Raw genomic sequence first — 57,671 nt, 5'->3', positions numbered from 1 at the left:
CGCCGATCCCGGCCGTCCCGGCCCCGCGCCCATCGGCCGGCCCGACCCCAACACCCGCGCCTACGTCCTCGACGCCGCGCTGCGCCCGGTCCCCGCCGGTGCCGACGGCGAGCTGTACATCGCCGGGCGTGGCCTGGCCCGCGGCTACCTCGGACGGACCGCACTCACCTCGGGACGCTTCGTCGCCGACCCGTTCGGCGCGCCGGGCACCCGCATGTACCGCACCGGAGACCGGGTGCGCTGGGCCGCGGACGGCAATCTGGAGTTCCTCGGCCGCGCCGACGGGCAGCTGAAGATCCGGGGACACCGGATCGAACCGGGCGAGGTGGAGAGCGTCTTCATGGCCTGCCCCGGTATCGCCCAGGCCGCGGTCCTGCCCCGGGACGACCACCGGGGCGTGACGCGTCTGGTCGCCTACGTCGTCGCCCGGACCGGTGACGCCGTGGCCGCCGCGCGGGCCCACGCCGCCGCCGTACTCCCGGACTTCATGGTCCCCTCCGCCGTCGTCGCCCTCGACGGCCCGCTCCCGCTGACGCCCAACGGCAAACTGGACGGCCGGGCGCTGCCCGCCCCCGACTGGACCGCCCTGAGCGGGGCGGACACACCGGCCACCCCGGCCGAGAGGACCCTCGCCACGCTGTTCGCCGAGATACTCGGCCTGCCGTCGGCCGGCGCCCACGACAGCTTCTTCGCTCTGGGCGGCGACAGCATCGTCGCGATCCGGCTCGTCGACCGCGCCCGCGCCGCCGGTCTCACCATCACGCCGCGTGACGTGTTCCGGGAGCGGACCGTGTCCGCCCTCGCCCGAGCCGCCGACCGCGCCGCACCCCCCGCGCCCCCTGCGGCCCCGGTGCGCCTGGACGAGGACGCGCTCCCCGTGTCGCCGCTCCAGGAGGGCTTCTTCTTCCACGCCCGCTACGACACCGGCGCCGCCGACCCGTACGTGGTGCGGGAACTCCTCGACCTCGCCGGCCCCGTCGACCCCGGCCGGCTGCGCGGAGCACTGCAGCGGCTGCTCGACCGGCACCCGCTGCTGCGGGCCTCGTTCCGCCAGCTTCCCGACGGCCGGGTCGTCCAGCGGATCGCGGACCACGCCGTTCTGCCCTGGCGGGAGCCTGCCCCCGGCGCGGCCGGACCGGACGCCGTACTGGCAGCGGACCGCGCCGAAGGATTCGACCTCGCCCGGCCCCCGCTGCTGCGGGCCTCCCTCATCCGGGACGGCCGGCGGCGGCGCCTGCTGCTCACCCTGCACCACATCGTCGCCGACGGCTGGTCCCTCGCCGTACTGCACCGCGAACTGCTCGCCGCCTACCGGGGCGAGCGGCTGCCGGAGCCCTTCGACCCGCGCCCCTACCTGACCTGGCTGGCCGGGCGGGACCTGGACGCGGCGCGCGACGCGTGGCGGGCGGCACTGGCCGGACTGCCGGGACCCACCCGGCTCACGGACTCCCTCGGCACGACGGCCGGGAACCGGACCCCCGCCCGGCCCGACCACCTCGACATCCGGCTGCCCGAAGGACTGACCGCCTGCGCCCGCGCCCACGGTCTCACCCCGAGCACCGCCGTCCACGGCATCTGGGGCCTGCTTCTCGGCGGCCTGACCGGTACGCGGGACGTCGTGTTCGGCACCACGGTGTCCGGCCGCGGCGGCACCGGCGACCTCGGCCGCGCCGTCGGCCTGTTCATCAACACCGTCCCGGTGCGGGTACGGCTGACACCCGGCGAATCCCTCACCGGGCTGCTGCGGCGCCTCCAGGACGAGCACGCCGCGCTGCTGGACCACCAGCACCTCGGTCTCGCGGACATCCAGCGGACCGCCGGAGGCGGGGAACTGTTCGACACCCTGGTCGTGTTCGAGAACCAGCCGGGCACCGGTCCGGCGGCCGGCGAGGACCCGGACACCCTGCACGTCACGGGCGTCGAGGTCGTGGACACGGTCCACTATCCGCTCGCCCTGATCATCGAGCCTGAGGACGACGGCCGGATGCGGCTGAGGTTCAGGTACGACGCGGCACGTCTCGGCCGGCCGGCGGTGACCGGCCTCGCCGACCGGTTCACCGGCCTGGTGCGGACGCTGATGTCCGATCCCGGCCGTACGGTGGCCCGCACCGCCCTGCTGTCCCCGCGCGAGCGGCAGCGTCTCGGCGAGCCGGACACCACCGCGCCCGCCGTCCCCGCCACCACCCTCGCCGCACTCTTCGCCGCCCGGGCCGCGCGTACCCCGGACGCCCCGGCGCTGGTCTCCGGGGGCGTCACGCTCACCTACGCCGAACTCGACCGGCGGGCCGAGGCGCTGGCCCGGCGGCTTCGGGCCCGCGGCGCGGGCCCCGAACGGATCGTCGCGGTCGCCGTACCCCGGTCGGCGGAGCTGGTGACCGCGCTGCTCGGCGTGCTCAAGGCGGGCGCCGCCTATCTGCCCGTCGACCTCGACTACCCCGCGGAGCGGGTCGCCCTCATGCTCGGCGACTCAGAGGCGGGGACCGTCGTGACCACCGCGGCGGCCTCCGCCCGGCTGCCGGAGACACCGGGTCTCGGACGCCTGCTGGTGGACGCCGCGGAGGACGTCCCCGACGCCCCGACGGAGCCCGTAGGCCCCGACCACCCCGCCTATCTGATCTACACCTCCGGCTCCACCGGACGCCCCAAGGGCGTCGTCGTCACCCACCGGGCGATCGTCAACCGGCTGGCCTGGATGCAGGGCGAGTACCGGCTCACCGCGGACGACAGGGTGCTGCAGAAGACCCCGTCCAGCTTCGACGTGTCCGTGTGGGAGTTCTTCTGGCCGCTCCTGGAGGGAGCCACCGTCGTCCTGGCCCGCCCCGACGGCCATCGCGACCCCGCCTACCTGGCCGAGGTGATCCGCACCGAACGGATCACCACCCTGCACTTCGTCCCGTCGATGCTGGCCGCGTTCCTCACCGCCATGGAGAGGAGAGCGGACGGCCAGGACTGGGCGACGGGGCTGCGCCGGGTCTTCAGCAGCGGCGAGGCGCTCCCCGGGGCGGACGCGGCACGCTGGCACCGGCTCACCGCCCGCCCCGGACACGGCCCGGTGCCGCTGCACAACCTCTACGGACCCACCGAGGCGGCGGTGGACGTGACCCACTTCCCGTGTGACGGCGGCGGCCACGCCACCGTGCCGATCGGCCGGCCGGTGTGGAACACCAGGCTCTATGTGCTGGACTCCTTCCTGCGCCCGGTACCCGACGGGGTACCCGGTGAACTCCACCTGGCCGGGGTCCAGCTGGCGCGCGCCTACCACGACCGGCCGGGACCGACGGCGGAGCGGTTCGTCGCCGATCCGTTCGGCCCGCCGGGTGAGCGCATGTACCGCACCGGGGACCTGGTCCGGCGCCGCCCCGACGGCGCCGTCGAGTACCTCGGCCGCACCGACCGGCAGGTGAAGATCCGCGGCAACCGCGTCGAGCCCGGGGAGATCGAGGCGGTGCTGGGCGGACTGGCGGGCGTCGCCCGGGCGGTGGTGACCGCCCGCGGGGGCGGACTCGTCGGATACGCCGTACCCGCGTCCGACGCCCCGCGGATGGACGGCGAGACCCTGCGCGCCGCGCTCGCCGACGCCCTGCCCGCCCCCATGGTGCCCCGCGCCGTCCTGGTGATCGGCGAACTGCCGCTGACCCCGAGCGGCAAGCTCGACACCGACGCCCTGCCCGAGCCGTCCGCCGCCTCCCCGGCCGGTGGACGCCCGCCGGCCGACGGGCCGGAACGCGTCCTGTGCGAGATCTTCGCCGACGTGCTCGGCGTTCCCGGCGCCGGCCCCGAGGACGACTTCTTCACCCTGGGCGGCGACAGCCTCACCTCCGTCGCCGTCGCCACCCGGGCCAGGGAGCACGGACTCGGCATCGGCCCGCGGGAGGTGTTCGAGCGGCGCACCCCGGCAGCCCTGGCCGCGGCGGCCGGCGAGCCCACGGCGCGGGACGCGGCGGGCTCCGGCGTCGCCGCCGCACAGGACACGTCCGGCGCCGGGGTGACCGCCCCGGCCACCGACGTCGGACGGACCGCTGCCGCCCTGAAGGCCCTCCTCGCCCGGCAGGAGAGCTCGGGCGCGGTGTCCGACCCCTCCCTGCTCGCCCTGCTGGAACAACTCACCGCGGCGGCCGGTGGAACCGCCGCCCCGCCCCTGCTCACCCCCGAGGAGACAGCCCGCGTCGAGGCCGCCGCCGGCACCTCCCGGGTCGCCGGCATCTGGCCGCTGTCCCCGCTCCAGGAGGGCATGTACTTCGAGGCCACCTACGACGCGGGGCAGACCCTCGACGTCTACCTCTCCCAGGAGACCCTGGACTTCGACCGACGCCTGGACGCCGGCCGGCTCCGCGCCGCCGGCCGGGCCCTCCTCGGACGGAACACCGGCCTGCGCGCCGGATTCACCGGCGACGGCCTGTCCCGCCCGGTGCAGTTCATCGCCGACCGCGCCGAGATCCCCCTCGTCGAGCACGACCTCACCGGACTGTCCGGCCGGGAACAGCGGGCCCGCGTGGACGCGCTCCTCGCCGCGGACCGCCGGCGCCGCTTCGACCTGACCGCCCCGCCGCTCGCCCGGCTGCTGCTCCTCCGCCTCGGCGACGGCCGGGACCGGCTCGTCGTCACCCACCACCTCATCGTCTGGGACGGCTGGTCCGCCTGGCTCTTCCTGGAGGAACTCTTCACGCTGTACGAGCGCGGCGGTGACACCACCGGGCTGCCCGCGCCCGGCTCCTACCGGGACTACCTGACCTGGCTGGACCGGCAGGACACCGACGCGGCCAGGACCGCGTGGCGCCGGGCGCTGGCCGGATTCGACGAGCCGGCCCTGCTCGCCCCGGCCGGCCGCGCCGGCGGCCCGGTGATACCCGAGGACCACGAGGTGACGCTGACCCGGGAGGCCGGCGACCGGCTGCGCACCGCGGCACGACGGCACGGGCTGACCCCGAACACCGTGCTGAACGCGGCCTGGGGCATGGTCCTCTCGGCCATGACCGGCCGCACGGACATCGTCTTCGGTACGGCGGTGGCCGGACGGCCCGCGGACGTCCCCGGCGCGGCGGACATCATCGGCATGTTCCTCAACACCGTCCCCGTCCGCATCACCTTCGGCCCCGGCGAAACCCTGCCCGGCCTCCTGCGCCGGATCCAGTCCGAGCGCGCTGCCGTCATGCCGTACGAACACCTGGGGCTCGCCACCCTGCAGCAGGAGACCGGCCACCGCCGGCTGTTCGACACCCTCTTCGTGCTGCGCTCGGCCGACGGAGAGGAGCGGTCCGCCGGTCTCCGGCGCCGGCACGGCATCACCGGCATGTCCAACGTGGACGGCACCCACTTCCCGCTCACCCTGATCGTCACCCCCGGGACGCGGCCGAGGGTGACCCTGGCAGCCCGCCCGGACCTGTTCGGCACGGACGAGGCGACGACGATCCTGGACCGGTTCACGACCGTGCTGGAACGACTGACCGAGGTGCTCACCGGACCGCGGGCCGGCACCGCGCGGACCGCCGCCGTCGACCTGCTGCTGCCGGCCGAGCGGGCCGTCCTCGCCGCCGCCCGGAGGACCACCCGGGAACCCCTGCCCGACGACACGGTCGCCGACCTGCTCACCGCCCAGACCGCCCGCACCCCCCACGCGGTGGCCCTGGTCTGCGGCGAACAGTCCCTGACCTACGCCGAGCTGGACGCGCGGATCAACCGGCTCGCCCGGCTGCTGCTCGCCCGGGGCGCCGGACCGGAGCGGGCCGTCGCCCTCGCCCTGCCCCGCTCCTCCGACATGGTCGCGGCGCTGTTCGCCGTGCTGCGCACCGGCGCCGCCTATCTGCCGCTCGACCTCGGCCATCCCGCCGAACGGCTGCGCCTGACGCTCGCGGACACCGGACCGCTGTGCCTGATCTCCACCGCGTCCGTGGCCCCCGCCCTGCGGGAAGCGGACGGGCCGCTCGTGTCCGAACTGCTGCTGGACGACCCCTCGGTGGCCGCCGCTCTCGCCGCGCTGCCGGGCGAAGAGCTCACCGACGCCGAACGCCCGGCGTTCGCCCGCGGAGTGCCCGGCCGGCTGGAACACCCGGCGTACATCATCTACACCTCGGGCTCCACCGGACGGCCCAAGGGCGTCGTCACCCCCTACCGCGGGCTGACGAACATGCAGCTCAACCACCAGCGGGAGATCTTCGACCCGGCCATCGCCTCCGCCGGGGGCCGCCGGCTGCGCATCGCGCACACCGTCTCCTTCGCCTTCGACATGTCCTGGGAGGAACTCCTCTGGCTCGTGGAGGGCCATGAGGTGCACGTCTGCGACGAGGAACTGCGCCGCGACGCCGGGGCGCTGGTGGCCTACTGCGACCGGCACCGTATCGACGTCGTCAACGTGACCCCCACCTACGCGCAGTTGCTGATCGAAGAGGGCCTGCTCGAGAAGGACGGGACGGCGGGCGGCCACCGGCCCGCCCTGGTCCTGCTCGGCGGCGAGGCCGTGTCCGACACGGTGTGGACCCGGCTGCGCCGCACGGAGGGAACGTACGGCTACAACCTGTACGGGCCCACCGAGTACACGATCAACACCCTGGGCGGATCCACCGCCGACAGCGCGACCCCCACCGTCGGCCTGCCCATCCGCAACACCCGCGCCCATGTGCTGGACCCCATGCTCCGCCCGGTCCCGCCGGGCTGCCCCGGCGAGCTGTACGTCGCCGGGACCGGACTGGCCCGCGGGTACCACGACCGCCCCGGCCTGACGTCGGAACGCTTCGTCGCCGACCCGTTCGGTGGGCCCGGTGAGCGCATGTACCGCACCGGTGACCTGGTCCGGCAACGGCCGGACGGACTCCTCGACTTCCTCGGCCGCACCGACGACCAGGTGAAGATCCGCGGCTACCGCGTCGAACCGGCCGAGATCGCCGCCGTCCTTGCCGGCCATCCCCGCGTCGCCCACGCCGCGGTCGTCGTGACGCCGCCCGCCGGAACCAGGCGCCTGGTCGGCTATGTGGTGCCGGAGACGGGCGCCGGGCGCGGGGAGGAACTGCTCCGGGACCTGCGCGACCATGCGCGGGCCGCCTTGCCCGACTACATGGTCCCCGCCGCCCTCGTCCCCGTGGACACCCTGCCGCTGACCGTCAACGGCAAACTCGACGTCCACGCCCTCCCCGCCCCCGACCTCACCGGCGCGGGCCCCGGACGGCCGCCCCGTACCCCGCACGAGGTGACACTGCGCGCGCTCTTCGCCGAGGTGCTCGGCCTGCCCGAGGAGGGCGTCGGGGCCGACAGCGACTTCTTCGACCTCGGCGGACACTCCCTGCCGGCCACCCGCCTGGTCAGCCGCGCCCGCGCCGCCCTCGACGTCGAACTGGCCGTCCGGGACCTCTTCGAGGCGCCCACCGTCGCGGAGCTGGCCCGGCGCACCGCCCGCTCGGCAGCCGCCGCCCGCCCCGCGCTCACGCCCGCGGTACGCCCGGCCGAGCTGCCGCTGTCCCACGCCCAGCAACGGCTGTGGATCCTCCAGCAGATCGAGTGCACCTCCGCCGCGTACAACTTCCCGCTGGTGATGAGGGTGCGCGGGCCGCTCGACCGCGCGGCGTGGAGCGCCGCCCTCACGGATGTGACGATCCGTCACGAGGCGTTGCGCACGCTCTTCACCGGACGGGACGGGCAGGTGTTCCAGCGGCTGCTGCCCCCGGACGAGGCCCGCCCGGAGGTGGCGCACCTCCGGGCGGCCGAGGACCAGGTGCCCGCCGTCGTCGATGCCGCGGTGGGCCGGCCGTTCGACCTCGCCCGTGAGATGCCCCTGCGCGCCACCCTGGTGGAGATCGCGCCCGACGACCATGTCATCGTGCTGCTGCTGCACCACATCACCACCGACGAGTGGTCGGACCGCCCTTTCCTGCGCGACCTGGCCACCGCCTACCGGGCCCGCACCGCCGGTACGGATCCCGACTGGCGGCCGCTGCCCGTCCAGTACGGCGACTACGCCCTCTGGCAGCGCCGGCTGCTCGGCGACCCGGCCGACCCCACAAGCCTGGCCGCCCGCCAGCTCGCCTACTGGCGGGCGGCGCTGGCGGACGCGCCGGAGGAGCTCGAACTGCCCGCCGACCGGCCCCGGCCCGCACGGCCCGTGTTCTCGGGAGCCGGCCTGGACATCGAGTTCGACCCCGTGGTGCACGAAGGGCTCGGCCGGCTCGCGCGGGAGACCGGTGCCAGCATGTTCATGGTGGTGCACGCGCTGGTCGCCACCCTCCTCCACCGCATGGGCGCCGGTACGGACATCCCCCTCGGCGCCCCGGTCGCGGGCCGGGACGAGCAGGCGCTGGACGACCTCGTGGGCTTCTTCGTCAACACCGTCGTGCTCCGGGCCGACCTCGGCGGCGACCCCGCCTTCACCGAACTGCTGACCAGGATCCGCGCCACCGACCTGGCCGCGTTCTCCCACGCCGACGTGCCGTTCGAAGCCGTGGTCGAGGCGGTCAACCCGACCCGGTCACTCTCCCGCAACCCCCTGTTCCAGGTGATGGTGGGTCATCATGTCCGCACCGACGCCGCGCTCGAACTGCCGGGCCTCACCGCGGAGTATCTGCCCTTCTCGGTCGACTCGGCCAAGTTCGACCTGGTCTTCGGCTTCACCGAGCACCGGGGCACCGACGGCGGGCAGGGCTCGCTCCGCTGCCGCATCGAGTACGCCACCGAACTGTTCGACGCCGAGACCGCCGGACGGATCGGGGAACGGCTGCGCGGGCTCGCCGCGGCGCTGGTCGCCGCCCCCGACCGCCCCGTCTCCCGGGCGGAGATCCTCTCCGCCGGCGAACGCCGGCTGGTCCTGGAGGAGTTCAACGACACCGCCCGGGAGGTCGAGGAGGCGTCCCTGCCCGACCTGTTCGCACGGCGGCTCGCGGAGCGGCCCGACACGGTCGCGGTCGTCGACCGATCCCGGTCGGTGAGTTACGCCGCACTCGACGCACGGGCCGACCGGATCGCGCGGCTGCTCACCGCGCGCGGCGTGCGGTCCGAGAGCGTCGTCGGCGTGGCCCTGCCCCGCTCGGCCGACATGATCGCCACCGTGCTCGCCGTGCTGAGGCTGGGCGCCGCGTTCCTGCCGCTGGACCTGGCACACCCCGCCGACCGCCTCGCCTACATGATCGAGGACTCGGGGGCGGCGCTCGTCGTCGGCAGCGAGCCGGTGGCCGGGAAGATCCCCCGGGTCGCGGACGTCCCCGTACTGCTGCTCGACGCCCCCGGGACCGCCACCGAGCTCGACCGGCTGCCCGCCACCCCCCTGGCCGTCCCCCCGGTCCCGCTGGAACGGGCCGCGTACGTGATCTACACCTCCGGTTCGACGGGACGGCCCAAGGGTGTGGTCGTCTCCCACGAGGGTGTCTCCAGCCTGGTCGCCACCGCCGTCGACCGGATGGACCTGCGGCGCGACAGCAGGGTGCTCCAGTTCGCCTCCATCGGCTTCGACGTCTTCGTCTTCGAACTGTCGATGGCGCTGTGCCGAGGGGGCAGCCTGGTACTCGTCCCCGACGAGGCACGGGTCGCCGGACCGGCGCTCACCGGCTTCCTCGCGGACCGGCGGATCACCCATATGATCCTTCCGCCGTCCCTGGTCTCCGCGCTGCCGCCCGGCTGCCGGCTGCCCCGGGGATCGACCGTCCTGGTCGGCACCGAGACGGTCCCGCCGGACCTGTTCGCACGCTTCGGCGCCACCGCACATCTCCTGTGCGCCTACGGGCTCACCGAGGCCACCGTCAACTCCACCCTGTGGTCCTCCCGGGAACACGGGGGACGCCCGCCGGGCCGGGTCCCCATCGGCCGCCCGGACCCCAACACCCGCTGCTACGTGCTCGACGAGCACCTCCGCCCGGTCCCGCCCGGCGTCGGGGGGGAGCTGTACGTCGCCGGGCGCGGCCTTGCCCGGGGCTACCTCGGCCGGGCCGCGCTCACCTGCGAGCGGTTCGTCGCCGACCCGTTCGGCCCGCCGGGCGGCCGCATGTACCGCACCGGGGACCGCGCCCGCCGGCGGGCCGACGGCAACCTCGACTTCCTCGGCCGGACCGACGACCAGGTCAAGATCCGGGGCTTCCGGATCGAACCGGGGGAGATCGAGGCCGCCCTCACCGGACATCCGGCGGTCGCCCAGGCCGCCGTGGTCGCCGACCGCGACGGGGACATCGTGCGCCTCGTCGCGTACGCCGTGCCCGACGGCGGTACGGAAGCCGACCCGCCGGCGCTGCGGGCCCATGTCCGCGCGCTGTTGCCGGACTACATGATCCCCGCACTCGTCGTCCCCCTCGACGGTCCGCTGCCGCTGACCCCGAACGGCAAGCTGGACCGCCGGGCACTGCCCGCACCCGACTGGTCCTCGATGACCGGTGACGCCCGCCCCGCCACCCGGACCCAGACCCGGCTGGCCGGGCTCTTCCAGGAGATCCTCAGGCTGGACGAAGTCGGCGTGCACGACGACTTCTTCGCGCTGGGCGGCCATTCGATGGCCGCGATGCGGCTGCTCGGCCGGATCCGTACCGAGTTCGGCGTGGAGCTCAGCATCCGCGACGTCTTCGACGCCCTCACCGTGGCCGGCCTCGAGGCCAGACTCGGCGGAGCGGAGAACACCCTGCCCGTCCCGCGTCCGGGCGGGGAGGGCACGCCGGTGGACCCCGGCCGGCCGGTCGCGCCGCCCCAGCGCCCGCAGTGGGACGCCCACCGGCGCGACCCGCGCTTCGACCACGCCCTGGTACTGCGCTCCCCGGGCGGAGTGGACCCCGGCGCCCTCGCCGACGCGCTCGCCGATGTCACGGCCCGGCACCAGCCGCTGCGCACCGCCTTCACCGCACGCGGCGCCACGGCGCACCCGCGGGAGGTCACGCCGCCCGCCCTGGCCGTCGAGGAGTGCGCCGGCCTCGACCGGCGCATCGCCGAACTGGCGGCCGAGGACACGGACCTGACGCGGGAGGCACCCCTGCGGGTCCGGCTGCTCACGGCTCCGGACGGCCGCCAGGCCGTCCTGCTGACGGCGCACTGGCTCGCCGTCGACGAGTGGTCGGTCGTGCCTCTGCTGCGGGACCTCGCCACCGCGTACACGGCCCGGACCCAGGGGCGCGAACCCGGGTGGGCCCCGCTGCCGGTGACCTACGCCGACTACACGCGCTGGGCCCGTGGCGCCCTCGGCGACCTCGCCGACCCGGACAGCCGGGGCGGGCGCCAACTCGGCCACTGGCGGCGCGTCCTGAGGGACGTACCGCGAGTGCTCGCCCTGCCGGCGGACCGGCCGCGGCCGGCGGGCGGTCCCCGCCGGACGGACGCCCCGGTCGGCTTCGTGCTGGACGAACGGCTGCACGACGCTGTGGACCGGCTGGCCAGGGCCACCGGAACCAGCCTGTTCATGGTGCTGCACACCGCCCTGGCGGCCCTGCTCACCGCGCACGGCGCGGGCACCGACCTGCCCATCGGCACCGTCGTCGCCGGCCGGACCGACGAGCGGCTGGCCGATCTGGTCGGCTGCTTCCTCAACACGGTCGTACTGCGCACCGACACCGCGGGCGACCCGACGTTCCGCCAACTGCTGGCTCGCGTACGGGAGACCACACTCGACGCCCTGGACCGGCAGGACGTCCCCTACGACGAGGTGGCGCGCGCGACCGGACTGGCGTCCGAGGGCCCCCAGGTCATGGTGGTCCACCACGAAGAGGCAGACCTGAAGCGGCTCGAGGGCGGCCTCGGATCGCTCGGGACCGTGCCCACCGGCTCGGCGCGAGCGGAGCTGACCCTGGGCTTCCACGAACCGCGCGGCGCCGGCCCGGTGCACTGCGCCCTCCTCCACACGACCGGCCCGCTCGCCGCCGCCTTCGCCCGGCGACTCGCCGGCGAACTGCCCGTCCTGCTGCGCGACGCGGCGGCGGACCCGGAACGACCGCTCTCCGAGCTGACCACCACACCGTCCACGAGGAGTGACCACGCATGACGACCAACCCCTTCGAGGACCCGCAGGGCAGCTTCCTGGTCCTGGTCAACGACGAGAACCAGCACTCCCTGTGGCCCGCCTTCGCCGAGGTGCCGGCCGGCTGGCGCGCCGTGTTCGGCGAGGACACCCGGGAAGCCTGTCTCGCGTACGTGGAGACCCACTGGACCGACCTGCGCCCGGCGAGCCTGGCCGCCCGCGACCACTGACCCGCCCCGGGCCCGGCACCCTCCGCGCCGTGCGGGGGCGGGCGGTCGTGGTGCCGGCAGGCGTGGGTGTTCTTCGTGCCGTCCATGGCCGCCGGTGGCACCGCTGCCCGGGAGGCCGCCGCGCCGGTGCGAGGCGGTCGGAGCCTGCGCGCCTCACGGTGTGAGCGGGGCGGACGCGGTGCCGGCGGCGGGTGTGGGCGGGCGTGTTCCGTGCGGCCCGTGCGGCTGTCCGTGATGTCGCCCGGAGGCCGGAGGGGTGACTGCGCCGGTGGGCGGTGGCCCAGGGTCGGGTGCGAACCCGTCAGGGGTGCGCGCCGCGGCGGGCGGCGGGCGGCTGTGGCGCCGCCGTCGGCCCGGCGGGGGAGGTGCCCGTGCCCCGGGTGCTTTCCTGGGCGGGGGGCCGCCGGGGCCGCCCGTCGGGGACGGCCCTACGCCCTGTCCCCCTCCGCCTGACCGCCCGCACCGGGGCGGCTGTCGGACCAGGCCGCCCAGAGTTCGGCGTAGCGGCCGCCCGCCGCGACCAGTTGTTCATGGGTGCCGGTCTCGACGACCCGGCCCTCGTCGAGGACGACGATCCGGTCGGCGGCCGCCGCCTGCGGCAGCCGGTGGGCCACCAGGAGACCCGTACGCCCTTCGAGGGCCTTCAGCGCGGCGGCCTCCAGCACGCGCGCTCCCGCGCTGCCCGCGTCGGCGGTCGCCTCGTCCAGGATGGCGATCGGCGGGTCGGCCAGGACCAGCCGGGCCAGGGCCAGATGCTGGGCCTGGGTCACCGTGAGCCGGTGCCCGCCCTCACCGACCACGGTGTCCAGACCGTCGGGCAGTGCCTCGGCCCACGGCAGGGCGCCCACCCGGTCCAGGGCCGCCCGCACCTCGTCGTCGCCGGCCTCCGGCCGGGCCAGCCGCAGATCCTCGGCCAGCGGGCCGGCGAAGACGTGGACCTCCTGGCTGATGAGCATCACCGCCCGGCGGACCCCGGACGGCCCCAGCTCACGCGCGTCCGCCCCGCCCAGCGTCACCGACCCGCCCGACGGCCGGTGCACGCCCGCGATCAGCTTGGCCAGCGTCGTCTTGCCCGCCCCGCTCGAGCCCACCAGCGCCACCCGTTCGCCGTTGTTCACCTCCAGGGAGACGTCCCGCAGCACCGGTTGTCCGGGCACGTACGCGTGATGGAGCGAGGAGACCTTGACCGAGCCGTCCACCGGCACCGCCGCGCCGTCCGGCTCCGCCGGGGCGGCCAGGCCGGACACCCCGACGAGGCGGGCGAGACTCGCTCCGGCGGACTGCACGTCGTCGAGGAGGAACAGCGCGGCGTTGACCGGGTTGAACAGGCTGTGGAAGTACAGGGCGGCCGCGGTCGCCGTGCCGATGCTCACCGATCCGTTGTCGACCAGCACGAAGCCGGTGACCAGGACCGAGGCCATACCGATGTATTCGGCGAGGTTGAGCCGGGAGAAGAAGCCGGTCACGACGTGGATGCCGCGCAGCGCCAGGACGAGGGCCGCCGAGGACCGCCGCTCCATGAGGTCCAGATGCGTCCCGCTCAGCCGGAACGCGCGGACGGTGCGGACACCGCCCACGCTGTCCAGCAGCTGATGCTGGAGCGCGCCGGTGGCCACCCGGTGCTCCGCGTACACGGGCGCGGCCCGGCGCAGATACCAGCGCACGGCCATCACCTGCACGGGTACCGCCCACAGCGCGGCGATCAGGAACCGCCAGTCCAGCACGGCGAGTCCGGCCAGGGTCAGCACGATGGTGAAGGCGGAGCGGGAGAACTCCGGGAGGGCCTGCCGTACCGACTTGGCGATCACGGTGACGTCCCCGGTCACCCGGGAGACCAGGTCGCCCGAGCCGGCCTCCTCGACCCGTTCGAGCGGCAGCCCCAGCGCCCGTTCGACGAACCGCTCGCGCAGGGCGGCCAGTACGGTCTCGCCCAGCCGGGCGACGAGTGCGCTGCCGATCGCGGTGGCGCCGCCGCGCGCCACGGCGACCGCGACGAGCAGGACCATCGGCACCATCAGCGCGTCCGTGCCCCGCTGCTCCACCACCAGGTCGACGACGTGCCCCAGCAGGGGAGCCGTCAGCAGGCCGATGCCGGTCCCGGTGATCAGCACACCGACCGCCGCCAGGGCGAGGGGACGGTGGCCGCGCAGCATCGCACGCAGGGCGGCCAGCGTCTGCGCACCGGTCGCGGTCGGCAGCAGGGGGCGGTTGCGGGGGCCGGTGCGGCTCATCGTCTCCTCGGGCCGTGGGGCGTCGGCCGGCTCGGCGGGTGTGCTGCCCGTGGCGGTCACGCGAGGACCGCCGCTCGGTAGTCCGCGTCGCCGGCGACGAGTTCGGCGTGCCGGCCGGTCGCGGTCACGGTGCCGCCGTCGAGGACCACCACCCGGTCGGTCACCGCCAGCAGCGCCGGGCTGGTGGTGACGAGGACCGTGGTGCGCCCTCGCCGCGCCTCCCGCAACCGGGCGGCGATCCGCGACTCGGTGACCGTGTCCACCGCGGTGGTCGGGTCGTGCAGGACGAGGACCGGCCGGTCGGCGGCGAGCGCCCGGGCGAGCGCGACACGCTGGCGCTGGCCGCCCGAGAGGGACCGGCCGCGCTCGGCGAGGACGGTGTCCACGCCGTCGGGCAGCAGCCGGGCGACATCGTCGGCCGCCGAGGCGGTGAGCGCGGGCTCCACCGCGGCCGCGTCCATGTCCGCTCCGCCGCGCACGTTGTCCAGCAGACTCGTCTCGAACAGGTCCGCGTCATGGGGGGCCACCAGCACGGCGCGGCGCAGGTCGTCGGGGGCCGGCCCGGTCAGCGGCACGCCGTCGAGCTCGATCACGCCCTCGGCGGGGTCCGCCTCCCGGGCCAGACACCGCAGCAGGTCGTGGGCCGCGGCCGGATCCGAGGTCACCACGCCGGTGAGGCTGCCCGGGGCGAGGTCGAGGTCGACACCCCGCAGTGCCCCGAGGGTGACACCGCGCAGCCGAAGCCGTCCGGCGACCGGCTCGGGCAGCACGGCCCCGCCCGGTTCCACGGCGGCGGGGGCCGCCAGCACCTCCGCGATCCGGCGGGCCGAGGCGCGGCCCTGGGCCAGCTCGGCGTTGACGTAGGTGAGCAGCTGGAAGGGCCCCAGCAGGAACTGCGCGAGCCCCACCGCCGCCACCAGCTCACCGACACTGATGGCGCCGCGCATCGCCAGATAGGCGCCCACCAGGGCGATGAGGGCGATGAAGACGCCGGTCAGGGCGAGGACCGCGCCTTCGTGGCCGGCCCGGCTGCGGGCCGCCCGCAGCGCCGCGGACAGCGACTCCTGACTGGTCCGCCGGTAGCGGGACACGGCCGCCGGCTCGGCCCCCATCCCCTTGAGCACCCGCAGGCCCATGACCAGGTCGGCGGCGACACCCGAGGCGTGCGCGGCGCGCTCCTGCTCGGTCTCGCTGCGCCGTTCCAGCGGTCCGCTGATGCGGTGACCCAGCCACAGCAGAGGCGGAATGCCGAGCAGTACCAGCAGGCCGAGCGGCACCGAGATCCGCAGCAGTGCCACCGAGCTGACCGCGAGGGCCGCGATCGCCGAGGCACCGTACGACAGGGCGGTCACCGCGGCGCCCACGCGGCGCGCGTCGTTGGTGGCGATGCTGGTCAGGGCGCCCGGCAGCCGGCCGGTGTCGGCGCCGCCGCGCGGGTCGAGGACCCGGGCGCCGAGATCGAGGCGCAGCTGGTGTGTGGCCTGTTCGCCGGCGGCCTCCGTGATGCGGGCGCCCACGCGGTAACACGTGGACAGGACGAGGAAGATGACGGCGAGCAGGATCAGCAGCCGCACCAGTGTGCCGGACGAGCCCTTGGCCACCGCCTCGTCGATGATCACACCGACGACGACGGGCACCAGCGCCTCGCCCGTCTGATGCCCCATGCCCAGGAGCGAGGCGGTGACGACGCCGCGCCGCCGGTCTCTGATCGCTTCACGCAGGACGTGTCCTCCGGTCGGTCCTCCAGCCGGCATGGACGGCACCTCCGCGATGGTCAGATGGTTAGGTAAGGCTACTCTGAATAAAAGGGCGCTGGTACGGCGCGCCGGTGCGCCGGTGGTGTGCGCCACCAGCAACCCCCTTTGCCCCGCGGCTCGTTGACCGCCCACTTCACCTTCGGTTAGCCTCACCTAAGCTGAACTCGCGACGCTGTGCGTCTGCCCGGACCCCGCGCGATGTCCGCGAACCACCGCCAGGGGGAGTTGTCGTTGACGATCGAGACCCGGGCGGTGTCCGGGGAGCGGGGCCCGGCCCCGCCCGTCCCCGGAGCGCGGCGCAGGAGTGCCACCCTGCGGGCCCTCGGACTTCTCCTCGCGCTCGGCGCGCTCCTCGTGGCCGGGCTGGTGAGTGTGTGGGTCGGGACGCGGGGCATCCCGTTCACCTCGACGTGGACGCTGCTCTTCCACCCCGACGGCTCGGAGGCGTCGGTCATCGTCCACGACTACCGCATCCCCCGTACGCTCCTCGGGCTGCTTGTCGGTATGGCCCTCGGGCTGTCCGGCGCGCTGATGCAGGCCATGACCCGCAACCCGCTCGCCGACCCGGGACTGCTCGGCGTCAACCTGGGCGCGTCGACCGGAGTCGTGCTGTGCGTCGCGTTCCTCGGAGTGGGATCCGTCCTCGGTCAGGTGTGGTTCGCGCTCCTCGGGGCCGTGGTGGCGACGCTGGTGGTGTACCTGCTGGGCTCCGCCGGACGGGCCGTGGCCACCCCCGACCGTCTGGTCGTCGCGGGGGCGGCCGTCACGGCGGTGCTGTACGCCTTCAACTCGGCGGTACTGCTGCTGCGTCCGCATGCCTTCGACCAGTTCCGGTTCTGGACCGCCGGCTCGCTGGCCGGCCGGACCTTCGAGGTCCTCGAGGTCGTCACGCCGTTCGTCATCGTCGGCGCGCTGCTCGCCCTCTGGCTCGCCCCCGCGCTCAACGCCCTCGCGATGGGAGACCAGCTGGGCCGCGCCCTCGGCGTGCACGTGGTCCGTACACGCGTGCTGGGAGCCGTCGCCGTGATGCTGCTGTGCGGTGCCGCCACCGCCGCCGCCGGACCGATCGGCTTCGTCGGCCTCGCCGTTCCGCATGTGGCCCGGTTTCTCGCCGGACCCGACCAGCGGTGGGTGATGGCCTACTCGATGCTGCTCGCTCCCCTCCTGCTGATCGGCGCCGACGTACTGGGCCGGGTACTCGGAGCACCGGGCGAGATCCAGGTGGGAATCGTCACCGCGTTCCTGGGCGCGCCGCTCTTCGTCGCACTGTGCCGTCGCCGGAAGCTGGTCATGCTGTGAGCCCCGCCCGCCCGGCGGACGCCGCCGAGGGCGCCGCACTCGCCGAGCCCTCGGCCACCGGGGACGCGAAGGCGCCCCGGGTCGTCAGCGGGCTGGTCGTACGGGCCGGGAGAGGAGGTGTCTCGCTGCGCGTCCCGGGCCGGTCCGTGGCCGTGGGCGTGATGCTCTGCGCCGTCCTGGTGACCGTCATGGGCGTCAGCCTGACCACCGGGGACTTCGAACTCTCCGTCACCGAGGTGGTCCGGGCGCTGACCGGCGGCGGACCGCCCGGCGCCGACTTCATCGTCAACACCCTGCGTCTGCCGCGCCTGGTCACCGGGGTGTGCGTCGGGGCCGCCCTCGCCGTCAGCGGCGGGATCCTGCAGAGCCTCACCGGCAACGCGCTGGGCAGCCCCGACGTCATCGGCTTCACCAACGGGTCGGCCGTCGGCGCCCTGACCGTCATCACCGTGCTGCACGGCGGCATGACCCAGATCGCCGTCGGCGCGCTGACCGGGGGCCTCGCGACGGCCGCCGTCGTCAGCCTGCTCATCACCGGCCGGGGACTGCAGGGGTTCCGGCTGGTGGTGATCGGCATCGGGGTGAGCGCGTTCCTCCTGGCCGTCAACTCCTACCTGATCACCCGGGCCACCTTCCAGGAGGCGCTGGAGGCCCAGGCATGGCTCCTGGGCAGCCTCAACAACCGCGGCTGGACCCAGGCCAACGCCATCGCTCTCGCCGTCGCGGTGCTCCTTCCCCTCGCCTTCGCCCTCTCCCGCCGGCTGTCGATGGTGGAGATGGGAGACCTCACGGCGACCGCCCTCGGTGTCCCTGTCGCCCGCACCCGCACCCTGCTGCTCATCGTCTGTGTCGCCCTCGCCGCGTTCGCCACCGCAGTCGCCGGCCCCATCTGGTTCGTCGCCCTGGCCGCCCCCCAGGTGGCCCGCAGACTCACCCGGTCCTCCACACCCGCCCTGGTGCCCACCGCACTGACGGGCGCCGTCCTGCTCACCGCGAGCGATCTGGCCGTGCAGCGCCTGTTCACCGACGCCCTCCTGCCGGTGGGAGCGGCGACCGGCACCATCGGCGGGCTGTACCTCATCTGGCTGCTGGTCTCCGAGTCGCGGAAGAGCCGCGTATGACAGGAACGCCCGCCCCCGCCGCCCGGCTCCGGGCCGAGGACCTGCCCCTCTCCTACGACCGGCGGACCGTGGCCACGGGCCTGGGCCTCGACATCCCCGGCCACTCCTTCACGGTCATCGTCGGGCCGAGCGCCTGCGGCAAGTCGACGACGCGGAGACCGGCACACCGCTGAGGGGCCCCGCCGCCCCGCGGCGGCCCGCCCCCGGCGGTGGCGGCCGGCGCCTCGGGGCGGCCGTCCACTGGGCGGTCCCGCCCTCACTCCGCGCCGGGCGGTACGGGGGCGGACGGAGCCGTCTCCCGGCGAAGTTCGGCCCACACCGTACGCCCGGGCCGCCCCGGACATCCGGTGACCGCCCAGGCGCTGCTCAGCGCGTCGACCAGGAGCAGTCCGCGCCCGTTCTGCGCGTCGGGGCCCGGGCGTCGTAACACGGGCAGTCCGGGACCGCGGGCCTGGTCCTCGACCTCCACGCGGATCAGGGCGGCCGTCAGATGCAAACGGCACACGACGCGGTCACCGGCCGAGTGGGTGAGCGCGTTGGTGAGGAGTTCCGAGGTCACCATGACAGCGTTGTCGCAGACTTCGTCACCGACGTCCCGCGCGGTGAGCAGCTCACGCACACCGTTCCGGGCGACGCGCACGGCGGCCGGGGTTGCGGGCAGGTCGAACGCGCGGGTCTCGCGTACGGGGCGGAGCCCGGAGGCGGGACGGCCGAGGCCGTCCGGCTGGGGGAGTGGAGCCGATCGCCCGCCTCCGGGCGGTCTCGGGGAGAGCTTGTTCCCGGTGTGCCGCAGCGGCATGGACAAGGGGAGCCGAGCCATCTGCGTGGGCCTTTCGTCTGCCGTCGCGCGGGGGGTTCCGTCAGCTCGCGGCCGGGGTCGGCCGACCGGTTTCGCGCGGCCGCCGGGCGGGCCGCGGGGACGTTGCGAACACTTTGGCACCCGCCAACGGCCCCTCGCAACACGCAAGTTGAAAATCGCATCCGGCTGCGGGCATGCTGCTTACGGCAACGCCCGACCGAACGTGCACGCGGTGCCCGGCCGCATGAGACGGTGAGTCGGAGCAACCCAATGCGAGGGGGCGAGCGGGTGGCCGCGGAGACCGACTGGGGCGGTGCCCAGTCCGTGCTGCGCATGATCCTCGGCCGACAGCTGGAGGAGTTGCGCTCCCGGGCCGGCCTCACCTACGAACAGGCGGGTTCCGCCATCGGTGTCAGCCACTCCACCATCCGCCGGATGGAGGCCGCCAAGGTCGCCCGGCTCAGACTCGCCGACGCCGAGAAGCTCCTCCAGATCTACGGAGTGACCGACCAGCAGGAGGTCGACACCTTCCTGAAGTCGGTCCGCGAGGCCAACAAGCGCGGCTGGTGGCACACCTACCGCGATGTCATGCCGGACTGGTTCGCCGCCTATCTCAGCCTGGAGCAGGCGGCCCTCCAGATCCGCGCCTACGAGAGCCAGTTCGTCCACGGGCTGTTGCAGACCGAGGCCTACGCCCGCGCCCTGCTGCGCGCCGACAATCCGCACGCCCCGGACGACGCCACCGAGCGCCGGATCGACCTGCGGATGCGCCGCCAGGAGCTGCTGCTGCGTGAGGAGCCACCGCGGCTGTGGGTGGTGATGGACGAGACGGTGCTGCGCCGGCCGGTCGGCGGAGCGGAGGTGATGCGCGCCCAGCTCCGTCACCTCATGGAGATCCAGCATCTGCCCCAGGTGACGCTGCAGATCATGCCGTTCGCCAACGGACCGCACCCGGCCATGCGGGCCGGCGCCTTCCAGCTCTTCCGGTTCCGGGCACGCGAACTGCCCGATGTCGTCTACCTCAGCGGTCTGGTCGGCGCCGTCTATCTCGACAAACGCGACGACGTCGTGGTGTACCGGGAGGCCCTCGACCGGCTGGGCGCCCAGGCGACGCCCAGCCGAAGAACCGAGGCCGTACTCGGCCGGATCCGCCAGGAACTCTGAGACAGCCGCCCCGACCCACGACGTGCGAAGGAGGCACCGAGGTGCCCGAGAACGGATGGCCGGCCGACCGCATCGACACCGAGAACGCGCATTCCGCGCGGATCTACGACTACATACTCGGCGGAAAGGACTACTACCCCGCGGACCAGGAGGCCGGGGACGCCATGGCGCGGGAATGGCCCGCGATGCAGGTCCACATGCGCGCCAACCGGGACTGGATGAACCGGGCGGTCCGCCGGCTCGTCGGGGAGGCCGGGATACGCCAGTTCCTGGACATCGGCACCGGCATCCCCACCTCCCCCAACCTGCACGAGATCGCCCAGTCGGTGGCCCCCGACGCACGCGTGGTCTACGTCGACAACGACCCCATCGTGCTCACCCTCTCCCAGGGACTCCTGGCCAGTACGCCGGAGGGCAGGACGTCGTACATCGAGGCGGACTTCCGTGACCCGGCGAGCATCCTGGACGCCCCCGAGCTGCGGGAGACCCTCGACCTGGACCGGCCGGTGGCGCTGACTGCCATCGCCATCGTCCACTTCGTCCTGGACGAGGACGACGCCGTCGGTATCGTCCGCCGGTTGCTGGAGCCGTTGCCGGCGGGCAGTTACCTGGCGATGACGATCGGCACGGCGGAGTTCGCCCCCGAGGAGGTGGGACGGGTCGCCCGCGAGTACGCGGCCCGCAACATGCCGATGCGGCTGCGCACCCTCGACGAGGCCCACGAGTTCTTCGAGGGTCTGGAGCTGGTCGAACCCGGCATCGTCCAGGTGCACAAGTGGCACCCGGACGGCGTCGGCGAGAAGGGCATCCGCGACGAGGACATCGCGATGTACGGGGCGATCGCCCGCAAGCCGTAGCGCCGCACGCGCCGGGGCGGTCCGGGCGGACGCCGTCCCGCTGGTCGTGGACGACAGCGGTGCCGTCGCGGGCACCGACGGCACCGGAACGCCCGACACCCTCACCGCCACCGCCACCGACCGCCGACTGCCGGCCCTGCTGGTCGCCGGGTGGCGGACCAGGCGGTCGCCAGCCGGCTGGGCCTGAGCCGCCGCACGGTGCAACGCCGTAGCCAGCGCATTCTGGAACTGGCCGGGGCGGCGACCCGGATGCAGCTCGCCTGGCAGGTCGCGCGACGCGGCTGGCTGTGAATTCCGCGCCGCGCCGCCGCCGGTACCGCGCCCCGCCCGCGGTTCTCGCGTCACCGCCGGGCGGCGGCGCGTACCCCGGGCGGGTACCCACGGGGGCAGAGCCGGGGGAGACAGGGCCGACCGGCCCTGGCCATCAGGCCCTGGACCGGCGAGTATCGTCCCGGAACGGTGTACGCGGACAACGAGGAGCATGTGATGGCGGACGGCGAGCAGCCCGGCCCCGACAACCCGATCCGGGTCTTCCTGCTGGACGACCACGAGGTGGTCCGGCGCGGGGTGCACGACCTGCTGAACGACGAGCCGGACATCACCGTGGTCGGTGAGGCCGCCACCGTCGAGCAGGCGCTCGTCCGTGTCCCCGCCCTGCGCCCCCAGGTCGCCGTCCTCGACGTCCGGCTGCCCGACGGGGACGGCGTCAGTGTCTGCCGCGACCTGCGCTCGCGGATGCCCGACCTGGCCTGTCTGATGCTGACCTCGTTCGACGACGAGGAGGCCCTGCTGGACTCGATCATGGCCGGCGCCTCGGGCTACGTGCTCAAGCAGATCCGCGGCTCCGACCTGGTGACGGCGGTCCGCACGGTGGCCCGGGGCCAGTCGCTGCTCGACCCGAGCGCCACCACCAAGCTGATGGCCCGGCTGCGCGGCGGAGAGCAGAAGGAAGAGGAGCCGGACGCGCTGCCGGGGCTGACCGACCGCGAGCGGGAGATCCTCGCGCTGATCGGCGAAGGACTGACCAACCGGCAGATCGGCCAGCGGCTGTACCTCGCCGAGAAGACCGTGAAGAACCACATCTCCAGGCTGCTGGCCAAGCTCGGGGTGGAGCGCCGCGTCCAGGCCGCCGTGATCGCCACCGAGGCCAGGGACCGCCTGCGCCACGAAGGCCGCTGATCCCGGCGGCCGCCCCGTCCCCGTCGGAGCCCGCTGGTCCGTTGCCTCCGGGCCGCGTACGGACCGCGCCCGGCCGCCCCGGCTGCCCCGCGCCCTGGTTCACGTCGCGCCGGCGACCGGCGGACCACCCCGCGGCGGGTGTCGCCGTGCAGGTAGTAGGTGAGGTACGGGCTGCTCCGGCGGCGCAGGCCGAAGGGCTCGACGCAGTGCTGCTGGAGCGCGTCCGGCTCCTGGGCGGCGAACCAGGCGGTGAACTCGGCCAGATGCCCGGCGCCGGGCGAGGGCTCCATCGTCTCGACGGCGGCGGTGAACACCTGCCGCGCGGCGGCGAGTTCGGCGTCCGGGTACTGCGGCATCAGTGACCACAGCCGCAGCAGGTACGCCCGTCGCTCCGTCTCCCCGGGCGTCAGCGGCGGGGGCGGCGGCGGGAGGAGGGACGGATCAGGGCGCGCAGTGAGGTCGTGGCCGGTCCCCGGCGGGGGCGCCGCCGGAGCGGCGGCGCAGAGTGGGGACACCGGGCATGACGCGGCGGCCGTCACCGGCCTCCGTCTCGTGGTCCCGCCCCCAGCTCTCACCTCCGGTCCCGCCCCGGCTCCGGTCTCGCCCCCGGTCCCGCTCCGGCTCCGGTCTCGCCCCCGGTCCCGCTCCGGCTCCGGTCTCGCCCCCGGTCCCGCTCCGGCTCCGGTCCCGGTCCGGGCTCCGGCTCCGGCTCCGGTCCCGGTCCGGGCTCCGGCTCCGGCTCCGGCTCCGGTCCCGGTCCGGGCTCCGGCTCCGGTCCCGGCCCCAGGGTTCGTGTCCCGGTCCGGGCTCCGGCTCCGGTCCCGGCCCCGGCCCCGGGGTTCGTGTCCCGGTCCGGGCCGCGGTCCCCGTCCCGGCCGAGGTCCCGCCCCCGTCCCGGAGCCCGGCCCGACAGCCACCGCCGGCCGGCTCTCCGCCGTGATCCGGCGAACCGGGCATGGGTCCGCCCGGCGCCGGGGGTGGGCCGTGTGGCCCTCGTCACGCGACGGGCCGCGGGCGCAGAGTGGGAGTACAGGGCAGTCCAGCCTCCACACCGGAGGTTCCCGTACGGAGTGGGAGCCATGACACACACCGACAAGATCAACGCACTCGCGCTGGAGACGCTGCTGGCCGCGGCAGTCGCGGCGCCGTCGATCCACAACACCCAGCCCTGGCGTTTCGGCTTCGACCTCGGCACCCGGTCGGTCACCGTGCACGCCGACCGCGGCCGGTCCCTGGCGCTGGCCGACCCGGACGGACGCGCCCTGTACCTGTCCGCCGGCTCGGCGGTGTTCAACCTGCGGGTCGCGGCGGCCCACCTCGGCTGGCAGCCCGCTGTGCACCTGCTCGCGGACCCGTCCGATCCCGACCTGCTCGCCACCGTGCGGCTGACCGTCCCGGCCGGCGGCCCGCCGGACCTCAGCGCGCTGTACGCGGCCGTGGCCCGGCGGCACTCCAGCCGGATGCCGTTCACCGGCCGTCCGGTGCCCGAGCCGGTCGTCGCCGAGATGGTCGCGGGCGCGCGGGCCGAGGGCGCGCATCTGCATGTCCCGGACATCCTCCACACGCGCCGGCTGCTGCGTGTGACGTCGGCGGCCGAACTGCGCAACGTCGCGGACAAGGCGCGTACGGCCGAGAGCCGCGCCTGGATCGCGCCGCCCGGATCGAGCCCCTACGGCATCCCGTTCACCACGGCCCGCCCGCTGGACGCCGCCGGGCGGATGCCGATGCGTGACTTCGCGGGCCGTCCGCCCGTGCCCGGACGGCCGCGGCTGCGATTCGAACGGCACGCCCAGGTCGCCCTGTTGTGGACCGTCGGCGACCGGCCGCGTGACTGGCTGCGGGCCGGCCAGGCGCTCGAACGCGCGCTGCTGGTGGCCACCGCACACGGAGTGCGGACCTCGCTGCTCCACCAGGCCATGGAATGGCCGGACCTGCGTGAGGCGATGAAGGCCCCCTCCGCCCGGTGGTGCAGTCCCCAGGTACTGATCCGCTTCGGTTACGGCCCCGAGGCCAGGGGAACGCTCACCCCGCGGGCTGAGGCACATCCGGCCGACCGGCGCGCTGGGCATGCCGTTCGGACCTCGCATTCGGGACCGCCGGTCCCAGGCGACGGGGACTGACGGCCCAGCGCGTCAGGGCCCCGCGCGCCCGATAGTGGTCGTGGGAGGCCGGAACACAGCCCGGTACCCGCGGCGCCGACTGAGACGGGCCGCACCGCGACAGGGAGGACGGGCGGCATGCTCCAGCCGTCGAGCAGTTCGAACCGAGCACCGGTACCCGGTGCGGCCGTGAGTGGCCGGGCCTGGCTGATGCTGGCCCTGGCCACCGCCGGTTTCGCCGTGAACTTCTGGGCCTGGGCGCTGCTCAGCCCTCTCGCCCCCCGGCTGCAGGACTCCCTGGGACTGTCGTCGTTCCAGCAGTCGCTGCTGGTGGCCGTACCGGTGATCGTCGGCTCGCTGGGCCGCATCCCGGTCGGCGCGCTCACCGACCGGTTCGGCGGCCGGGTGATGTTCCCGCTGGTTTCCCTGGCCACCATCCTGCCTGTGCTCTATCTGGGCCTGGCCGGGCACTCCTCGTTCGCCGCGCTGCTGGCCGGCGGCTTCTTCCTGGGGGTCGGCGGCACCGCCTTCGCCATCGGCGTGCCCTTCGTCAGCGCATGGTTCCCGCCCGAGCGCCGGGGCCTGGCCATCGGCGTCTTCGGAGCCGGCATGGGCGGCACCGCGATCAGCGCCCTCACCACGGTGAAGCTGGTCGACGCTAACGGCATGGCCAACCCGTTCCTGATCACCGCCGTCGTGCTGGCCGTGTACGCGGCGGTCTCGGCCGTCGTGCTGCGCGACGCCCCCGGACGCACCGTGCCGACCGAGCCGCTGGCCCGGCGGCTGGGCGCCACCGTCAAGCTGGCCGTGACCTGGCAGGCGTCCGCCCTGTACGCGGTGGCCTTCGGCGGATACGTCGCCTTCTCGGTGTACCTGCCCACCTACCTGAAGACCGGCTACAGCCTCACCCAGGCCGACGCGGCCAACCGGATGGCGGGATTCGTGCTGCTGGCCGTGGCCATGCGGCCGGTCGGCGGCTGGCTGTCGGACCGCATCGGCCCGGTGCGGGTACTGAGCGGCTCCCTGGCCCTGGTGGTCGCCGGCGCGCTGGCGCAGTCCTTCACCCCGCCCCTCGCGCCCGTCGGCACCATCGCCTTCCTGGTCATGGCCGCGGCTCTCGGAGCGGGCAGCGGCGCCGTCTTCGCCCTGGTGGCACTGCTTTCCCCGACGAACAAGGTCGGATCGGTCACCGGCGTGGTCGGCGCGGCCGGCGGACTCGGCGGCTTCCTGCCCCCGCTGGTCATGGGCGCCCTGCACGGCGCCTACGGCTCCTACGCCCTGGGCCTGGTGCTGCTGGCCCTGGTGGCCGCGGCCGCACTGGCCTACACGCTGACCGGCGTCCGCCGCGGGATCGAGCGCCGCGTCCCCGTGGCCGCCCGGTCCCACTGACCCGGCACTGCACCGAGACGGAGGCACACCATGTGCGAGTACTGCGGCTGCCAGTCGCTCACCACGATCGATGAACTCACCCGTGAGCACGACGAGGTGGTCGGCCTGATCAGCCACGTCCGGGACGCCCGCCGCCAAGGCGACACCGGCAGGATGGCCGGACTGGCGCGCCGGATCGGTGAGGTGCTCGAACCCCACACCGAAGTCGAGGAGCACGGCCTGTTCCCCGCGCTCGCCGACGACTTCCCCGAGCAGATGGCGGCCCTGGAGGAGGAACACCGGCTCGTCGAATCCGTGCTGGCGGAGGCCGCGGCCGGCACACCGCGCGACGCGGACTGGCCGGACCGGCTCATCCGGACGCTCGACCTGCTGCGCCTGCACATCCTCAAGGAGCAGGACGGGGTCTTCCCCGCCGCGCTCGCGGCGCTGTCCACCGAGCAGTGGGAGGCGGTCGAAGCGGTGCGTGCCCGCGCCGGCACCCGCATGGAGCAGCCGACAGGCTGAGACCGGACCGGCCCGGTCCTCCCCCGTTCGGAGTGAAAGGAGAGTACAAAGGGACTGGCGATCAAAAACATGCACTGATTCCGAATATCTGTCCGATGGTCAGGTAAGGCGAGCCGGTGCGTACAACCGCTGGGTCCCGAGCGGGCATGCCATGGACGCGAGGCGTCCGGGAAGGAGCGACCGCGTGAGCACGGAAGCGAGCCCGACACCGGGGAGGAAGGGCCGGGAGGGCGGTCCCCCGGGCATGGACGGTGAGGTGGCCGAGGCACTGGTCCGCTCACGCCGCTTCTTCACCCGGACCGAGGTCTCCGAGGACCTTCGTTCGATGCATCGCAAGGGCGGCCGTCAGGCGGACGAGTTCTACCGGGACCGGTGGTCGCACGACAAGGTGGTGCGCTCCACCCACGGCGTCAACTGCACCGGCTCCTGCTCGTGGAAGGTGTACGTCAAGGACGGCATCATCACCTGGGAGGCCCAGCAGACCGACTACCCGTCGGTCGGCCCGGACAGCCCCGAGTACGAGCCGCGCGGCTGCCCCCGGGGCGCCGCCTTCTCCTGGTACACCTACTCGCCGACCCGGGTCCGCTACCCGTATGTGCGCGGTGTGCTGCTGCAGATGTACCGGGAGGCCAAGGCCCGCCTCGGCGACCCGGTGGCCGCGTGGGCGGACATAGTCAACGACCCCGAGCGCTCCCGCCGTTACAAACGGGCCCGCGGCAGGGGCGGTCTCGTCAGGGCGTCCTGGGCCGAGGCGGCGGAGATGGCCGCCGCCGCGCATGTGCACACCATCAAGGAGTACGGCCCGGACCGGCTCGCCGGGTTCTCCCCGATTCCCGCCATGTCGATGGTCTCCCACGCCGCGGGGGCGCGCTTCTACTCCCTGCTCGGCGGGGTGATGCTCTCCTTCTACGACTGGTACGCCGACCTGCCCGTCGCCTCGCCGCAGGTGTTCGGTGACCAGACCGACGTACCGGAGTCCGGCGACTGGTGGGACGCCGGATATCTGATCATGTGGGGCTCCAATGTTCCGGTGACCCGCACCCCGGACGCCCACTGGATGGCCGAGGCCCGCTACCGCGGCCAGAAGGTCGTCGCGGTCTCCCCGGACTACGCGGACAACGTGAAGTTCGCCGACGAGTGGCTGGCCGCCCAGCCCGGCACCGACGGCGCGCTGGCGATGGCCATGGGACACGTGGTCCTCAAGGAGTTCTTCGTCGATCGCGCCACCCCGTACTTCACCGACTACGTCCGGCGGTTCACCGACCTTCCCTTCCTGGTCACGCTCGACGAGAGCGGGGAGGAGCCGGGCACGTACACGCCCGGGAAGTTCCTCACCGCCTCCGACCTCGGCGGCGACCACGCCCGCGCCGAGAACGCCGAGTTCAGGACCGTGTTGCTGGACGAGGCCACCGGCCTGCCCGTGGTGCCGAACGGCACCCTCGGCGACCGCTTCGGCGAGTCCGGCGCCGGGAAATGGAACCTCGACCTCGGTGAGACCCGCCCCCTGCTGTCCGCCGAGGGCGGCGACGAGGCCCCGGCCGTCGTCGGACTGCCCCGCTTCGACGCCCCGGACGGCGGCGCCGCACGGCTGCGGCGCGGAGTGCCGGTGCGCCGGATCGCGGGACGGCCGGTCACCACGGTGTACGACCTGCTGCTCGCCCAGTACGGCGTGGCCCGCGAGGGGCTGCCCGGGAACTGGCCCACCGGCTACGACGACGCGGAGGAGCCGTACACCCCGGCCTGGCAGGCCGCGATCACCGGTGTGGACGCGGACCGGGCGGCGCGCATCGCCCGCGAGTTCGCCGCCAACGCCGCGGACTCGCGCGGCCGTTCGATGATCATCATGGGTGCGGGGACCAACCACTGGTTCCACTCCGACACCATCTACCGGGCGTTTCTGACCCTGACCACCCTCACCGGCTGCCAGGGCGTCAACGGCGGTGGCTGGGCGCACTACGTCGGCCAGGAGAAGGTCCGGCCGATCACCGGCTACTCGACGATCGCCACCGCGTCGGACTGGAACCGCCCCGCCCGGCAGATGATCCAGACCGCCTACTGGTACCTGCACAGCGACCAGTTCCGCTACGACCCGTTCTCCGCGGACACCCTCGCGGCGGCCGGGGCCGGGGGCCCGTTCGCCGGGAAGTCCACGGCGGACGTGATCGCGGCCTCGGCGCGGATGGGCTGGATGCCCTCGTATCCGACCTTCGACCGCAACCCCCTCGACCTGGCCGACGAGGCCGACGCGGCGGGCCGCACCGCCGGCGAGCACGTGGTGGACGAACTCAGGGCGGGCCGCCTCGGGTTCGCGGGCGAGGACCCGGACGCACCGGAGAACTTCCCCCGAGTGCTCACCATCTGGCGGGCCAACCTGCTGGGCTCCTCGGCCAAGGGCAACGAGTACTTCCTCAAACACCTGCTGGGCACCGACCACTCGGTACGCGCCACCGAGGCCCCGCCCGACGCCCGCCCCCGGGACGTGGTGTGGCGCGACGAGGCCCCCGAGGGCAAGCTCGACCTGTTGCTCACCCTCGACTTCCGGATGACCAGCACCACCGTCTTCTCCGACATCGTGCTGCCCGCGGCGACCTGGTACGAGAAGTACGACCTGTCCAGCACGGACATGCACCCCTTCGTGCACTCCTTCAACCCGGCGATCTCCCCGCCGTGGCAGACCCGTACCGACTTCGACATCTTCCACACCCTGGCCAAGGAGTTCAGCCGTCAGGCCGCCGGCCACCTCGGCGTGCGCAAGGACCTGGTGGCCGCGCCGCTGCTGCACGACACCCCCGACGCGATGGCCAACCCGCACGGCAGGGTGCGGGACTGGAAGGCGGGGGAGTGCGAGCCGGTGCCCGGCCGCACCATGCCGAAACTGATCACCGTGGAACGCGACTACGGTGCCGTCGCCGACAAGATGGGCGCCCTCGGCCCCCTGCTGGACTCCCTGGGCGCCACCACCAAGGGTGTCACCTTCAAGGTGGACCGCGAACTGGACTATCTGCGGCACAAGAACGGCACCGTGCGTGGCGGAGCCGCCGACGGACGCCCATCGATCGCCCGCGACTCCCAGGCATGCGAGGCGATCCTCGCCCTGTCCGGCACCACCAACGGACATCTCGCCACCCAGGGCTTCCACACCCTGGAAGCCCGCACCGGCACCCGGCTCGCGGACCTGGCCGCCGAGCACGAGGGCAAGCAGATCACCTTCGCCGACACCCAGGCGGCCCCCGTCCCGGTCATCACCTCGCCGGAGTGGTCCGGCTCGGAGACCGGCGGGCGGCGCTACTCGCCGTTCACCGTCAACGTCGAGCGGTCCAAGCCCTGGCACACCCTCACCGGCCGCCAGCACTTCTACCTCGACCACGACTGGATGACCGCCCTCGGTGAACAACTGCCGGTCTACCGGCCACCGTTGAACATGCATGCGCTCTTCGACGAGCCGCGTCTGGGGGAGACGGGCGAACTCGGCGTGACCGTGCGCTACCTGACCCCGCACAGCAAGTGGTCCATCCACTCCGAGTACCAGGACAACCTCTTCATGCTGTCCCTGTCCCGGGGCGGTCCGCACATCTGGATGAGCACCCAGGACGCGGCGAAGGTGGGGGTGCGGGACAACGACTGGATCGAGGCGGTCAACCGCAACGGCGTCGTCGCCGCCCGCGCGATCGTCTCGCACCGCATGCCCGAGGGCACCGTGTACATGTACCACGCACAGGACCGGCTGATCGATGTCCCCCGCACCGAGACCACCGGACGGCGCGGCGGCATCCACAACTCCCTCACCCGACTGCTGATCAAGCCCAGCCATCTCATCGGCGGTTATGCCCAGTTGAGCTACGCCTTCAATTATCTCGGCCCGACCGGCAACCAGCGCGACGAGGTCACCGTCATCCGCCGCCGCACCGACCAGGAGGTGACGTACTGATGCGTGTCATGGCCCAGATGGCGATGGTGATGAACCTCGACAAGTGCATCGGCTGCCACACCTGCTCGGTCACCTGCAAACAGGCGTGGACCAACCGCACCGGCGTCGAGTACGTGTGGTTCAACAACGTGGAGACGCGGCCCGGTCAGGGATACCCGCGCCGCTACGAGGACCAGGAGCGGTGGCGCGGCGGCTGGGAGCTCAACAAGAAGGGCCGGCTCGCACTCAAGGCGGGCGGCCGTTTCAAGAAGCTGATCACCATCTTCGCCAACCCCGTACTGCCCTCCCTGGACGACTACTACGAGCCCTGGACGTACGACTACGAGACCCTGACCAACGCCCCGCTGCAGGAGCACACCCCGGTCGCCCGCCCCAAGTCCCTCATCACCGGCAAGGACATGAAGATCTCCTGGTCGGCGAACTGGGACGACGACCTCGGCGGATCCTCCGAGCACGGCGAGAAGGACGTCCTGCTCAACCAGGTCTCGGAGAAGATCAAGCTCGAGTTCGAGCAGACCTTCATGTTCTACCTGCCGCGCATCTGCGAGCACTGCCTCAACCCGTCCTGTGCGGCGTCCTGCCCCTCCGGCGCGATCTACAAGCGCGAGGAGGACGGCATCGTCCTGGTCGACCAGGACAAGTGCCGAGGCTGGCGGATGTGCGTGACCGGATGCCCGTACAAGAAGATCTACTTCAACCACCGCACCGGCAAGGCCGAGAAGTGCACCTTCTGCTTCCCGCGCGTCGAGGTGGGCCTGCCGACCGTCTGTTCCGAGACCTGTGTCGGCCGGCTGCGCTACATCGGCCTCGTCCTGTACGACGCCGACAAGGTGCTGGAAGCGGCCTCCACCCCCGACGACAAGGACCTCTACGAGGCCCAGCGGCAGGTCTTCCTCGACCCCGACGACCCCGGGGTGGTCGCCGAGGCGGAGAAGGCGGGCATACCGCGGGACTGGGTCGAGGCCGCGCAGCGCTCGCCGATCCACGCCCTGATCAACACCTTCAAGGTGGCGCTGCCGCTGCACCCGGAGTACCGCACCATGCCCATGGTCTGGTACATCCCGCCGCTGTCCCCGGTCGTCGACGCCGTCCGCGACACCGGCCGGGACGCCGAGGACCACGGCAACCTGTTCGCCGCCGTCGAAGCCCTGCGCATCCCCGTCGACTACCTGGCCCAGCTGTTCACCGCCGGCGACCCCGCCCCGGTGGACGCGGTGCTGCGCCGGCTGGCCGCCATGCGTGCCTACATGCGGGACATCAACCTCGGCCGCGAACCGGACGCCTCCATCCCCGGGTCCGTCGGCATGGACGAGGAGCAGATGTACGACATGTTCCGGCTGCTCGCCCTCGCCAAGTACGACGAGCGGTACGTCATCCCGAGCGCCCACGCCGAACAGGCCCACAGCCTCGAGGAACTGGCCACCGAGTGCAGCCTCGACTACGAGGGCGGTCCCGGCATGGGAGGCTCCGGCCCCTTCGGCGAGGCCTCCGGCGGAGCCGCCCCGATCGCGGTGGAGAACTTCCACGCCCTGCGCGACCGGCAGACCTCCGACACCCCCGCGGCCCCCACCGGCAAGGAGGCCCGCGTCAACCTCCTCAACTGGGACGGCAAGGGCAGTCCGCCGGGCCTCTTCCCGCCCGGGACCGGTGACGGCCCAGACAGTCCGGACAGCGACGGGGAGGTCGAACCGAAGCCATGAGGAACAAGTTCCGGATCAGGCCCGCGCACCAGGTCCAGCCCTGGCACACCTACGCCTGGCAGCTCCAGTCCCTGCTGCTGGGCTACCCCGACGAGGACCAGGCAGACCACCTCTCCCTGGCCCGGCGGACGGTCCCCGCGCTGCCCGCCGAGGTGGGCGGACCCCTGCTCCGTTTCGTCGAGCACGCCGAGGACGCCGGCACCGACGCCCTGGCCGCCGCCTATGTGACCACCTTCGACCACCGCAAACGCTGCTGCCCGTACCTCACCTACTACGCCCACGGCGACACCCGCAAGCGGGGCCTGGCGCTGGTGCGCCTGAAGCAGACCTACGCCAGGGCCGGCTGGCGGATCACCGACGACGAACTGCCCGACCACCTCGCCGTCGTCCTGGAGTTCGCCGCCACCGACCCGGCGACCGGCCTGCGCCTGCTCACCCAGCACCGGGCCGGCCTGGAACTGCTGCGCCTCGCCCTCCGCGACGACCAGGCACCCTGGGCCGATCTGCTGGCCTCCGTCTCCGCCACCCTGCCCGCGCTCGCCGGCGACGAACGCGACGCGGTCGCCCGGCTCGCCGCCGAGGGACCGCCCGAGGAACAGGTGGGCCTGGATCCCTACGCGCCACCCGAGTACATGCCCGCCCCGTCCGCCGGAGGCCCCCGATGAGCGCAGCCCAGCAGCACCTCACCCTGGCGGTGGAATCCGGCACCGGCGGCATCCTGCTGTGGGTCGCGCTGCCGTACGTCAGCCTGGCGGTGTTCGTGCTCGGCCACATCTGGCGCTACCGCTACGACAAGTTCGGCTGGACCACCCGCTCGTCCCAGCTCCACGAACGCCGTCTGCTGCGCATCGGCAGCCCGCTGTTCCACTTCGGCGTCCTCTTCGTGCTGCTCGGCCATATCGGCGGTCTGCTCGTCCCCGAGAGCTGGACGGACGCCGTCGGCATCAGCGAGCACACCTACCACGTCCTCGCGGTCGTCGTCGGCACCATCGCAGGCGTCTGCACCGTCGGCGGACTGGCCATCCTGATCTACCGGCGGCGCACCGTCGGCCCGGTCTTCTCGGCCACCACCCGCAACGACAAGGCCATGTACCTCTCCCTGGCCGTGACCATCGGGCTGGGCCTGGCCGCGACCGTGGCGGCGAACATCGTCGGCGGCGGCTACAACTACCGGGAGACCATCTCCCCCTGGTTCCGCTCGATCTTCTACCTGCAGCCCGACCCGGACCTGATGACGGGCGTCCCGGTGCTCTTCCAGCTCCACGCCCTGAGCGCGCTGCTGCTCTTCGCCGCCTGGCCGTTCACCCGGCTGGTCCACATGCTCACGGCGCCGCTGGGCTATCTCACCCGCCCCTACATCGTCTACCGCAGCCGCGATGCCCGGCTCGGCTCCCGCGCCCCGCACCGGGGCTGGGAACGCATCCGGTGACGCCGCCCGTCGTCAGGGCCTTCCCGCGGGCCGGGAGCCCCCGGTGGTACCGCTGAGCAGTACCACCGGGAGTCGCCCGCCCTCAGGCAGACGAGGACGGCCCCTGCTGAGCCAGAGGCCGGGTCCGAACACCTCGTGGTGGATGTCCTCCGGGCCGGCCCTCTGACCGAGCAGGTCACCGCGGACGGCCCGCATGAAGGGCAGCGGCCGCACAGAAGGGCGGTGGCGCCCGCGGGCGGAGCCGGCCGGGTGACGTCCGCGACAGCATGGGTGTGATGCCGATGCCGGCCGAGGCGGGCACGAGCGGGCCGCCGCCCTCGGGCGGCACCTGGCGCCGAAGGGCAGGGACGCCCGCACGAGGTCGCCCGGACGGGCGTCGGCGTGCGTCCAGGACGACACCTCGCCCTCGGGAACCCGGCCGTCGGTGACGCGTTCCCGTTCGACGGCGATCCGCCAGGTCCTGCGGTGCTCGGGCGTATCGCCCACCAGCACGCCTCACCGGGCATCACTCCCGACCAGTACGCCCTGGTGGGGCGGCATCCGATGGGCGAACGCCGCGGCGCCGCGGCCGCGTGGACCGGACGGATCAACACCGTCACCGCCCGCACGGACCGAACGGACGTCGACGCCACCACGCTGGTGCGTAACGCCGGGCACATGGTTCGGCCAACCGGCCTGAGCAGCCCATTAACAGTCGTCTCAGCTTCGCTCAGTAGGAAGAGGCATCCAGATAAGCGATGCAACTCTTATGCAGGAGGCTAGTGATGGCAGTCAACGCAGCGCCGTCCGGGCAAGCGCCGGCCGGCCGGTTGTCGGGCCGGTGGGTGCCATGGCTGGTGATCGGCTTGTGGCTGGTGCTGGCGGCGGGCATGGTGCCGCTGAGCGGAAAGCTGAGCTCGGTCACCACCGACAGCGCCGTGGACACCCTGCCGGCCGGTGCCGAGTCCACCAAGGTGGCGGCGCTGGACGACAGTCTCCCCGGCGGTGAGGACAGCACGTTCGTCTTCGTGTACCACCGGGCCGGCGGCATCACCGCCGCCGACCGCGCGACGGTCGAGAGCCACTACGACACCCTTGCCGAGCGGTACCCGCCGAAGACGACGGAGGCGGCCGGCGAGGACGACGAGGGCTCACCGACGAGCCTCTCCACCGACCGCAAGGCGATGACGTTCACCCTCGATGTGAGCACGGCCCACGGTCCACCGGAGGAGATCGTCGGCCCGTTGCGTGACGCCGCGAAGGACCGCCCCTCCGGTCTGGAACTCGACGTGACCGGCCCGGGCGCGATCGACGGCGACCTGGATGCCGTCTTCGACGGCATCGACGAGCAGGTCCTCCTCACCACCATCGCCGTCGTCACGCTCCTGCTGATCCTCACCTACCGCAGCCCGGTGCTGTGGATCATCCCGCTGGTGACCGTCGGCGCGGCCGCACTGACCTCGATGGGGACCGTCTACCTGCTCGTCAAGGGCTTCGGCATCGTGGTCAACGACCAGAACTCGGCGCTGCTGACGATCCTGGTGTTCGGCGTCGGCACGGACTACGCGCTGTTGCTCATCGCCCGATATCGGGAGGCACTGCACCACCATGAAAACGTCCGGGTCGCGATGGTCCACGCGCTGCGCGGCGCGGCGCCGGCCATCGTCGCGTCCGCGGCCACCGTGGTCGCCGGCCTGCTCTGCCTGCTCGTCGCGGACCTGAACAGCACCAGCGGGCTGGGCCCGATCGGCGCGGCCGGCATCCTGTGCGCGCTGGTGGCCATGCTGACGCTGTTCCCGGCGGTGCTCGTGGTGCTCGGCAGGCGGATCTTCTGGCCGGCCATCCCGCGGTTCAGCACGGCCGTGGTGGAGAAGCCGGGGCTGTGGGGACGGCTCGGCACCGCCATCAGCCGCCGCCGGTGGGTGGCGACGCTCGGCTCGCTCGGAGTCCTCGGCGTGCTCGCCCTCGGGCTGGCGGGCAACACCGGCGCCCTGCGGGAGCAGGACCAGTTCCTGTCCGCGCCGGAGTCGGTCACCGGCTTCACCGTTCTCCGCCAGCACTTCCCGGAGCTCGGCGGCCAGCCGATGACGGTCTTCACGCGGCCGGCGCACCAGGAGCAGGTGCTCGACGTCGTCAAGGACACGCGAGGCGTGGCCATGGCCGTCCCGGAGCAGACCAGCGGTGGCTGGGCCAACATCTCGGTGTTCCCGAAGGACGCGCCGGACACCGCCGCGGAGTACGACACGATTCTGCGGGTGCGCACCGCCGTGCACGCGGTGAGCGGGGCGGAGGCGATCGTCGGCGGGCCGAGTGCGGAGAACCTCGACACCGAGGTGACCACCAAGCGCGACGAGAAGCTGGTGATCCCGCTGGTGCTCGTCGTCGTCCTGATCATCCTCGGACTGCTGCTGCGCGCGGTCCTGGCCCCGCTGGTCCTGATGTCCACCGTGATCGTCTCGTTCGCCGCAGCCTTCGGCGGCAGCGTGTTCGTCTTCGACACGATCCTCGGGTTCAAGGGCATCGACTATTCGGTGCCGCTGCTGGCATTCCTGTTCCTGGTGGCGCTCGGCGTCGACTACAATATCTTCCTGACCAGCCGGGCCCGGGAGGAGACCGCGCGTCTCGGCACCAGAGAGGGCATGCTCAAGGCCCTCTCGGCCACCGGTGGCGTCATCACCTCGGCAGGCCTGGTCCTGGCGGCCACGTTCGGGGTCCTCGTCACACTCCCGCTGGTGATGCTGGTCGAGGTCGGATTCCTGGTCGCCTTCGGCGTGCTGCTCGACGCCCTGCTGGTGCGGTCGGTCCTGGTGCCCGCCCTCACCCTGCTGCTCGGCCGCCGGATCTGGTGGCCGAGCCGGCTGTCCCGGCCGGCGGCGGAGCTGCCGGCCGGTCAACAGCCGCTCGCCGACGACGAGGAGCACGCGCTGCAACGGTGAGCGCGGCGGCACGGACGACATCCGGGACGGGGACCCAACCCCGTCCCGGATCTTTCCATGGGCCGACGGTCGCCGCTTCGGTCCCGCGCCGCGCCGGCGGACGCTGGGGCCGGCGCACCGCGGTGTCCTGCCCCGGCGGTGAGCCGCGCGATGCCATGCCCGGGGGCCGGTCCCCCGACCCGCGCCGCGCCACCGGGGAGGGTCAGCACGCCGTGGTGTCCTCCCCGGCGGTGAGCCGCGCGATCGGGGCGGGCGGGGCCGCGGCCGGAAGGCAGACCCGAAGCAGCGCGCCACCGCGTGCGGAGCGGGCGACGGTGGCCCGGCCGCCGTGGGCGTCGACGACCCGCTGCACGATCGACAGCCCCAGACCGGATCCGGGCAACGCCCGGGCGCTGTCGGCACGGTAGAACCGGTCGAACACCCGCGGTACGTCGGCGGCGTCGATGCCCGGCCCGGCGTCGTCGACCTCGAGTACCGCCGACGCGCCCTCGGCACGGAGCCGGACATGGACCGGCCGGTCCGCGGGGGACCACTTGCCGGCGTTGTCGATGAGGTTGAGCACCGCCCGCTCGAGCGCAGCGGGACGCCCGCTCACCCACACCGAGGTCACGTCGAGCGCGACCTCGATGTCGGGCACGCGGGAACGCGCCCGGGTCGCGGCGGCCAGCACCACGTCGGCGAGGTCGAGAACCTCGGTGCTCTCGTCGCTGACGTCACCGCGCGCCAGGTCGGTCAGCTCGGCGACAAGGGTGCTCAACTCGGCCGCCTGGGCACCGAGATCGTTGAGCAGCCGGGTCCGGCTCTCCGCCGGCAGTGCGCTGTCCAGGGTGCCGCGCCGGTCGAGCCGCATCAGCAGCTCCACGTTGAGGCGCAGGCTGGTGAGCGGGGTCTTGAGCTCGTGGGCGGCGTCCTCGGCGAGCAGCCGCTGGGCCTGCCGGGAGTCCCGGAGCGCGGTGAGCATGTCGTTGATCGACTGGATCAGCCGCCGGATCTCCCCACCGCCCTCATCCGGGATGTCGGCGTCGAGATCCCGGGTGTGCGCGACACGTACCGCGGCGGCGGTCAGCCGGTCGATCGGTGCCAGCCCGGTCCGCGCCACGGTCCGCCCGACAAGGGCGCCGCCGACCACGCAGAGCAGCCCGATCAGCAGCATGCCGAACCCGAACCGGTTGATCGGGCTGTCGTCGACGGCGCGGGCCACCTGGACCGCGCCGTCGCCCGCCCGCAGCGTGTAGACGGCGTAGCCTTCTTCGTCGCTGTCGTTCGACTCCATCAGGTCGGCCGACGCGCCCCGCGCCACGCGCCCGGCGTGCTCGCTGACCGGGGGCAGCGCGGGTTGGCCGGCCGGCGTCCGGATCGAGCCGTCGGGCAGGATGACCCGCACCAGCCGACCGGACCCCGGATACGGCGGTAGCTGGACCTCTGCCAGACCGGCGCGCTCCGCGCTCGTCGCCAGGACGCGGGAGTCGGCGCGCAACTGCTCCTCGGCGGTGTCCCGCAGTTCCCGGTCCAGTAGCTCGCTGGCCACCTGGAAGGCCGCGAACACGCTGACCGCGATGGCCGTCGCCGCGATCACCGTCAGCCTGGTCCGCAGGGACCGCAGGCGCCACCATCGGGTCAGCCGGCGCGGTTCCCGGCCGGCGGGCCCGCTCATGGAGGAGTCTCCCGCAACGTGTATCCCAGGCCGCGCAGCGTGTAGATCAATCGCGGCTCACCGTCGGCCTCCAGCTTGCGGCGCAGGTAGCTCACGTATACCTGGAGGTTGTTGGCGGTGGAGCTCATGCCGAAGCCCCAGATCGCCTCGAACAGCGCGTCGCGGGTCACGACCCGGGTCGCGTTGCAGACGAGGACCTCCAGGAGGGAGAACTCGGTCCGGGTCAGGTGCAGTGGCCGCCTGCCACGCCACGCCTCGAACCTGTCGGGATCGAGCCGGACGTCGGCGAACGACAGGATCTGTGACTCCTCGTCGGTCGGCGTGCGCCGGCGCAGCAGGGCCCGCACCCGGGCCAGCAACTCCTCGGTGGCGAACGGCTTGGGCAGGTAGTCGTCGGCGCCCGCGTCCAGCCCCGCGACCCGGTCGGAGACCTGGTCACGGGCGGTCAGCATCAGCACCGGCAGATCCCGGCCCGCGGCCCGCAACCGCCGGCAGGTCTCCAACCCGCCGAGGCGGGGCATCATCACGTCGAGGAGCAGCAGATCCAGCGTGTCACCGCCGGCCCCGCCGACCCCTTCGAGCACGGCGAAACCGTTGGCGACGGTGCTCGTGTCGTAACCCTCGACCTGGAGCACCCGCTCCAGCGACTCACGGATGGCCACGTCGTCATCCGCGATCATGATCCGCACGCCGGCCCGCCCCCTTCCAGTCGATGTTTTTGCCGCTCATTCTCCCCGGTCAACCTGAGGCCAGGATTAGAGCGTCGCTGGGGACCGCGCTCTTACGGATGCCTGAGAAACGGAACCTACCTCGGCTCATGAGCAGGGGAGGACCAGATGACCAGCGTCACCCGGCAACCAGTCAGCGGATCCTCCGCGGCGGTCACGGGCGCTCGGCGTCCCCAGGTGGCTCCCGCGCCGCGCGGCGGCGGTCTCGAAGCTCACCCCGGGGTCCACCTTGCCGCCGGGAGGTTCCCACCGGCCGTCATGACCGAGACCCAGCGGGACCCGGCCGGCCCCGGCGAGGCCGGCCAGGCCGGCTCCGGACGGGCTCCGCGGTGCGGGGCGGGCTCGTTCGGGGCGCTCGGGGCCCTGTTCGTTCGTGTTCACCGGCCCGTTCCACACCGGGCCGTTCCACACCGGGCCGTTCCACACCGGGCCGGGGCACGCCCTTGCCCCGGCCCGTACGTCCCGGGCCGGGGGAGAAGGGGGAGGGACAGGTGCCTCTCAGCCGAACTGGCCGGGCTGGTAGTCGCCGGCCGGCTGCTGGTTGATGACGTTGATGCGGTTGTAGGCGTTGATGACGGCGATCAGCGAGATCAGCGCGGCGAGTTGGTCCTCGTCGTAGTGCTTGGCCGCCTCCGCCCAGGCCGCGTCCGTCACCCCGCCGGCGGCGTCCGCGATGCGGCTGCCCTGCTCGGACAGCTCCAGGGCCGCGCGCTCGGCTTCCGTGAAGACCGTGGCCTCCCGCCAGGCGGCCACCAGATTGAGGCGCGACTGTGTCTCGCCCGCAGCGGTGGCGTCCTTGGTGTGCATGTCGGTGCAGAAACCGCAGCCGTTGATCTGACTGGCGCGGATCTTGACCAGTTCCTGGGTGGTGACGGGGAGCGTCGAGTCGTGCACCACCTTGTTCGCCGAGTTGATGTGCTTGAGGACCTTGCCCGCGAGGGAGTTGCCGAAGAAGTCGATGCGCGCGTCCATGCCGTGAACCTCCTGCTGCCGTTGGCCGTTGGGGCGTACACCCTGATGACCGGGCCGGCCCGCGGAGTGTGACAGCCGCCGGATGTGACGTGCGCCGCATGGGCGGTGCGCGGGACACCGGCAGGGTGAACCGCCCGGCTCCGCCCCGCAGGTGCGGTGGGCGGCAGGTGAGCGCCGTCACGGAGGGCACTTGACGCGTGCGATCTCTGAAAATATCTTTCACCCGCAGGTGAAACCGCCGAAAGTAAATTTCCGAGCCGCAGCCGACCGACGTGCCGACCCCCTCACAGCAAGGCATGACCGCACCATGAGCGAAGAGAACAAGCACCACGCCACCGCTGCCGCCCTCCTCCCTCTGGTCGGAGGCGCGGACAATGTGACGTCGGTGGCCCACTGCATGACCCGGCTGAGGCTGGGGCTTCGGGACCGGTCCCTCGTCCAGGACGATCGGCTCAGGGCACTGCCGGCGGTCCTGGGGGTCGTGGAGGACGACACCTACCAGATCGTGCTGGGACCGGGCACGGTGGCGCGTGTCACCCCGGAGTTCGAGTCCCTGGTCGAGGAGGAGCGGGGCGCGGCCGCACCGGACCCCGGGGCCGGCCCCGTGACGGCCGAAGGGCTCGCGGCGCAGGGAGCGGCGCTCCGCGCGGAGCGGAAGGCGAGGAACGCGACACCGTTCAAGCTGTTCCTGCGCCGGATCGCGAACATCTTCGTGCCGCTGATCCCCGCGCTCATCGGCTGCGGCATCGTCGCGGGCCTGAACGGACTGCTCGTCAACCTGCACTGGCTGCCGGGCGTGACCCCGGCCCTGGCCGCCATCGCCTCCGGGTTCATGGCGCTGATCGCCGTGTTCGTCGGCTACAACACGGCCAAGGAGTTCGGCGGGACACCGATCCTCGGCGGCGCCGTCGCGTCGATCGTCGTCTACGCCGGAGTGGCCGAGGTGGAGGCGTTCGGCCAGCACCTCTCGCCGGGGCAGGGCGGTGTACTGGGCGCCCTGGGTGCCGCGTGGCTCGGCGTGTACGTGGAGAAGTGGTGCCGTCGCCGGGTTCCGGAGTCCGTCGACGTCCTGGTGACACCCACCGTCACGGTGCTCGTGGCCGGACTGGCGACTCTGTTCGGACTGATGTTCCTGGCCGGCGAGGTGTCCACCTGGATCGGTGACGCCGCCGACTGGCTGCTGACCCACGGCGGCGCGGGCGCCGGGTTCCTCCTCGGCGGCCTCTTCCTGCCGCTGGTCATGCTGGGTCTGCACCAGGCTCTGATCCCCATCCACACGACCCTGATCGAGGGAGCCGGCTTCACCGTCCTGCTGCCGATCCTCGCGATGGCGGGCGCGGGACAGGTCGGTGCCGCGATCGCCATCTATCTGCGCCTGCCCCGCAACACCTCCATCCGCACCACCGTCAAGTCGGCGCTCTGGCCCGGATTCCTCGGCGTCGGGGAGCCTCTCATCTACGGCGTGTCGCTGCCCCTGGGACGTCCGTTCATCACCGCGTGCGCGGGCGGCGCCTTCGGCGGCGCGTTCGTCGGTCTCCTCAACCAGCTGGGCACGGACGTGGGTTCCACCGCGATCGGCCCCTCGGGCTGGGCGCTCTTCCCGCTCCTCGACGGCGGCCACGGCCTCGGACGGACGATCGCCGTCTACGCCGCAGGCCTGCTGGTCGGCTACGTGGCGGGCTTCCTCGCCACCTACTACTTCGGCTTCACCAAGAACATGCTCGCGGAGCTGAACGCGGCGCCGGACACTCCGGCGGACGAGCGCCCGCCCGCTCCCGCGGCCCGGATGACCGAGAAGGTCTGACCGGACCGCGGGCGCCGGCCCCCGCCCTGCCCCGGGCGCTCGTCCTCACTCGCGGACGAGCGCCCGAGGCGACTGTGCGTTTCACCAGGTCGTGGCCGGTTCGGGCTGCCACCGTCCGCGGGCGCGGGCTGCCGGAGCGGCTTGTAGCATGGTTGCGCCGGAGTGGGAAGGGACAGTCATGCGCGCTGGGGACGACAGCGATTCCCTCGACCGGGCGACGGACGATTTCCTCGCGGCGCGCCCGCAGCTGTTCGGGATCGCCTACCGGGTGCTCGGCAGTTCCGCGGAGGCCGAGGACGTCCTTCAGGAGACATGGCTGCGGTGGCAGAACGCCGACCGCGGCGCCGTCCAGGAACCCACGGCCTTCCTCACCACGATCACGGCACGTCTGGCCATCAACGTCGCTCAGTCGGCGCGGGTGCGCAGGGAGGCGTATGTGGGTCCGTGGCTCCCCGAACCGGTGGACACCACGCAGGACCCGCAGATGGGCGCCGAACGGGCCGAGGCGCTCGAGATGGCGGTGCTCCTCCTCCTCGAGAAGCTGAACCCCGTGGAGCGGGCGGCGTATGTGCTGCGGGAGGCCTTCGACTATCCCTACCGGCAGGTCGCGGAGATGCTGGAGACGAGTGAGGCCAACACCCGCCAACTGGTGAGCCGGGCGCGCAAGCACCTTGCCGCCGAGCGCCGGGAGCAGGTCAGCCCCGCCGATCACCGGCGCCTGCTGGAGTCGTTCCTCGCCGCCGCGCAGACGGGTGATCTGGCGGTGCTGGAGAACGTCCTCGCCGCCGATGTCGTCAGTTACGCCGACGGCGGCGGCATGCGCGGCGCCTCCAGGATCCCCGTGGTCGGACGTACGCACGTGTCCAAGTACCTCGCCGCCTTCGCGCCGCGCTTCTGGCCGCCGGCCGGGACCCGGTGGGTCGAGGCCAACGGGCGTCCGGCCGTCCTGGTCTCGGTCGGCGACAACCCGGTGGCCCTGCTGTCCGTCGACGTGTCCGCGGCAGGCATCGACCGGATCATGTGGGTGATGAACCCGGACAAACTGGCGCCCTATGTGGCGTCGCTGAACGCCTGAACCCGACCGCGACCGTGGGCGTGGGCGGCCACTCCGAGCGGGTGTGCGCCGGGGTCTGCGCTGACTGCCGTCACCGGGAGCGGGACCGGCAGCCCTCCCGGGCGACGACGACCCGGCGCTGGGGCGCTGGGGAACATCCGGATCACCGGCGACCTGGATCCCGTACAGATCGAGAGGCTGCTCACGGTGGCCGGCCGTTGTCCGGTGCGGTGCCTGATCACCGGGGACGTCGCGGTGGCCCCCGTGCCCACGGTCGTGACACCGCCGCGCCGGCCCGGGCAGCGGACGGCGCGGCCGGACCGACCGTGGGCACGGCTCCGGCCCCGCGCCCGAAGCCCGTGCCCCGGAGGGTGTGTTCCCCCTGTGGCGCCGGGGCGCCGACCTGTTTTCCCGAGCGCATCCTGGGACGGGGGTGTGCGCGACGCCGGGTGTCACAACCTCCTCGGTCATCCGGTCGTAGGCGGTGAACACCCCGACGATCGGAGCAATCGTGGCTGTCACCGAACAACGTCTCTCCACCAGGGTCCTGGTGATCGGCACGGGCGGAGCCGGACTCCGGGCGGCGATCGAACTGGCCGAGGCCGGTCTCGACGTCCTCGCCGTCGGCAAACGGCCCAAGGAGGACGCCCACACATCCCTCGCGGCCGGCGGCATCAACGCGGCTCTGGCCACCATGGACCCCGGCGACAGCTGGCAGCAGCACGCGGCGGACACCCTCAAGGAGAGCTACCTGCTCGGTGACCCCCGCACCGCCGAGATCGTCACCCGGGGAGCCGCCCTCGGCATCGACGACCTGGAGCGGTACGGCATGGCCTTCGCCCGGGAGGAGGACGGCCGCATCTCCCAGCGCTTCTTCGGCGCGCACACGTTCCGCCGCACCGCCTTCGCAGGGGACTACACCGGTCTGGAGATCCAGCGCACGCTCATCAGGCGGACGGACCAGCTGGACATCCCGGTGCTCGACGGCGTGTACATCACCCGGATCCTGACCCATGAGGGTGTCGTCTTCGGCGCCTACGGTTTCGACCTCACGGACGGGACCCGCTACCTGATCCACGCCGACGCCGTCATCCTGGCGGCCGGCGGCCACACCCGCATCTGGCGGCGCACCTCTTCGCGGCGCGACGAGAACACCGGCGACTCGTTCCGGCTCGCCGTGGAGGCCGGGGCCCGGCTGCGGGACCCGGAGCTGGTGCAGTTCCACCCCTCCGGGATCATCCAGCCGGAGAACGCGGCCGGCACCCTGGTCAGCGAGGCCGCACGCGGTGAGGGCGGCATCCTGCGCAACGCGCTCGGTGAGCGGTACATGAGCCGCTACGACCGCGAGCGCATGGAGCTGTCCACCCGCGACCGGGTCGCCCTGGCCTCCTACACGGAGATCAAGGAGGGCCGCGGCACCGAGAAGGGCGGTGTGTGGCTCGACGTCTCGCACCTGCCCCGGCAGACGATCATGCAGCGGTTGCCCCGGGTCTACCAGACACTGCTGGACCTGCAGATGCTCGACATCACCCGGGACCCGATCGAGGTCGCGCCCACGGCGCACTACTCGATGGGCGGGGTCTGGGTCCGCCCGGAGGACCACAGCACGGACGTCCGCGGCCTCTATGCCATCGGTGAGGCGTCGAGCGGGCTGCACGGCGCCAACCGCCTCGGCGGCAACAGTCTCATCGAGTTGCTGGTCTACGGCCGGATCACCGGGCAGGCGGCCGCCGCCTACGCGGAGGCGCTGCCCGCCCACCCGCGGTCGGCGAAAGCGGTGACCGAGGCCCGCGCGGAGGTCGACGGCCTCCTCGCCGCGGACGGGCCGGAGAACGTCCGCGCGCTGCAGCGCGCCATCCGCGACACCATGACCGAGCACGCCGGCGTCGTACGGAACGAGGAGGGACTGCGGACCGGACTGTCGGAGCTCGCGGCCATCGAGAAGCGCATGGAGGACGTCGGCGTCCATCCCGACATCGCCGGGTTCCAGGATCTTGCGCACGCCTTCGATCTGAGGTCCGCCGCCCTCTCCGCACGGGCCACGCTCGAAGCGGCGCTCGAGCGACGGGAGACCCGCGGCTGCCACAACCGCAGCGACCACCCGGGCATGGACCCGGCCCTCCAGGTCAATCTCGTCTGGTCGCCGACGACGGGAATCACCCGCGAGAGCATTCCCGCCGTCCCCGGTGACATCGCCTCCCTGATGGAGGAGGTGTCGACCGACGGCAAGCTGGCCGAGTGACCGCAAGGTGAAACGTGTGCCCCGGACAAAACGCGTGCCCCGGACAAAGGGAATGCCGGGGTCCCGGCCGCCGTCACAGGCGCGGCACCCATCCGGTCCATCTCAGTGAAGACCTCAGTGAAGACACCTTCCGACATCCACCGAGAGGATTCCCGTCATGAAGATCGTAGTGATCGGCGGTACCGGGCTCATCGGCTCGAAGCTGGTCGAGCAGCTCAAGGCCCAAGGGCACGAGGCGGTCCCCGCCGCCCCCAACACCGGTGTCAACACGCTGACCGGTGAGGGCCTTTCCGAGGTTCTGCAGGGCGCCCCGGTCGTGGTCGACGTCTCCAACTCGCCCTCGTGGGCGGACGATGCCGTCATGGAGTTCTTCCGCACCTCGACCACCAACCTCCTGAAGGCGGAGGCGGAGGCCGGTGCGACCCACCATGTCGCCCTGTCCGTGGTGGGCACCGACCGGCTCCAGGAGAGCGGCTACTTCCGCGCCAAGCAGGCGCAGGAGAACCTCATCAAGGAGTCCGGCATGCCGTACTCCATCGTCCACGCCACGCAGTTCTTCGAGTTCATGAAGGGCATCGCGGACCTGGCGACCGAGGGTGACACCGTGCGCCTCTCCCCGGCCGGGATCCAGCCCATCCTCTCCGACGACGTGGCCGCGGCCGTGGGCCGTACGGCCGTCGGTGCACCCGTCGACGCGGTGGTGGAGATCGCCGGACCCGAGGCGTTCCCCCTGGACGAACTCATCCGCAGGACGCTCGCCGCCCGGAACGACCCGCGCACCGTCGTGACGGACCCTCAGGCGCGGTACTCCGGCGCGCCGCTGGAGGAGAACACCCTGCTCCCCGGCCCCGGCGCGCACCTCGCCGAGACCCGCTACACCGACTGGCTCGCGCAGCAGAGCTGAGTCCTCCGGCCGCGGCCCCGGTCCCCGACACCAGGGACCGGGGCCGTCCTCCGTTCCGGGCCAGGCGATCCCGCGCCGCCTGGGCCGGGACTCGTCCGGAACACGGCACCGGAAGCGGAGGGCGTCCTCTTCGGCGCCGGTTCCGCGGTGTCTCCTCCGTTGGCGTGCGACGGCCGGTGAGGAAAGCGGTGTTTCACGGGCGTGCCGTTCGGAGGCCGTCCGGAGGGGCGCGGGCACGCGGAAGGGCGGAGCGGCTCCCGTGCCACTCCGCCCTCCGGGGCGCCGGTCCGGACAGCCGGCCGAGCGGGCCGCCTCCTCGACGACCAGGGCCACGTCGTGCGGCCGCGACACACTCACGGCGTGCGACGCCCGTACCTCCACTGTGCGCGCGCCGACGCGCTCGGCCATGAAACTCTGGGTCTCCGGGGGATGTCGAGGTCCTCGGTGGCCACCAGGAGCCAGGACGGGACGCTCTTCCAGGCGGGCTCCGACGCTCCCTCCTGCAGAGCCGCGTCGGTGACCGGCCGCTGGGTGACCGCCAGGAGGCCGGCGGTGTCCTCGGGCACGTGTCCGCGGCGAACTGGTGGGGGAACAGGCCCTGGTCGATGTACACCGCTCCCGGGGAGCCGTCGGGCAGGGTGACCGGGACGGGGCGCAGGGCTTCGCCGAGGGTGCTGCCGGGGAACCGGCAGCCGGCCACTCACCCCCTACGAGAGGTCGGGTGCCGCCGGTGTGACACCGCCGCGCCGTGACATCCGTCAGGCCCGTCGTCACAAGCGCCCCCGGCACAGGGCCTCCTCCACATCATCCGGGCGCTCCCTGTCACAGATCGCGGGGCTGCCCGGTCCCTAGGGAGGAACGCGGGCGACTCGGCGCCGTGGACGAGAGAGGGTGAACGATGAGTGGCTTGGGTCCGCAAGGCCTGCCCCGGCCCGCAGCGGTGGTGGCAGGAGGCGGAGGCGTGCTCGGGGCCGCGCACGTCGGGGTGGGACACGCGCTGGAGCGGCGCGGATTCAGCCCCGGCCCGCTCACCGGCACACCCGCCCCGCTCGACCACGGAGACCTCGAGTCCGCGCTGCCGGCCGGCGCGGCCGTCCCGGGCGTGCCGCCCCCGGCCGAGCGGGAAGGCCGCACGTTCGTCGACGGCGGGGTATTCGCGTACGTCCCCGTGCGGGCGGCCCTGAAGGCGGGGGCGGCCGGTGTGGTGATGCCGTCGACCGGACCGGAGGGCCGGCCCCTGCCCCCCGCCGTGCCGCCACGCCGGGCCGGGGCGGCCGCCTCCCGGGCAGGCCTGGTCCTGCTGCGTCACCGCGTCGAGTCCGAGCTGCGCGAGGCGGCCGCACACGTCCCGACCGCCGTGGTGCCGACCGGCATCGAGGGCCGGCCCGCCCCGTGGGACCTCGGCCACGCGCAGCGGATGATCGACACCGCCGCCCTCGCGGGAGGGCGCTTTCTGGACCGGCTGCGCATCGAAGGGCCCGGGCTCCACGGCGACGACGACAGCCCCGCCGCCGTCCCGTCCGCCGCTCCGGGCACCGCTCGGACCTTTCGGGGGAGGAGGGCGGGCCGGTGAGCACCGTCGCGTTCCTCAGCATCCCCCTGCACGGACACATCAATCCGACGCTGCCCGTCGTGGCCGAACTCGTCCGCCGCGGCCACACCGTCACCTATCACACCACCGCCGCCTTCGCGGACGAGACAGCGGCCACGGGCGCGACCGTGCGCCTCTACTCCGGGGACGGCCCACCGCTCACCGGCCCGCCGACGCCGGTCACGCTGCTGGACGGGCTCGCCCGCACCGCCGTCGCTCTGCTGCCCGACGTGCTGTCCGACCTGCGCCGGGACCGGCCCGACCTGATCGTCCACGGGGCCGCCTGCCCATGGGGCCCGGTCGCCGCGAACGAACTCGGCGTACCCGCGGCGTCGGTGTTCACCACCATGGCGTTCAACCGGTCCGTGCCCAGCCCCGGCCGCGCCTCGTGGCGGCTGCTGACCTCGGCCGCGGCCCGGCCCCGCAACGTCCGCGGCTTCGTGCGGTCGCGCCGGCGGCTGTCCCGCCGCTACCGCACCCGGGGACTGCCCCTGCTCGACCTGGTGAACGCGCGTCAGCCGCTCAACCTGGTGTTCACCTCGCGTGCGTTCCAGCCGGGCGCCGGCACGTTCGACCGGTCGTACCGCTTCGTCGGCCCCAGCGTCGGCGCCCGTCCCGACGACCCGTCGTTCCCGGCCGACCGCCTGCGGCCCCCGGTGCTGTACGCCTCGCTGGGCACGGTGTTCGACGCGGGACCCCGGGTCCTGCGCGCCTTCGCGGACGCGCTGGCGCCCCTGGGGGGCACGGTGGTCCTCTCGACCGGACACACCGATCCGGCCGTCCTGGGCCCCCTGCCGTCCCACGTGATCGCCCGCCGCTTCGTTCCCCAGCCGGACATCCTCGAGGGGGCCTCCCTCTTCGTCACACACGGAGGGATGAACAGTGTCAACGAGGCCATGCACGCCGGAGTGCCCATGCTGGTCGTCCCCCAGGGCGCGGACCAGCCGCTGGTCGCCCGGCGGGTCGTCGAGCTCGGCGCCGGCCTGTCCCTGAGGACCGAGGACGTCACCCCGGCCGCGGTGAACACCCTCGCGCGGCGCCTGCTCACCGAACCCGGCTTCCGCCACGCGGCCGCCGAGCTGCGCTCCGCCCAGCGGGAGGCGGGCGGCAGCCGGCGCGCCGCCGACGAACTCGAGGACTTCCTCGACCGGTCCGGCCGGCCGGCCCCGGCGGACTCATCACAGGAGCGCTGATCGTGTCACCCGTCGTTGTCGTCCTGGTGGTGCTCGCCGGACTGTCCGAAGCCGCCGGGCGCATTCTTCCCCTGGTCGCCCGGCGGTCCGGTGTGTCGCGGCCCCTCGTGTTCGGTCTCCTGCTGACCGGCACCGTGGTCGAGAGCGCCATGATCGCGCTGTGGCCGCTGACCGCGTGGACGCTGGCAGAACTGACGCTGTCCGCACCGGTGTCCGGCGTCGACGGCCTGACCTGGACACCCGGTCAGGTCGCCCCGATGCTGCTGGGCGCCGTCATCGCGTTCCCGCTGCTCGGGCCGCTGCTGCATCTGCTGCTCCTGGTCGGGGTCGGGGCCGGACTGGCCGGCCCGCTCGCCGCGACGACGGGTGTCGGCTGGTGGGTCGCCGCGGGCTGCGTGGCCCTGGCCGGAGTCGGACTGGCCGCAGTCGTCGAGGCCGTCCGCCGCCTGGTCGCGCGGATCGGCGTCGTGGGAGCACGGGAGCTGACCGCATGACCTGGTTTCCGCTGTTCGCCCTGGTCCTGGGTCCGGTGCTGCTCGCCGAAGCCCTGCTCGCCCGCTACGAGGTCATGCTCTACATCGCCGGATGGCGCTCACCCACCACCCGGCTCCCCCCGGGCATGCCCTACGCCCGGGGCGCGGACCCGGACCGACCTCCGGCCGCCTACGTGGTCTATCTGGACGGCATCGGCAAACGCCGCTTCACCGACACCCGCGACGGGGGCCGGCTGGTCAAGGCCCTGATCGCCGCCGCGCCGGACCTGCGGGTGCTGGGGCAGGTGCAGCCCTACTCCCCGCTGGCCGCCCCGCTGGCCGGCCGGCCCGTGTGGGAGTGGATCCGCCGGCGCGTCGGTATCCTGCTGTTCCTGCACAACGTCATGCAGATCTTCGTCGCCGCCGACCGCCGCTACCGCCCCCTGTACAACCGGGCGGTGGGCGCCCAGATCGCCAACCAGCTGATCCTGGCCGGCTACCGGCCGTACAGCGGCGTCCCCGTGGTGCTGCTCAGCTACAGCGGCGGCGCCCAGGTGGCCACCGGAGCCGTGGAGGAACTGCACACCCGGTTGCGCGCCCCGCTGCTGCTGATCACTCTCGGCGGCTTCCACAACGGCGCCAACGACCTGACCCACGCACGGCACCTGCATCAGCTGACCAGCGCCCACGACCGGATCGAGCGGGTCGGCACATGGCTCTTCCCGCAGCGCTGGCGGCTGCTGCGGCGCAGCGGATGGAACCGGGCCCGGCGTGCCGGGAAGGTCACGGTGCACCGCCTGGATCCGGCCACGCATCTCGGGCGGCGCAGCTACATCAGCCGGGAGTCGTACCGCTCCGACGGCCGCAGTCACCTCGACCACACCACGGACACCGTGCTCGCGCTCGTCCGCGGCCTCGACCGGGTGGAGCGCAGGGCCCGGTGAGACGCCAGGCGCACGCTGTCCGCGGGCCGGTCGTGTCCGGTGGGACCTGACAGGGCGTCCGGCCGGCCCGGCCCGGGGCGACTTCACCGGGAACGGGGCAGGAACAAGGGCCGGAAGTCCGGGCCGCCGCCGAGAGTCTGTGCTTCCCTTCTCCCGTTCGCACGGGCCCCCTACGTGACCTGGAGAAGCATGATGTCGAGATTCCGACGTCCCGGCCGTACCGCCGCCGTACTCGCCGTCCTCCTGCTGGCCACCACGGCCCCCGCCGCAGCGTCCGGTGTCGTCGGCGCCACCGGTTCGCGTGCTCCGGCGGTCCCGCTGCGGGTGGCGACGTACAACATTCACGCCGGAGCCGGCGAGGACCAGATCTTCGACCTCGGCCGCACCGCCGCCGCCTTGCGCGCACTGCGCGCCGATGTGATCGGCCTCCAGGAGGTCGATGTGCACTGGGGTGCCAGGAGCGCCTTCGTCGACGAGGCCCGCGCGCTGGCCGGGGAGCTGCGCATGCGGGTGTTCTTCGCTCCGATCTACGACCTGGAGCCGGCCGGCCGGGACGGCGAGCGCCGGCGATTCGGAGTCGCCGTGCTGAGCCGCTACCCGGTGCTCCACGCCGAGAACCACGAGATCACTCGGCTCTCCACCCAGACGCCCGATCCCGTACCCGCTTCGGCGCCCGGCTTCGCCGAGGTGGTGGTCGGGGTGCGGGGCGTACGCGTGCACGTCTACTCCACGCACCTGGACCACCGGGCCGACCCGTCGGTCCGCGAGGCCCAGGTGGCGGACATGCTCGCCGTGCTGGCCGCCGACCGCGGGCCGAAGGTCCTCGTCGGCGACTTCAACGCCGAGGCGGGCGCGCCCGAGCTGGCGCCCCTGTGGCGCACGCTGCGCGACGCCGCCCCGGACAGCGGCGGTACGTACCCGGCCGCCGACCCCGTCAAGCGAATCGACCTGGTCACCGTCTCGCCCGGCATCACGGTGACCGGCGCCCGCGCGGTGGCGACGGACGCGTCCGACCACCGTCCGGTGGTCACGTACCTGAAGGTGCCCCGGCGCGGCCGCTGAGGCGGTTCACCGCTGCCCGGGGACGCTCATCTCGCCCAGCTCGGACCAGTTGTCCTGCGGGATCGACACGTTCACGACGCGCGGGGTCTCGGCGAGGTGCGGCGGCAGGGTCCGCTGTGCGGTCCTGAAGTGTTCGGAGTGCACGTGGGCCGCCCCCGCCTCATTGTCACGGAAGGCCTCGACCAGCACGTACTCGGTCGGATCCTCGACACTGCGCGACCAGTCGAACCACAGGCAACCCGGCTCCCCGCGGGTCGCGGCGGTGAAGTCCGCGGTGATCCGCGGCCACTGGTCCGCGTACTCGGGACGGACCCGGAACCTGGCGGTGATGAAGATCATCGTTTTTCTCCTCACCCCGGACCCGTCCCCACGCCGCCCTGGAGGCGTTGCAGGTCGGAGGGGCGTACCTGGATGGCCAGAAGTGCGATCAGTGCGGCGACCGCGGCGAACACCGCCGCGGTGACGAACGCGGACGACACCCCGGCGGTGAGTACCTCGTCGCCCCAGGGAGCCGGCAGCTCTCCGGCGCGCTGGAAACGCTCGCGTTCGGCCGGGGTGGCCTGTTGAAGGAAGCGCGGTATCTGTTGCTCGGCCTCGTTGCGGCTCGCGGTGCCGTACATCGTGACCAGGATGGACAGACCGAGCGAACCACCGACCTGCTGGGTGGCGTTGAGGAGCCCGGAGGCGGCGCCGGTCTCCCGGACGGCGACGTTGGACAGCGCCATGAGCGTCAGGGCCACGAACTCCATGCCCATACCGAGGCTGAAGACCAGCATCGGACCGAGCACACTGCCCGCGTAGGTGGAGTGGACGTCGGTCAGGGTGAGCCAGCCGAGCCCCGCCGCCGCGAGGAGAGCGCCCAGCACCATGAAGGGTTTGGGCCCGTACACGGGCAGGAACCGTGAGGTCAGCCCCGCACCGATCGCGATGACCGCGCTCACCGGCAGGAAGGCGAGTCCGGCCCTGAGCGGACTGAATCCCAGCACGTTCTGCACGAACAGCGTCAGGAAGAAGAACATGCCGAACATCGCCGCCGCGAGGCACAGCATGATGCCGTAGGTGCCGGCGCGATTGCGGTCCGCGAACATGTGCAGCGGAGTGATCGGCTGCCGGGACCTTCTCTCGACCAGCACGAACGAGGCGAGGACGACGACGGCCCCGGCGAACGAGACCAGGGTGAGGGTGTCCCGCCAGCCGTCCTGCGCGGCCCGGATGAATCCGTAGACCAGCAGCACCATGCCCGCCGTGGAGGTCATGGCGCCGGTGAAGTCGAAACGGCCCGGATGGCGCTCCGACTCCTTGATCCAGCGCGGGGTCGCCAGGGCGATGAGGAGCCCGATCGGGACGTTGACGAACAGCACCCACCGCCAGTTCAGCCACTCGACGAGGACGCCGCCGGCGAGCAGCCCGATCGCGCCGCCGCCCGCCGACACCGCGGCGAAGACCCCGAACGCCCGGTTGCGCGCCGGGCCTTCGCGGAAGGTCGTGCTGATGAGGGCGAGGGAGGTCGGCGAGGCGATGGCGCCGCCCACGCCCTGCAGGGCGCGGGCGGCCAGGAGCTGGCCGGAGTTCTGCGCGAACCCGCCGAGCAGGGACGCCACCACGAAGAGCAGCACACCGAAGACGAAGACGCGCCGTCTGCCCAGGATGTCGCCGGCCCGTCCGCCGAGCAGCAGCAGCCCGCCGAAGGTGAGCGTGTAGGCGTTGACCACCCAGGACAGGCTGGTGGTGGAGAAGTCCAGGGAACGCTGGATGTGCGGCAGCGCGATGTTCACGATGGTGATGTCCAGCACCACCATCAGCTGACAGGAGGCGATCACCAGCAGGGCCATCGCGTTGCCGCCGGTCTCAGGGGTGGTGTGCTGCGGCGCGGAGGCCGGTCGCGGTCCACTGGTCATGGTGGGTCGCCCTTCCGGGATGGCACCGTTCGACCGTACGCGCGCGCCCGGGCTCCCACCACTCGGGCACCACGGCACCGCCGGGCGCCCGCCGCGGGTCGGTGCCCCGCCGGTCGGCGACGTGACGCCCCGTACACACGGGTCCGCGGCACGGCCTTGGGGAGCTCGCCCGTCACGACGACGGCGGAGCGGACCGCCGACCCCCGGCCGCCGCGCGCCGGCGGTAGTGCCTGCACCACCTCCGCTCGGTTGCTGGCTGCATGGGTTCGCGGCGCCGCGCCTCCTACCGTCGAGTGGTCAAGCGAAGAGCACTGCCCGGAAGGCACCCCACCATGTCAGTGACCCCGGCCGATGTCGCCGTCAGCCTCGAGCATGTGCACAGGACGTACGGCGGCGACCAGCCGGTGGTGGCCCTGGACGACGTCAGCGCGGTGTTCACGCGCGGCACGGCCACAGCCGTGATGGGACCGTCCGGATCCGGCAAGAGCACCCTGCTGCACTGCGCGGCGGGGCTGGACCGGCCGGACTCCGGACGGGTGCGGATCGGGCGGACGGACCTGTCGTCGATGTCCGAGAAGCGGCTGACCGAACTGCGCCGCGGCCGGGTCGGATTCGTGTTCCAGGCGTTCAACCTGGTGGGCGCGCTGAATGTGGAGCAGAACATCATGCTGCCCTCGCGGCTGTCGGGCCGGCGGCCGGACCCGGCCTGGGTGGACGAAGTGATCGGCAGGGTGGGACTGGGCGACCGGCTGCGGCACCGGCCGGCCCAGCTCTCCGGCGGCCAGCAGCAGCGGGTCGCCATCGCCAGGGCGCTCGTCACCCGCCCGGAGGTGATCTTCTGCGACGAACCCACCGGCGCGCTGGACACCCGGACCGCGGCCGGCGTCCTCGCCCTGCTGCGGTCGGCGGTCGACCAGAGCGGACAGACCGTCGTGATGGTCACCCACGACCCGGTCGCCGCGTCCTACGCCGACCGCGTGATGGTCCTCGCCGACGGGCGGATCGTGCGGGACATGCCCCAGCCGGGAGCCGAGCGGATCGCCGGACACCTGGCCCTGCTGGGACGCCGGCAGCCCGTCGCGACCCGGGAGGGCTGAACGGTGCTCCGGCTCGCAGCGCAGATGGTGCGCTTCCGCACAGGCAGTTTCGTCGCCACCCTCGTCGCCCTCACCGCGGGCGTCGCCATCCTGATGACCTGCGCCCTGCTCGTGGAGTCGGGATGGCGCCACCAGGGCCAGCCGCAGCGCTACGGGGCCACTGACGCCGTCGTCGCCGACCGGGAGATGAGGGTGGCCGGTCCGACGGTGTTCGGCGAGACCGAGTACACCACCGTCGCGTTCCCCGAACGCGGCAGTGTCGCCGAGGAGCTGACGGCAGAACTGGCCGAAGTGCCCGGCGTGGCGCGCGCGGTGGGCGACCGCTCGATCGAGGTGACCGCGGCGGCCGCGCCCGAGGTGCCCACGACGGGCCACGGCTGGGCGAGCGCCGCCCTCGCCCCGTACCGGCTGGTGTCCGGCGGGCCGCCGCGCTCCGGCGGGGAGATCGCCGTCGACGCCCGGCTCGCCGACCGCGCGGGTCTCGCACCGGGCGACACCACGGAGATCGTCACCGCGGGGGAGAGCCGGCCGTACCGGGTGAGCGGGGTGGTCGAGAGCGACGGTGCGGCGGGGGAACGGGCGGCGCTGTTCTTCACCGACGCGCGGGCCGCGGCCGTCGATCCGCATCCGGGGCGTTTCGACGCCGTCGGCGTCCTCGCCGAACCGGACGCCGACCGTTCCGCCGTACTCGCGGCGGTGCGCCGGATCGCGGACGGCGCCGACGCCAAGGCCTACACCGGTGACGAGCGCGGGCTGGCCGAACAGCCCGAGGCCGCCGCCGCGCGGGCGTTCACCCTCCAGGCCGGCAGCGCGTTCGGCGGATACGCCGCGATGATCATCGTCTTCGTCGTCGCCGCGACCGTGGGCCTGTCGGTACAGCACCGGCGCCGCGACCTCGCCCTGCTGCGTGCCGTCGCGGCCACCCCGGGCCAGGTGCGGCGGATGCTCCTCGCCGAGGTGGGACTGCTCGCGTCGCTCGCCGCCGTCGTGGGAGCGCCGGCCGGACTGTTGGCCACGGGGCTCATCCGTGACGAACTGGTGTCCCGGGAGTTCGTGCCCGACGGCTTCACCGTCCAGGGCGGGCTGCTGTCCGCCGCGGCCGTGACCGTGGCCGTCGCCGCAACGGCGCTGTCGGCCGCCTGGATCGCGGCCCTGCGCGTCACCCGGATCCGTCCCACCGAAGCCCTCGGCGAAGCGGCCGTCGAGCGCGGCCTCGGCAGCAAGGCCCGAGTGGTGACCGGCCTGGTGTGCCTCGCCGCCGCGGTATCGCTGACCGGCCTCACCGGCGCCACCGACGGCCAGAGCGCGCTGGCCGCGGCCATGGGCATGCTCTACGCGTTCGTGCTGGGGGTCGCGCTCCTCGCCCCGTGGATCAACCAGGCCGCGGCCCGGCTGCTCGGCCCCGTCCTGCGCGCGGTGTGGGGCGACAGCGGCTACCTCGCGGCGGCGAACCTGCGGGCCAACGCCCGCGGCATGGTCGCCGTCCTCACCGCGCTGGTGCTCTCCGTCGGATTCGGCGGCACCGTCTGGTTCCTCCAGGACAACCTCCAGCGGCAGACCGTGGTGCAGAGCCGCGACGGCATCCTCGCCCAGTACGCCCTGACCGGTGACGCCGGACTGCCCGCCGCCGCCACCGCAGAGGCCCGCCGGATACCCGGGGTGGTCGCCGCGACCGGCGTGCGCCGTACCTCCGTCATCGTGCGGGGCGGGCTCGAGGCGCAGACCGTCGTCGCCCAGGGCGTCGATCCGCAGGGCGTGGAACGGACACTGGATCTCGGGATCCGCTCGGGCAGTCTCGCCGAGCTGGCCGAGGACACCGTGGCCGTGTCCGCCGCGCAGGCGGACTCCGCCGGCTGGGAGCTCGGCGACAAGGCCGAGCTGTGGCTCGGCGACGGAACGCCCGTCACGCTGCGCGTGGTCGCCCTGTACGAACGCGGCTGGGGCTTCGGCGACGTCACCCTGCACACGCGGACGCTGACCGGACACACGGTCAGCGGGCTCGACGACCAGGTGCTCATCCGCACCGGGCCGGACGCCGGCGGCACGGAGGCCGCCCTGGGCGACCTCGCCCGCCGGTATCCGTCCGCCGCCGTGGTGGACACCGACCGGCTCACCGGCGAACTCGCCCAGGACCTCGCGGTCAGCGGCTGGCTGAACAAGCTGCTCATCGCCGTTCTGGTGGGATACGCGGTACTCGCTGCCGCCAACACGCTCGTCATGGCCGCCCTGGCCCGCACCCGGGAGCTGTCCCTGCTGCGCCTGGTCGGTGTCACCCGCGGCCAGGTGAAGCGGATGGTGCACGCCGAACAGGCCGGCCTGCTGGGCGTGGCCCTGGTCATCGGGGGCACGATCGCCGCCGTCACCCTCACCACGATCGTCAACGCCGTGTCCGGGCAGCGCGTCCCCCATGTCCCCGCCGCCGGTTCGGCCGCCATCGTCGGCGGGACCGTCGCACTGGCCTTCGTCGCCACGATGCTCCCGGTCGGCCGGCTGCTGCGCACTCCTCCGGTCGAGGGCATCGGCATCCGCGAGTGACACCGCCGGCCGGCCGGAGTCCAGGGCTTTCCCGCCCGGCCGCTCCACCCCCGGCGGCACACCCGCCGCCCGCGACGGGACACACGCCCGGTCCCGGGCCCGGTCCGGCACCGGGAGCACTGGTGACCGTTCGCGGGCCGGGGGTGTCGTCGGCCGGTCCCGGCCCAGCGTTCCCGATGTCCTGGCCGGAGGTGTCGTCGGCCGCTCCGGCACAGTCTCCCGGCCGTTCCCGAACAGGAGGTGGCGTCGGTTGGTCAAGGTTCCGGGTCCGCGGGCCGGAGGTGCTCCGAGCCGTTCCCGGGCGGGGGACGCCCCCGCTCCCGCCCTGCGGTACACCGTCGCCACCCGGTCCCGGGCCGGAAGTGACCCCGTTGCCGTCCCGTCCGCAAGCGCTCGCAGCATGCATCGGACCGAGAACGCTCCCCGCGCTAACGAGCGGGGAGCGTTCTCGGGAGCCGCGCGGGGGCTTTGTCCGTCCCGGAGCGGGAACGTCCGCGTACCACTGGGCGGATGGCCGGGCGGGCCGGGGAGCCGGCGTTCTATCCTCCGTGCCTGGGAGGTGCCGATCGTGGTGACCGAGGAACGCCCGGCGGACAGCCGCGCGGGATGGGCGCGCGCCGCGCCGGCGCGTGCCCGGGCGACACTGGACGCCCTGGAGCACCTCATCGGCGGTATGGGCACCGGCCTGCTCGCGCTGCTCGCGACGCTGTGGCTGGCCCTGACGGCCGTCGCCTGCCTGGCCGGGGTGGGCCTGTGGCTGCTGCCGTCCGCCCTGCACGCGGTGCGGGCCGTCGCCGACCGGGAGCGGACCCGGCTGTCCCGCTGGGGCCCGGAGATCATCGGCCCCGCGCCGCTGCCGTCCGGGCGGTGGGCCGCGGCGCGTGACCGGGCCGTCCGCCGCGAGGTGCGCTGGGTGTGCACGCACGCGGTCCTCGGCCTCTTCCTCGGGCTGGTCGGGGCGACACTGCCGCTGAACGCGGCGCACGACGTCGGCTTTCCGCTCTACTGGACCTT

The 57,671-nt window shown here is 73.3% G+C and carries 36 protein-coding genes and 4 pseudogenes (2 of these 40 running past the window's edge); 30 read left to right on the top strand and 10 right to left on the bottom strand.

The genetic code is table 11. The features are described from left to right. Both HTV45_RS01120 and HTV45_RS01115 read left to right on the top strand, forming a co-directional pair. On the top strand, positions 1–11,929 hold the 3' portion of the coding sequence (locus HTV45_RS01120; RefSeq protein WP_215203635.1) for a non-ribosomal peptide synthetase. Its footprint begins 2,312 nt before the window's first position; the window shows 11,929 of its 14,241 coding nt (coding positions 2,313–14,241); its start codon lies off the left edge, out of view; the stop codon is at positions 11,927–11,929. Continuing rightward, positions 11,926–12,135: an MbtH family protein gene (locus HTV45_RS01115; RefSeq protein WP_215203634.1), complete on the top strand. Its 210-nt coding sequence runs from the start codon at positions 11,926–11,928 to the stop codon at positions 12,133–12,135. Before HTV45_RS01120 ends, HTV45_RS01115 begins: the two co-directional genes overlap by 4 nt. Before the next feature lie 428 nt (positions 12,136–12,563). On the opposite strand, the gene HTV45_RS01110 is transcribed toward HTV45_RS01115, so the two are convergent. Together HTV45_RS01110 and HTV45_RS01105 are read right to left on the bottom strand one after the other, a co-directional pair. After that, complete coding sequence (locus tag HTV45_RS01110; RefSeq protein WP_215203761.1) at positions 12,564–14,366, bottom strand: ABC transporter ATP-binding protein; 1,803 nt, start codon at positions 14,364–14,366, stop codon at positions 12,564–12,566. Positions 14,367–14,422: 56 nt separating this feature from the next. Beyond that, a complete protein-coding gene (locus HTV45_RS01105; protein ID WP_215203633.1) occupies positions 14,423–16,120 on the bottom strand; it encodes an ABC transporter ATP-binding protein in 1,698 nt (565 codons plus the stop codon). A gap of 234 nt (positions 16,121–16,354) precedes the next feature. On the opposite strand from HTV45_RS01105, the gene HTV45_RS01100 reads away from it, so the two are divergent. The 3 genes and pseudogenes from HTV45_RS01100 to HTV45_RS01090 all read left to right on the top strand — a co-directional run. Then, complete coding sequence (locus HTV45_RS01100) at positions 16,355–17,422, top strand: iron ABC transporter permease (RefSeq protein ID WP_251690872.1); 1,068 nt, start codon at positions 16,355–16,357, stop codon at positions 17,420–17,422. Then, the gene (locus tag HTV45_RS01095; protein ID WP_308308964.1) at positions 17,419–18,543 is read left to right on the top strand and encodes an iron chelate uptake ABC transporter family permease subunit; all 1,125 of its coding nucleotides are present in this window, start codon (positions 17,419–17,421) and stop codon (positions 18,541–18,543) included. Before HTV45_RS01100 ends, HTV45_RS01095 begins: the two co-directional genes overlap by 4 nt. Further along, positions 18,540–18,692 (top strand): annotated as a pseudogene (locus HTV45_RS01090) (ABC transporter ATP-binding protein); the annotation flags it as partial. The gene HTV45_RS01095 and the pseudogene HTV45_RS01090, both read left to right, overlap by 4 nt. A gap of 107 nt (positions 18,693–18,799) precedes the next feature. On the opposite strand, the gene HTV45_RS01085 reads toward HTV45_RS01090, so the two are convergent. Further along, entirely contained in the window at positions 18,800–19,363 is a 564-nt protein-coding gene (locus HTV45_RS01085) for an ATP-binding protein (protein WP_215203631.1), read from the bottom strand. Between the two features lie 267 nt (positions 19,364–19,630). Between HTV45_RS01085 and HTV45_RS01080 the strand changes: the two genes are divergently transcribed. The 13 genes and pseudogenes from HTV45_RS01080 to HTV45_RS01020 all read left to right on the top strand — a co-directional run bounded on the left by HTV45_RS01080 (position 19,631) and on the right by HTV45_RS01020 (position 36,506). After that, on the top strand, positions 19,631–20,506 hold the full coding sequence (locus HTV45_RS01080; RefSeq protein WP_215203630.1) for a helix-turn-helix transcriptional regulator: 876 nt from the start codon (positions 19,631–19,633) through the stop codon (positions 20,504–20,506). Between the two features lie 41 nt (positions 20,507–20,547). Then, positions 20,548–21,363: an SAM-dependent methyltransferase gene (locus HTV45_RS01075; protein WP_215203629.1), complete on the top strand. Its 816-nt coding sequence runs from the start codon at positions 20,548–20,550 to the stop codon at positions 21,361–21,363. A gap of 28 nt (positions 21,364–21,391) precedes the next feature. Next, positions 21,392–21,654: pseudogene (locus HTV45_RS01070) on the top strand (TrmB family transcriptional regulator); the annotation flags it as partial. Between the two features lie 195 nt (positions 21,655–21,849). Continuing rightward, on the top strand, positions 21,850–22,542 hold the full coding sequence (locus HTV45_RS01065) for a response regulator transcription factor (protein ID WP_215203759.1): 693 nt from the start codon (positions 21,850–21,852) through the stop codon (positions 22,540–22,542). A gap of 146 nt (positions 22,543–22,688) precedes the next feature. Then, positions 22,689–22,904, top strand: a complete 216-nt coding sequence (locus HTV45_RS01060) for a hypothetical protein (protein WP_215203628.1) — start codon at positions 22,689–22,691, stop codon at positions 22,902–22,904. 717 nt (positions 22,905–23,621) lie between these two features. Continuing rightward, positions 23,622–24,662: a nitroreductase family protein gene (locus tag HTV45_RS01055; RefSeq protein WP_251690870.1), complete on the top strand. Its 1,041-nt coding sequence runs from the start codon at positions 23,622–23,624 to the stop codon at positions 24,660–24,662. 117 nt (positions 24,663–24,779) lie between these two features. Then, on the top strand, positions 24,780–26,030 hold the full coding sequence (locus tag HTV45_RS01050) for an MFS transporter (protein WP_215203627.1): 1,251 nt from the start codon (positions 24,780–24,782) through the stop codon (positions 26,028–26,030). 30 nt (positions 26,031–26,060) lie between these two features. After that, the gene (locus tag HTV45_RS01045; protein ID WP_215203626.1) at positions 26,061–26,534 is read left to right on the top strand and encodes a hemerythrin domain-containing protein; all 474 of its coding nucleotides are present in this window, start codon (positions 26,061–26,063) and stop codon (positions 26,532–26,534) included. Positions 26,535–26,778: 244 nt separating this feature from the next. Then, positions 26,779–30,462, top strand: coding sequence for a nitrate reductase subunit alpha (locus HTV45_RS01040; RefSeq protein ID WP_215203758.1), 3,684 nt, complete (start codon positions 26,779–26,781; stop codon positions 30,460–30,462). Next, positions 30,462–32,162, top strand: coding sequence for a nitrate reductase subunit beta (gene narH, locus HTV45_RS01035; protein WP_215203625.1), 1,701 nt, complete (start codon positions 30,462–30,464; stop codon positions 32,160–32,162). The genes HTV45_RS01040 and narH overlap by 1 nt, the downstream gene beginning before the upstream one ends. Continuing rightward, the gene (gene narJ, locus HTV45_RS01030) at positions 32,159–32,827 is read left to right on the top strand and encodes a nitrate reductase molybdenum cofactor assembly chaperone (protein ID WP_215203624.1); all 669 of its coding nucleotides are present in this window, start codon (positions 32,159–32,161) and stop codon (positions 32,825–32,827) included. Before narH ends, narJ begins: the two co-directional genes overlap by 4 nt. Further along, positions 32,824–33,591: a respiratory nitrate reductase subunit gamma gene (gene narI, locus HTV45_RS01025; protein ID WP_215203623.1), complete on the top strand. Its 768-nt coding sequence runs from the start codon at positions 32,824–32,826 to the stop codon at positions 33,589–33,591. The genes narJ and narI overlap by 4 nt, the downstream gene beginning before the upstream one ends. Positions 33,592–34,355: 764 nt before the next feature. Then, positions 34,356–36,506 (top strand): MMPL family transporter, encoded by a 2,151-nt coding sequence (locus tag HTV45_RS01020; protein ID WP_215203622.1) that lies wholly within the window; start codon positions 34,356–34,358, stop codon positions 36,504–36,506. Positions 36,507–36,708: 202 nt separating this feature from the next. On the opposite strand, the gene HTV45_RS01015 is transcribed toward HTV45_RS01020, so the two are convergent. The 4 genes and pseudogenes from HTV45_RS01015 to HTV45_RS01000 all read right to left on the bottom strand — a co-directional run bounded on the left by HTV45_RS01015 (position 36,709) and on the right by HTV45_RS01000 (position 39,860). Continuing rightward, entirely contained in the window at positions 36,709–38,160 is a 1,452-nt protein-coding gene (locus tag HTV45_RS01015; RefSeq protein WP_215203621.1) for a HAMP domain-containing sensor histidine kinase, read from the bottom strand. Continuing rightward, complete coding sequence (locus tag HTV45_RS01010; RefSeq protein WP_308308958.1) at positions 38,157–38,849, bottom strand: response regulator transcription factor; 693 nt, start codon at positions 38,847–38,849, stop codon at positions 38,157–38,159. Before HTV45_RS01010 ends, HTV45_RS01015 begins: the two co-directional genes overlap by 4 nt. Before the next feature lie 228 nt (positions 38,850–39,077). Continuing rightward, positions 39,078–39,269: pseudogene (locus HTV45_RS33840) on the bottom strand (NUDIX domain-containing protein); the annotation flags it as partial. Positions 39,270–39,386: 117 nt separating this feature from the next. Continuing rightward, positions 39,387–39,860, bottom strand: coding sequence for a carboxymuconolactone decarboxylase family protein (locus tag HTV45_RS01000; RefSeq protein WP_215203618.1), 474 nt, complete (start codon positions 39,858–39,860; stop codon positions 39,387–39,389). 307 nt (positions 39,861–40,167) lie between these two features. On the opposite strand from HTV45_RS01000, the gene HTV45_RS00995 reads away from it, so the two are divergent. The 4 genes from HTV45_RS00995 (at position 40,168) to HTV45_RS00980 (ending at position 45,864) form a co-directional block, all read left to right on the top strand. Next, positions 40,168–41,664, top strand: coding sequence for a PTS transporter subunit EIIC (locus tag HTV45_RS00995; protein WP_215203617.1), 1,497 nt, complete (start codon positions 40,168–40,170; stop codon positions 41,662–41,664). 178 nt (positions 41,665–41,842) lie between these two features. Beyond that, the gene (locus tag HTV45_RS00990) at positions 41,843–42,739 is read left to right on the top strand and encodes an RNA polymerase sigma-70 factor (RefSeq protein ID WP_215203616.1); all 897 of its coding nucleotides are present in this window, start codon (positions 41,843–41,845) and stop codon (positions 42,737–42,739) included. Between the two features lie 490 nt (positions 42,740–43,229). Next, positions 43,230–44,960, top strand: coding sequence for an L-aspartate oxidase (locus tag HTV45_RS00985; RefSeq protein ID WP_215203615.1), 1,731 nt, complete (start codon positions 43,230–43,232; stop codon positions 44,958–44,960). A gap of 157 nt (positions 44,961–45,117) precedes the next feature. Then, on the top strand, positions 45,118–45,864 hold the full coding sequence (locus tag HTV45_RS00980) for an SDR family oxidoreductase (protein ID WP_215203614.1): 747 nt from the start codon (positions 45,118–45,120) through the stop codon (positions 45,862–45,864). A 300-nt stretch (positions 45,865–46,164) separates the two neighbouring features. Here HTV45_RS00980 and HTV45_RS33835 read toward each other — a convergent pair. Continuing rightward, positions 46,165–46,552 (bottom strand): annotated as a pseudogene (locus tag HTV45_RS33835) (alpha/beta fold hydrolase); the annotation flags it as partial. Between the two features lie 273 nt (positions 46,553–46,825). Between HTV45_RS33835 and HTV45_RS00975 the strand changes: the two are divergent. The 5 genes from HTV45_RS00975 (at position 46,826) to HTV45_RS00955 (ending at position 51,127) form a co-directional block, all read left to right on the top strand. Continuing rightward, complete coding sequence (locus HTV45_RS00975; protein ID WP_215203613.1) at positions 46,826–47,437, top strand: hypothetical protein; 612 nt, start codon at positions 46,826–46,828, stop codon at positions 47,435–47,437. Continuing rightward, positions 47,434–48,648, top strand: coding sequence for a macrolide family glycosyltransferase (locus tag HTV45_RS00970; RefSeq protein WP_215203612.1), 1,215 nt, complete (start codon positions 47,434–47,436; stop codon positions 48,646–48,648). The genes HTV45_RS00975 and HTV45_RS00970 overlap by 4 nt, the downstream gene beginning before the upstream one ends. A 2-nt stretch (positions 48,649–48,650) precedes the next feature. After that, on the top strand, positions 48,651–49,142 hold the full coding sequence (locus HTV45_RS00965) for a hypothetical protein (protein WP_215203611.1): 492 nt from the start codon (positions 48,651–48,653) through the stop codon (positions 49,140–49,142). Beyond that, positions 49,139–50,065, top strand: a complete 927-nt coding sequence (locus tag HTV45_RS00960; RefSeq protein ID WP_215203610.1) for a hypothetical protein — start codon at positions 49,139–49,141, stop codon at positions 50,063–50,065. Before HTV45_RS00965 ends, HTV45_RS00960 begins: the two co-directional genes overlap by 4 nt. 189 nt (positions 50,066–50,254) lie before the next feature. Then, complete coding sequence (locus HTV45_RS00955; RefSeq protein WP_215203609.1) at positions 50,255–51,127, top strand: endonuclease/exonuclease/phosphatase family protein; 873 nt, start codon at positions 50,255–50,257, stop codon at positions 51,125–51,127. A gap of 6 nt (positions 51,128–51,133) precedes the next feature. Here HTV45_RS00955 and HTV45_RS00950 read toward each other — a convergent pair whose 3' ends face one another. Beyond that, on the bottom strand, positions 51,134–51,466 hold the full coding sequence (locus HTV45_RS00950; protein WP_215203608.1) for a putative quinol monooxygenase: 333 nt from the start codon (positions 51,464–51,466) through the stop codon (positions 51,134–51,136). An 11-nt stretch (positions 51,467–51,477) separates the two neighbouring features. Continuing rightward, on the bottom strand, positions 51,478–53,025 hold the full coding sequence (locus HTV45_RS00945; RefSeq protein WP_215203607.1) for an MFS transporter: 1,548 nt from the start codon (positions 53,023–53,025) through the stop codon (positions 51,478–51,480). A 332-nt stretch (positions 53,026–53,357) separates the two neighbouring features. Between HTV45_RS00945 and HTV45_RS00940 the strand changes: the two genes are divergently transcribed. The 3 genes from HTV45_RS00940 to HTV45_RS00930 all read left to right on the top strand — a co-directional run. Then, on the top strand, positions 53,358–54,122 hold the full coding sequence (locus HTV45_RS00940) for an ABC transporter ATP-binding protein (protein WP_215203606.1): 765 nt from the start codon (positions 53,358–53,360) through the stop codon (positions 54,120–54,122). 3 nt (positions 54,123–54,125) lie between these two features. Continuing rightward, positions 54,126–56,657: an FtsX-like permease family protein gene (locus tag HTV45_RS00935; protein ID WP_215203605.1), complete on the top strand. Its 2,532-nt coding sequence runs from the start codon at positions 54,126–54,128 to the stop codon at positions 56,655–56,657. Positions 56,658–57,222: 565 nt separating this feature from the next. After that, positions 57,223–57,671, top strand: partial view of a sensor histidine kinase gene (locus HTV45_RS00930; RefSeq protein ID WP_215203757.1) — the beginning only. It continues 823 nt past the right edge of the window; 449 of the gene's 1,272 nt are visible here — the first part of the coding sequence; the start codon lies at positions 57,223–57,225; its stop codon lies beyond the right edge, outside the window.

The organism is Streptomyces sp. CHD11 (assembly GCF_018638295.1).
Classification (GTDB): domain Bacteria; phylum Actinomycetota; class Actinomycetes; order Streptomycetales; family Streptomycetaceae; genus Streptomyces.
This window is presented reverse-complemented; position numbering and strand designations above follow the sequence as displayed.

Coding starts and splice junctions, on each gene's coding strand:
- HTV45_RS01115 (WP_215203634.1), top strand. CDS start 11,926: ATGACGACCAACCCCTTCGAGGACCCGCAGGGCAGCTTCCTGGTCCTG.
- HTV45_RS01110 (WP_215203761.1), bottom strand. CDS start 14,366: ATGAGCCGCACCGGCCCCCGCAACCGCCCCCTGCTGCCGACCGCGACC.
- HTV45_RS01105 (WP_215203633.1), bottom strand. CDS start 16,120: ATGCCGGCTGGAGGACCGACCGGAGGACACGTCCTGCGTGAAGCGATC.
- HTV45_RS01085 (WP_215203631.1), bottom strand. CDS start 19,363: ATGGCTCGGCTCCCCTTGTCCATGCCGCTGCGGCACACCGGGAACAAG.
- HTV45_RS01065 (WP_215203759.1), top strand. CDS start 21,850: ATGGCGGACGGCGAGCAGCCCGGCCCCGACAACCCGATCCGGGTCTTC.
- HTV45_RS01055 (WP_251690870.1), top strand. CDS start 23,622: ATGACACACACCGACAAGATCAACGCACTCGCGCTGGAGACGCTGCTG.
- HTV45_RS01050 (WP_215203627.1), top strand. CDS start 24,780: ATGCTCCAGCCGTCGAGCAGTTCGAACCGAGCACCGGTACCCGGTGCG.
- HTV45_RS01045 (WP_215203626.1), top strand. CDS start 26,061: ATGTGCGAGTACTGCGGCTGCCAGTCGCTCACCACGATCGATGAACTC.
- HTV45_RS01040 (WP_215203758.1), top strand. CDS start 26,779: ATGGACGGTGAGGTGGCCGAGGCACTGGTCCGCTCACGCCGCTTCTTC.
- narH (WP_215203625.1), top strand. CDS start 30,462: ATGCGTGTCATGGCCCAGATGGCGATGGTGATGAACCTCGACAAGTGC.
- narJ (WP_215203624.1), top strand. CDS start 32,159: ATGAGGAACAAGTTCCGGATCAGGCCCGCGCACCAGGTCCAGCCCTGG.
- narI (WP_215203623.1), top strand. CDS start 32,824: ATGAGCGCAGCCCAGCAGCACCTCACCCTGGCGGTGGAATCCGGCACC.
- HTV45_RS01020 (WP_215203622.1), top strand. CDS start 34,356: ATGGCAGTCAACGCAGCGCCGTCCGGGCAAGCGCCGGCCGGCCGGTTG.
- HTV45_RS01015 (WP_215203621.1), bottom strand. CDS start 38,160: ATGAGCGGGCCCGCCGGCCGGGAACCGCGCCGGCTGACCCGATGGTGG.
- HTV45_RS01000 (WP_215203618.1), bottom strand. CDS start 39,860: ATGGACGCGCGCATCGACTTCTTCGGCAACTCCCTCGCGGGCAAGGTC.
- HTV45_RS00995 (WP_215203617.1), top strand. CDS start 40,168: ATGAGCGAAGAGAACAAGCACCACGCCACCGCTGCCGCCCTCCTCCCT.
- HTV45_RS00990 (WP_215203616.1), top strand. CDS start 41,843: ATGCGCGCTGGGGACGACAGCGATTCCCTCGACCGGGCGACGGACGAT.
- HTV45_RS00980 (WP_215203614.1), top strand. CDS start 45,118: ATGAAGATCGTAGTGATCGGCGGTACCGGGCTCATCGGCTCGAAGCTG.
- HTV45_RS00960 (WP_215203610.1), top strand. CDS start 49,139: ATGACCTGGTTTCCGCTGTTCGCCCTGGTCCTGGGTCCGGTGCTGCTC.
- HTV45_RS00955 (WP_215203609.1), top strand. CDS start 50,255: ATGATGTCGAGATTCCGACGTCCCGGCCGTACCGCCGCCGTACTCGCC.
- HTV45_RS00950 (WP_215203608.1), bottom strand. CDS start 51,466: ATGATCTTCATCACCGCCAGGTTCCGGGTCCGTCCCGAGTACGCGGAC.
- HTV45_RS00945 (WP_215203607.1), bottom strand. CDS start 53,025: ATGACCAGTGGACCGCGACCGGCCTCCGCGCCGCAGCACACCACCCCT.
- HTV45_RS00940 (WP_215203606.1), top strand. CDS start 53,358: ATGTCAGTGACCCCGGCCGATGTCGCCGTCAGCCTCGAGCATGTGCAC.